This window comes from Vibrio sp. 5S239 (assembly GCF_041439575.1).
Lineage (GTDB): Bacteria > Pseudomonadota > Gammaproteobacteria > Enterobacterales > Vibrionaceae > Vibrio > Vibrio kanaloae.
Genome location: NZ_JBGOOM010000015.1, coordinates 57,672 through 101,541, shown reverse-complemented (window position 1 = coordinate 101,541; position 43,870 = coordinate 57,672). Strand labels below are relative to the sequence as shown.

Annotated in this window: 38 protein-coding genes and 1 tRNA gene (1 of these 39 running past the window's edge); 12 read left to right on the top strand and 27 right to left on the bottom strand. The window is 44.3% G+C overall.

The features are described from left to right. The 4 genes from ACED48_RS13140 to fabB all read right to left on the bottom strand — a co-directional run. Nucleotides 1–3,186, bottom strand: a 3,186-nt coding sequence (locus ACED48_RS13140) for a FimV/HubP family polar landmark protein (RefSeq protein WP_371694042.1), incomplete at its 3' end; no start/stop codon positions are given. 208 nt (nt 3,187–3,394) lie between these two features. Further along, nucleotides 3,395–4,408, bottom strand: coding sequence for an aspartate-semialdehyde dehydrogenase (locus tag ACED48_RS13135; RefSeq protein WP_017056445.1), 1,014 nt, complete (start codon nt 4,406–4,408; stop codon nt 3,395–3,397). Between the two features lie 12 nt (nt 4,409–4,420). Continuing rightward, nucleotides 4,421–5,554 (bottom strand): 4-phosphoerythronate dehydrogenase, encoded by a 1,134-nt coding sequence (locus ACED48_RS13130; protein WP_017056444.1) that lies wholly within the window; start codon nt 5,552–5,554, stop codon nt 4,421–4,423. Nucleotides 5,555–6,038: 484 nt separating this feature from the next. Further along, nucleotides 6,039–7,250, bottom strand: coding sequence for a beta-ketoacyl-ACP synthase I (gene fabB / locus ACED48_RS13125; protein ID WP_017056443.1), 1,212 nt, complete (start codon nt 7,248–7,250; stop codon nt 6,039–6,041). A 128-nt stretch (nt 7,251–7,378) separates the two neighbouring features. On the opposite strand from fabB, the gene mnmC reads away from it, so the two are divergent. Further along, entirely contained in the window at nt 7,379–9,457 is a 2,079-nt protein-coding gene (mnmC, locus tag ACED48_RS13120) for a bifunctional tRNA (5-methylaminomethyl-2-thiouridine)(34)-methyltransferase MnmD/FAD-dependent 5-carboxymethylaminomethyl-2-thiouridine(34) oxidoreductase MnmC (protein ID WP_017056442.1), read from the top strand. 130 nt (nt 9,458–9,587) lie between these two features. On the opposite strand, the gene ACED48_RS13115 is transcribed toward mnmC, so the two are convergent. From ACED48_RS13115 to ACED48_RS13105, 3 genes are all read right to left on the bottom strand, one after another. Further along, entirely contained in the window at nt 9,588–10,109 is a 522-nt protein-coding gene (locus ACED48_RS13115; RefSeq protein ID WP_017056441.1) for an NADPH-dependent FMN reductase, read from the bottom strand. Nucleotides 10,110–10,284: 175 nt separating this feature from the next. Next, complete coding sequence (locus ACED48_RS13110; protein WP_017056440.1) at nt 10,285–10,548, bottom strand: YfcL family protein; 264 nt, start codon at nt 10,546–10,548, stop codon at nt 10,285–10,287. 9 nt (nt 10,549–10,557) lie between these two features. Continuing rightward, entirely contained in the window at nt 10,558–11,088 is a 531-nt protein-coding gene (locus tag ACED48_RS13105; RefSeq protein ID WP_017056439.1) for an elongation factor P hydroxylase, read from the bottom strand. A 301-nt stretch (nt 11,089–11,389) separates the two neighbouring features. Here ACED48_RS13105 and ACED48_RS13100 point away from each other — a divergent pair, with 301 nt between their 5' ends. Continuing rightward, on the top strand, nt 11,390–12,013 hold the full coding sequence (locus ACED48_RS13100) for a trimeric intracellular cation channel family protein (protein ID WP_017056438.1): 624 nt from the start codon (nt 11,390–11,392) through the stop codon (nt 12,011–12,013). 143 nt (nt 12,014–12,156) lie between these two features. Here the strand turns inward: ACED48_RS13100 and aroC are convergent, their stop codons facing one another. Further along, on the bottom strand, nt 12,157–13,242 hold the full coding sequence (gene aroC / locus ACED48_RS13095) for a chorismate synthase (RefSeq protein ID WP_017056437.1): 1,086 nt from the start codon (nt 13,240–13,242) through the stop codon (nt 12,157–12,159). A gap of 297 nt (nt 13,243–13,539) precedes the next feature. Between aroC and ACED48_RS13090 the strand changes: the two genes are divergently transcribed. Continuing rightward, nucleotides 13,540–14,043, top strand: a complete 504-nt coding sequence (locus ACED48_RS13090; protein WP_017056436.1) for a GNAT family N-acetyltransferase — start codon at nt 13,540–13,542, stop codon at nt 14,041–14,043. Between the two features lie 113 nt (nt 14,044–14,156). Here the strand turns inward: ACED48_RS13090 and ACED48_RS13085 are convergent. Further along, a tRNA-Arg gene (locus tag ACED48_RS13085) sits at nt 14,157–14,233 on the bottom strand. A gap of 211 nt (nt 14,234–14,444) precedes the next feature. On the opposite strand from ACED48_RS13085, the gene folD reads away from it, so the two are divergent. Next, nucleotides 14,445–15,302, top strand: coding sequence for a bifunctional methylenetetrahydrofolate dehydrogenase/methenyltetrahydrofolate cyclohydrolase FolD (gene folD / locus ACED48_RS13080; RefSeq protein ID WP_017056435.1), 858 nt, complete (start codon nt 14,445–14,447; stop codon nt 15,300–15,302). Between the two features lie 114 nt (nt 15,303–15,416). On the opposite strand, the gene ACED48_RS13075 is transcribed toward folD, so the two are convergent. The 4 genes from ACED48_RS13075 to ACED48_RS13060 form a co-directional block, all read right to left on the bottom strand. Continuing rightward, the gene (locus tag ACED48_RS13075; protein ID WP_017056434.1) at nt 15,417–16,616 is read right to left on the bottom strand and encodes a NupC/NupG family nucleoside CNT transporter; all 1,200 of its coding nucleotides are present in this window, start codon (nt 16,614–16,616) and stop codon (nt 15,417–15,419) included. Nucleotides 16,617–16,821: 205 nt separating this feature from the next. Beyond that, on the bottom strand, nt 16,822–17,742 hold the full coding sequence (locus ACED48_RS13070; RefSeq protein ID WP_017056433.1) for a LysR family transcriptional regulator: 921 nt from the start codon (nt 17,740–17,742) through the stop codon (nt 16,822–16,824). Nucleotides 17,743–17,895: 153 nt separating this feature from the next. Next, nucleotides 17,896–18,894, bottom strand: coding sequence for a lytic transglycosylase domain-containing protein (locus tag ACED48_RS13065; RefSeq protein WP_017056432.1), 999 nt, complete (start codon nt 18,892–18,894; stop codon nt 17,896–17,898). Between the two features lie 30 nt (nt 18,895–18,924). Then, the gene (locus tag ACED48_RS13060) at nt 18,925–19,215 is read right to left on the bottom strand and encodes a YcgL domain-containing protein (protein WP_017056431.1); all 291 of its coding nucleotides are present in this window, start codon (nt 19,213–19,215) and stop codon (nt 18,925–18,927) included. 221 nt (nt 19,216–19,436) lie between these two features. Between ACED48_RS13060 and minC the strand changes: the two genes are divergently transcribed. From minC to minE, 3 genes are read left to right on the top strand one after another with little or no spacing between them, the layout of a single operon-like run. Next, nucleotides 19,437–20,099 carry a septum site-determining protein MinC gene (gene minC / locus ACED48_RS13055; RefSeq protein ID WP_017056430.1) on the top strand — a complete coding sequence of 221 codons (663 nt, stop codon included), beginning with the start codon at nt 19,437–19,439 and terminating at the stop codon, nt 20,097–20,099. A 21-nt stretch (nt 20,100–20,120) separates the two neighbouring features. Next, the gene (minD, locus tag ACED48_RS13050) at nt 20,121–20,933 is read left to right on the top strand and encodes a septum site-determining protein MinD (protein WP_017056429.1); all 813 of its coding nucleotides are present in this window, start codon (nt 20,121–20,123) and stop codon (nt 20,931–20,933) included. Nucleotides 20,934–20,939: 6 nt separating this feature from the next. Further along, nucleotides 20,940–21,203: a cell division topological specificity factor MinE gene (minE, locus tag ACED48_RS13045; RefSeq protein WP_017056428.1), complete on the top strand. Its 264-nt coding sequence runs from the start codon at nt 20,940–20,942 to the stop codon at nt 21,201–21,203. 127 nt (nt 21,204–21,330) lie between these two features. Here the strand turns inward: minE and rnd are convergent, their stop codons facing one another. From rnd to ACED48_RS13010, 7 genes are all read right to left on the bottom strand, one after another. After that, on the bottom strand, nt 21,331–22,449 hold the full coding sequence (rnd, locus tag ACED48_RS13040; RefSeq protein WP_017056427.1) for a ribonuclease D: 1,119 nt from the start codon (nt 22,447–22,449) through the stop codon (nt 21,331–21,333). Between the two features lie 139 nt (nt 22,450–22,588). Then, complete coding sequence (fadD, locus tag ACED48_RS13035; RefSeq protein ID WP_017056426.1) at nt 22,589–24,286, bottom strand: long-chain-fatty-acid--CoA ligase FadD; 1,698 nt, start codon at nt 24,284–24,286, stop codon at nt 22,589–22,591. A 105-nt stretch (nt 24,287–24,391) separates the two neighbouring features. Continuing rightward, complete coding sequence (locus tag ACED48_RS13030; protein WP_017056425.1) at nt 24,392–25,258, bottom strand: alpha/beta fold hydrolase; 867 nt, start codon at nt 25,256–25,258, stop codon at nt 24,392–24,394. A gap of 47 nt (nt 25,259–25,305) precedes the next feature. Continuing rightward, complete coding sequence (locus ACED48_RS13025) at nt 25,306–25,866, bottom strand: Slp family lipoprotein (protein WP_017056424.1); 561 nt, start codon at nt 25,864–25,866, stop codon at nt 25,306–25,308. 39 nt (nt 25,867–25,905) lie between these two features. Then, a complete protein-coding gene (locus tag ACED48_RS13020; RefSeq protein WP_004734193.1) occupies nt 25,906–26,211 on the bottom strand; it encodes a hypothetical protein in 306 nt (101 codons plus the stop codon). A 91-nt stretch (nt 26,212–26,302) separates the two neighbouring features. Continuing rightward, nucleotides 26,303–27,004 (bottom strand): tRNA (adenosine(37)-N6)-threonylcarbamoyltransferase complex dimerization subunit type 1 TsaB, encoded by a 702-nt coding sequence (gene tsaB, locus ACED48_RS13015; RefSeq protein ID WP_017056423.1) that lies wholly within the window; start codon nt 27,002–27,004, stop codon nt 26,303–26,305. 59 nt (nt 27,005–27,063) lie between these two features. Further along, a complete protein-coding gene (locus tag ACED48_RS13010) occupies nt 27,064–28,992 on the bottom strand; it encodes an ATP-dependent DNA helicase (protein ID WP_017056422.1) in 1,929 nt (642 codons plus the stop codon). A 316-nt stretch (nt 28,993–29,308) separates the two neighbouring features. Here ACED48_RS13010 and purU point away from each other — a divergent pair, with 316 nt between their 5' ends. Continuing rightward, a complete protein-coding gene (purU, locus tag ACED48_RS13005; RefSeq protein ID WP_029626983.1) occupies nt 29,309–30,142 on the top strand; it encodes a formyltetrahydrofolate deformylase in 834 nt (277 codons plus the stop codon). Nucleotides 30,143–30,294: 152 nt separating this feature from the next. Here the strand turns inward: purU and ACED48_RS13000 are convergent, their stop codons facing one another. After that, the gene (locus tag ACED48_RS13000; protein ID WP_017056420.1) at nt 30,295–30,891 is read right to left on the bottom strand and encodes a VOC family protein; all 597 of its coding nucleotides are present in this window, start codon (nt 30,889–30,891) and stop codon (nt 30,295–30,297) included. Between the two features lie 347 nt (nt 30,892–31,238). Between ACED48_RS13000 and argS the strand changes: the two genes are divergently transcribed. Both argS and ACED48_RS12990 read left to right on the top strand, forming a co-directional pair. Continuing rightward, entirely contained in the window at nt 31,239–32,972 is a 1,734-nt protein-coding gene (gene argS, locus ACED48_RS12995) for an arginine--tRNA ligase (RefSeq protein ID WP_017056419.1), read from the top strand. Between the two features lie 103 nt (nt 32,973–33,075). Further along, on the top strand, nt 33,076–33,504 hold the full coding sequence (locus ACED48_RS12990; RefSeq protein ID WP_017056418.1) for an HIT domain-containing protein: 429 nt from the start codon (nt 33,076–33,078) through the stop codon (nt 33,502–33,504). Nucleotides 33,505–33,640: 136 nt separating this feature from the next. On the opposite strand, the gene ACED48_RS12985 is transcribed toward ACED48_RS12990, so the two are convergent. From ACED48_RS12985 to znuA, 5 genes are all read right to left on the bottom strand, one after another. After that, the gene (locus tag ACED48_RS12985; protein WP_017056417.1) at nt 33,641–33,871 is read right to left on the bottom strand and encodes a FeoC-like transcriptional regulator; all 231 of its coding nucleotides are present in this window, start codon (nt 33,869–33,871) and stop codon (nt 33,641–33,643) included. Next, nucleotides 33,868–36,141 carry a Fe(2+) transporter permease subunit FeoB gene (feoB, locus tag ACED48_RS12980; protein WP_017056416.1) on the bottom strand — a complete coding sequence of 758 codons (2,274 nt, stop codon included), beginning with the start codon at nt 36,139–36,141 and terminating at the stop codon, nt 33,868–33,870. Before feoB ends, ACED48_RS12985 begins: the two co-directional genes overlap by 4 nt. After that, nucleotides 36,142–36,363 carry a FeoA family protein gene (locus ACED48_RS12975; protein ID WP_017056415.1) on the bottom strand — a complete coding sequence of 74 codons (222 nt, stop codon included), beginning with the start codon at nt 36,361–36,363 and terminating at the stop codon, nt 36,142–36,144. It lies immediately after the preceding gene. 553 nt (nt 36,364–36,916) lie between these two features. Then, nucleotides 36,917–40,267, bottom strand: coding sequence for an AraC family transcriptional regulator (locus ACED48_RS12970; protein ID WP_017056414.1), 3,351 nt, complete (start codon nt 40,265–40,267; stop codon nt 36,917–36,919). A gap of 282 nt (nt 40,268–40,549) precedes the next feature. Further along, entirely contained in the window at nt 40,550–41,437 is an 888-nt protein-coding gene (gene znuA / locus ACED48_RS12965) for a zinc ABC transporter substrate-binding protein ZnuA (protein ID WP_017056413.1), read from the bottom strand. Nucleotides 41,438–41,520: 83 nt separating this feature from the next. On the opposite strand from znuA, the gene znuC reads away from it, so the two are divergent. Together znuC and znuB are read left to right on the top strand one after the other, a co-directional pair. Next, on the top strand, nt 41,521–42,300 hold the full coding sequence (znuC, locus tag ACED48_RS12960; RefSeq protein WP_017056412.1) for a zinc ABC transporter ATP-binding protein ZnuC: 780 nt from the start codon (nt 41,521–41,523) through the stop codon (nt 42,298–42,300). Then, nucleotides 42,300–43,085 (top strand): zinc ABC transporter permease subunit ZnuB, encoded by a 786-nt coding sequence (gene znuB, locus ACED48_RS12955; protein ID WP_017056411.1) that lies wholly within the window; start codon nt 42,300–42,302, stop codon nt 43,083–43,085. The genes znuC and znuB overlap by 1 nt, the downstream gene beginning before the upstream one ends. 160 nt (nt 43,086–43,245) lie before the next feature. Here the strand turns inward: znuB and sucD are convergent, their stop codons facing one another. Then, nucleotides 43,246–43,870 carry the 3' portion of a succinate--CoA ligase subunit alpha gene (gene sucD, locus ACED48_RS12950; RefSeq protein ID WP_004734209.1) on the bottom strand. The gene runs 248 nt beyond the window's last position, so only the last 625 of its 873 coding nucleotides appear in the window; the start codon falls outside the window, past its right edge; the stop codon is at nt 43,246–43,248.

Genomic DNA, 43,870 nt, shown 5'->3' with positions numbered 1-43,870 from the left:
CTCTGGCTCTGGCTCTGGCTCTGGCTCTGGCTCTGGCTCTGGCTCTGGCTCTGGCAAGGATTCAACAACATCCTCAAATTCATCGCTACCTTGAATTTTCGGTTCAAAGTCAAAATCAGAGTCGATGTTCGATGGCGACTCAACATCGTCGATCGATTCTGCTAACCAATCTTCAACCGTCTCTTCTTCGTCTTCTGAGACATCACCCAGTGACGATGGTGAAGTTTGGTTTTCAGAGCTAGGCGCGATTTCTTCGTGACTGTCTTGTGTATCTGTTGCTTCCGGCTCAAGCGCTTCTTGCTCTAATTCAGTGAAAGCGGGTTCTTCAACATCAGAATTTTCAGATAACAGCGACTCAATATCCAGTTCGTCATTTTCTTCAACAGGCGATGCGGTATCTTCCGGAAGTGCTTCTTGAATATCCGAACTTGGAGTTTGATCTCGTTCAGAAACCTGTTCGATTGACTCTTCAACTTGCGCTTCATTCGCTTCCAACATGCCACTGTCATCAGGCGTCATTAACTCATCAATCAACGCTTCGTCTGTGGTTTCTAATGAATCATCAAGCAGAGCATCTGTTGCTGGCGCTACACCAAAGAGATCATCGATGAAGTCATCACGATTAAAGGCTTCATCGTTTTGTGGCGTAACATCATCGCTCTCTGGCTCAAGTTCTGAGCTGGCTTGCGTCGGTTCCAAATCTAACGGCTCATCACTAACTGGTTCAGGTTGTGATGTTTCACTCACCTCAGCAGCTTGCGCTGGCTCAACTTCAGAAGGCTCCGATGTTGACTGAGTCGTCTCAACGCTTGACCCTTTGATCGGCTCCTCATTGGCTTTGTCAAAGTCAAAGGCCGCCTCTAGTTCTTTATCAAACGCTTGCTCTTCCGATGCTAATTCACCTTCAATACCGCTTGTTAGTAGATCATCAAACGGATCTAAAGATTCAGTCTCCTTCTCGCCCGCTTCATCTGTTGATGCATCATCGGCTAGCAATTCGCTATCAAGGAAATCATCAAGCAAATCAGTGCTATCTGCATCGAGTTCGAAGTCATCACCGTCAGAATCACCGATCAGCTCATCTAAGGTTTCCGTGCTATCTTCCGCAATGTTTAGGTCATCGTCCGCCGATATGCCAGAAAGCTCTTCAAGTTCAGACAAAGCGTCAAACCCTAAAGGTTCGCTTTCAGACTCATCATCCGATTCACCTTCCAACATTTCATCAAGAAGATCGGTCGAATTACTTAGATCTACGTCATCACCTGCCAATTGCTCATCGAGCAGATCAACGCTGTCTTGAGCTTCTTCATCTTCAATTGGCTTATCAAACTGAGATAGGATGTTTTCGATATCATCATCAGACGCCAAACCACTGCTTAGGTTAGCGGCAACCTCATCGTCATTATCAAGGTTAGAGGGAGCATTCGTTTCACCTTTCTGAGCGGCAACCTGAGCAAAAATATCATCAATATCCTCTTCGACACTAGGAGCCGAAGGTTCAGCGGTTTGCTGTTCGGAAATCAAAGTATCGATATCGAACTCGTCATTGCTCAAGTCAGCAGGCTTGGCATCGCTCTGTTGCTCTGAAATAAGCGCATCAATGTCAAAATCATCGGTTGCTGGGGTGCTGTTATTAGAAGGCGAGTCACTTTGCTCTTCCGAAATCAAAGCATCGATATCGAAACTACCATCGTCTTCGTCATCAAGCGCGAACAGATCATCTAATAGAGACTGATCTAGCTCATTCGCTCCTAAGTCTTCAGTCTCAGACTCTTGAGATAGTAGGGATTCAACCTCATCAGCAGACATCGCGTTATCATCCGCAAGGTCAAAGTCCTCGTCATCAGAATCAAGAGAACTTTCCGCTGTTTTATCCAGAGCGCGTTCCATTTCTTCCAGACCAAGCGCCTTTTCTTCACCATTAACACTGATGCCGGTGTTACTGTCTAAGTCCAGATCGTCGAAGTTGGTGTCTAAATCACCGTTTTCACCGATACTTGCAAACGGGTCATCGTCTTCACCATCAAGATTAAAATCAAGATCGGATTCATCTAAGCCTGCAAATACATCGTCTTCTTCAGCCAATGCTTGATCGTCAAATAGCTTGGTAGCGTCGTCTTCAGTATCAAAAAGTTCATCATCCAAAGACAGCTCATTATCAAGATCGCTCATCTCTTCGCCTAAAGAGATAGGAGCCACACTGCTTGGTTCAGGTTGAATAGGTTGTTCTTGCGTCGTTTGCTGCTGTTCATCGTTTTTAGATCGGCGTCCCAACAGCATCACAATAATAAGGCCAAGTAAAAGGCCTGGAATACTCGCAAGTGCTGCCACTAGCCAGCCATTAGATAACAACTGTTCTGTAGCAGTCGGTGCCATTTTTTCGATTTCGGCGTTCTTTTTACGCTCTTCAGCAAGCAGCTTCTCAACTTCGCTGCGGATACGGTCTTCGTCGCTTAGTTCCGTTTTAAGCACATCCACTTCAGACTGCACGTTCGACAGCATTAAACGAAGCTGATGATTTTTCTCTTCCAATGACAGTAACTCTGTTTCTGAAAGTTTTAATGTCTTTTCTAATTCGTTCATCTCCTTGGTTGGAGACGTTGAATCAGTTGGAGAAGATGGATTTGTAGACGCTTTAGCTGTACTTAATTGCTTTGCTGAAGCCGCACTTTTATCACTTACATCAGGTCGAGTTGGCACTGGCGCTGGTTTTGTTTTTGGCGCGACAGGCTTAGCCACTGGAGCATCAAGCTTGGCAAGGTGCGAAGTCATGATGTTAACAGCTTGCTGCATTGAGCTGGCACGAGCTTGCTCTAAAGAAGGCACTCGTAAGTTGCTCGCAGGCAACAGGCTATGGATATTCTGGTTTTCAAATGCTTGAGGGTTTAAGCGATAAATCGCCAACAGGGTTTGTTGGACTGACACGGAGTTATCCGGACGTAATTTTGAGGCGATAGACCACAGCGTCTCTGAACCACGAGTTGGACCATAGAAACGTGAGGGCTCACTAGTACCATTGGAGGCGCTAAGCGGCTGCACTCTTTGCAGAGGTTCGGAAAAAGTAGGCGCTGATTGTATCTGGCCATTAGGCCCTACAACTCGAATGGAATCTGCACGAACAACGGGAATCTGAGTCGCAATGATAACGGCCAAAGGCATTAACCAAGGCTTAAAAATTTGAAACATAAAGTGCTCAGCTAGGTGCTTAAATTCGGATAAAGTGATGAACTATTAAATATATCGGATAAATGACATAAAACTATAGAGACGAAGACAAAAAATGTGTTACGACAACAATATTCGCAGCAATTTCACACAATTTTCCTAACAATATTTTCAATTGATTAAAAAAGCCCCACTAAAGAGTGAGGCTTATTTATCAAAGCAATGAAACTTAGAAGTAATCGCGAATCAGAACTTCAGCGATTTGCACTGCGTTTGTCGCTGCGCCTTTACGAACGTTATCAGCAACCACCCACATGTTTACACCGCTGTGATGGCTGATGTCGTTGCGAATACGGCCAACCATTACGTGATCTTTACCACCCGCATCACGAACTTGAGTTGGGAAGTCTAACGCTTGAAATACTTCAACTCCTTCTGTGTTCTCAAGAAGCTGAACCACTTGCTCTGCAGCGATTGGAGCGCGAGTTTCAATATGTAGAGATTCAGCGTGACCGTAGAATACAGGTACGCGAACGCACGTAGGGTTCACCGTGATTGAAGAGTCAGCAAAAATTTTTTGAGTTTCCCAAACCATCTTCATCTCTTCACGCGTGTAGCCGTTCTCTGTAAATTCATCGATTTGAGGAATACAGTTGAAGGCGATCTGCTGTGAGAACGCTGACTTGTCCGCTGGCATGCCGTTAAGAAGCTTAGCCGTTTGACCCGCTAGCTCATCGATCCCCGGCTTCCCCGCACCAGATACAGATTGGTAAGTTGAAACGTTAATACGCTCAAGGCCCACTTCATCGTGAATTGGTTTAAGTGCTACAACCATTTGGATAGTAGAACAGTTAGGGTTTGCAATTATGTTACGGTTTCGGAACTCAGCAATCGCTTCAGGGTTTACTTCTGGTACCACCAGAGGAACATCGTATTCGTAGCGGAAACGTGATGTGTTATCGATAACAACCACACCTTCATCCGCAGCGATTGGAGCCCAACGCTCTGAAAGTTCGCTACCTGCAGAGAAAAACGCAATATGTACTTGAGACCAATCAAAGTCTTCTACGTTTTGTACTTGTATTGTTTTGCCGTTAAAACGGGAAGTTTTGCCTTCACTACGTTCACTTGCTAGTAAGTGCATTTCACCGACAGGGAATTTACGCTCTTTAAGTACTTCAAGAATGGTTTCACCAACCGCACCAGTCGCACCTAAAATAGCAATATTAAATTCTTGGCTCATTGTTTCTCTCTTTTATAAAGTTGGTTTTACCATAAAACCGAGTTTAGATAACGGCGTTAAATTACAAGATTCGTCGCCCGTTAACTCGACAGCACTGTACTCTCTACGGTCCCAATATTCTTTACGCATCTTGTCAAAAGAACCCGGCGTAGAGATATTGCGACGGAATAAGGCGTCGTCTTTGCGCACATCATAGATCAACTGAGTCAAATTGTGCAGTGTTGCTTCATCCCAAGCCCTATCTAATTTCATTTGAGGCACTGGGGCTGTCGGTAGAAGATCGCTTGCATAAGCACGTTGTTCCGCACCCAAAAACTCACAATAGCTGTTAAAGATCATGGTCGTACCGCGCGCTTTGCCCTCTAAACCGTAGCCCGCTACGTGAGGCGTTGCGAAAGCAAGCAGTGGAAGCAATTCCATGTCGACTTCAGGTTCAAACTCAAATACATCAAGAACGGCAGTAAAACCGTCAGCTTTTAGCAGGCGAGCTTTTAGTGCTTGGTTATCAACGACTGGGCCGCGCGCAGCATTAATCAGGATTTGATCGGCGCGGAAGTTGTTTAGCACTTGCTCATTGATCATATGGTGCGTTGGAAACTCGCCCGTCTTGGTGATAGGCGTATGTAACGTGATCACATCAGATTGCTCTAATAACGTTTCAAGGTCGGTAAATTCACGAGTGTCACCCTCCAGTTGCTTAAGAGGATCGTTGAGCAGCACTTTAATACCAATGCCTTCTAGGCATTTCGCTAAGTAGCTGCCCACTTGACCACAACCAATAATACCGACCGTTTTGTCGAAAACAGAAAAACCTTGTTGTTGAGCAAGCACCATCATCGCGCTGAAGGCATACTCCGCTACACCCACCTTGTTACAGCCAGGCGCCGCGGTGAAGAAAATGCCACGCTCTTTCATCAATTCTTGGTCAACGTGATCCATACCAGCTGTTGCGGTTCCAACAAACTTAAGCTTGTTCGCTTTGCTGAGCAGCGCTTCATTGACTTTAGTCACCGAGCGAATCATCAGAGCATCTACGTCAACAAGATCGTCAGCGGTTAGCGTTCGACCGGACTTCATTGTCACTTCACCTAGCTGGCTAAAAAGCGCTTCAGCATAAGGCATATTTTCATCGATTAAGATTTTCATTGGGAAGGTACTTTCGTTGGGGTCTGTCGACCTTAAATGTGAATTGAAATGATTGTGCAAAATTCCACACACGGTGTCGAGTCGCAATTGGAATACATTATAAATAAAGGGCTGAATTCCCTAGCCTTCACAAACAAGAACAGGAATTGAGTATATCCAAGGTCAAAACGAAAAATGCCCGATTGAATAAACAATCGGGCAAACATCCAGAACAAAAGGATCCTATCTCGCTCTCCAGGAGACAGAGTCTTGCGTCTGTTCAACCAGTACTAACTAAGTCACTACTGATCAAGCTCTGGAAACCTTTCAATTTCTAAACCCAGATTTTAAAAACCATGTTAAAAAAACAAGTTTCAAAAACCACGCTTAAAAACCTATATCTAAACAAGCTTCTGATAGCCGTTATTATTAGAAAACCTGCGCGTGTTGAGTCTGCACTAGCCCACTTTTACGATTAACCTTGTCTCTCTAACTCAAGCCTAAGTTAAGCTTGATACTTTTTGATTACTAGCGTTGCGTTAGTACCGCCGAAACCAAAGCTATTAGACATAACCGTCGTTAGCTCTTGTTCACGAGCTTCCGTTACGATGTCTAGGCCTTTACCTGCTTCGTCTAAGTTTACAACGTTAATGCTTGGAGCAATAAAGCCATTATCTAGCATTAGCGTTGAGTAAATAGCTTCGTGTACGCCAGCAGCACCTAGAGCGTGACCTGTCATCGCTTTAGTTGCTGAGATTGCTGGGCTGTTACCGCCAAAGACTTCTTGGATTGCGCCAAGTTCTTTAACGTCACCAACAGGAGTTGAAGTACCATGAGTGTTCACGTAGTCCACACCATCAACGTTTTGCATTGCCATCTTCATACAACGAACCGCCCCTTCACCAGAAGGAGCAACCATGTCGTAGCCATCTGAAGTTGCACCGTAACCTACGATCTCGCCGTAAATTTTCGCGCCACGAGCAACAGCGTGCTCAAGTTCTTCGATAACTAGCATGCCGCCGCCACCAGAGATAACGAAACCATCACGGTCTGCATCGTAGGTACGAGAAGCCAATTCTGGCGTGTCGTTGTACTTAGTAGAAAGTGCACCCATTGCGTCGAACATCATAGTCAGAGACCAATCCAGTTCTTCACCGCCACCAGCGAATACAACGTCTTGCTTACCAAGTTGGATAAGCTCCATTGCGTGACCAATACAGTGTGCAGATGTCGCACATGCAGAACTCATAGAGTAGTTCACACCACGGATTTTGAAAGGAGTTGCTAGACAAGCAGAAACCGTAGAAGCCATTGTACGTGGCACCATGTATGGACCAACGCGCTTAACGCCTTTTTCACGGATGATGTCTACAGCGTTAACTTGGTTTAGAGATGAAGCACCGCCTGAACCCGCAACGATACCCGTGCGGTCATTAGATACTTGATCTTCAGTTAAACCAGAATCAGCAATTGCTTGCTCCATTGAAAGATAAGCGAATGCCGCTGCATCACCCATAAAGCGCATTTTTTTGCGATCGATATGGTCAGCAGGGTTCATTTTTAGGTTACCCCATACTTGAGAGCGCAAGCCATTTTCCTTGAACTGCTCTGAAGCGGTAATACCAGATTTACCCTCTTTCAGTGATGCTAAAACTTCTTCGACGTTGTTACCGATACTTGAAACAATACCCATACCGGTGATTACGACTCGTTTCATGTGACATTCCTATAATTCTAAATTCAGCTAGATGATAACTAAGAAGCCTAACAAAAGTGGTCAGCTTTCCTAGAAATTCGTACAATCCCTACCAACATATCGCTTCAAATCACAAAATGATAGATTTTATGACTTCAATTACTAATGCAGAACTGGAATGGAATGAATCTGGCACACCAGTTTCAGACCAATTTGACGACGTTTACTTCTCCAATGTTAACGGTTTAGAAGAAACTCGCTACGTCTTTTTAAAGCAAAACCACCTTCCAGAGCGTTGGCTTGAACATCAACAACGTCGTTTTGTGATTGCTGAAACCGGCTTTGGTACAGGTTTAAACTTTCTTGCTGTGTGGCAGTGGTTCGATACTTTCCTTAAAGATAACCCACAAGCTATTACCAAAGAGTTACATTTCATCAGTTTTGAAAAATATCCTTTAAACAAAGAGGACCTGATCAAAGCGCACCAATCGTGGCCAGAATTAGCCGAGTATGCGACGCAACTCCAAGAACACTATCCGATTGCCATACCTGAATGTCACCGTATTGTGTTGGGTGATGGCGCTATCACGCTTGATCTATGGTTTGGTGATATCAAAGATTGCATACCTAACGTACCAACCCCACGAGAAGGCTTGGTTGATGCTTGGTTCCTAGATGGGTTTGCCCCGAGCAAAAATCCAGAGATGTGGAATCAAAACCTGTTCAACGGCATGGCCAAGCTGGCTAAGCAAGATTGTAGCTGTGCGACCTTCACCGCTGCTGGCTTTGTTCGCCGTGGCTTAATTGAAGCTGGCTTTGAAATGAAAAAGGTCAAAGGCTTTGGTACTAAGCGAGAAATGATTGCCGGCCGACTTGGCGAGAAGTACGCTCACACCAACATCAAACCTTGGTATGGCCTCGCTCAACACAGTGAATCACAAGACATTGCGATCATTGGTGGTGGTGTCGCCAGTGCTGCATTAGCCAAAACGCTAAGCCGTCGTGGTAAAAACATCACTCTTTATTGTGAGCACCCACAAGCAGCGGGTAATGCCTCTGGCAATAATCAAGGTGCGATTTACCCGTTATTGAGTGAAGCGACCTCGAACGTGTCTCGCGTGTTTGGCCCAGGGTTACTGTTTGCTCGCCAGTTCATCAATCAGGCGGCGCAATCTATTCAATTTGACCACAGCTGGTGTGGCGTGAACATTTTGATGTGGGATGAAGGCTCAACCAAAAAGCTCAACCGTATGTTGGAAGGTAATTTCCATACAGATCTCATTCAGCGTTTATCGCCAGAACAAGCGAATGAAAAGATTGGCTTACCGGTTGATAAAGAGAGTGTTTACTTTCCATTGGGTGGGTGGCTAAGCCCTCTTCAGCTTACTCAAGGTTTGATTGGTAAGTTAAAAGAGACAAACCAAGTGAGCGCACACTATCAACATGAAGTGACTCAACTTGAATGGTTAGAAGCAGAGCAACAATGGTTGCTGACGATTGAGACACCTCAAGGTGAGATTCAAACCAAGCACGATCAAGTGGTTGTCGCGAACGGACACAAGTTCACTCAGTTTAAACAAACTCAGCCAGTACCACTGACTCCGGTTAAAGGCCAAGTAAGCCATATTCCGACTACAGAAAACTTAGCTAAGCTAAAAACGGTTTTGTGCTTTGATGGCTATCTGACGCCGCAGAATCCAAACAATGGTCATCACTGTATTGGTGCGAACTACGACAAAACCAATATCGACCAAGAGTTTGATATTGATGTTCAACAGCATAATGGCGATCGCCTGAACGGGTCGTTGCCAGACCAAGCGTGGACAAAAGATGTCGATACCAGTGACAACCTAGCGCGTCAAGGTATCCGAAGCGTAAGCCGTGATCACTTACCATTTGTCGGAAATGTTGGTGATTTTGAATCAATCAAAGCTCAGTACCAAGATCTGCACAACTTTAACCCACAGCGCCACTCGGTTGATGGTGTTCAAACGGTAGCAAGCTTCCCTAACCTGTACTGCTTTATCGGGCTGGGTTCGCGCGGCTTAAGCTCTGCTCCATTGCTGGCCGAAGTGTTAGCATCACAAATATGTGGCGATCCGCTACCTTTACCGGTTGATGTGCTTGAGGCGATTCACCCAAGTAGAATGTGGGTGCGCAGGCTGCGTAAAGGTAAGGCATTAACCGCTGGTTGGGTTGCAGACAAACACTCTAGAACAAACCCATAGTTTCTAGTTCAACTATTCTGAACATCTGAAACACCTGAAACTAAAAGCTAAAAAGCCCGAGCGACATTATGTCACTCGGGCTTTTTGTTGTTCTTGTTGATCTAAACTGATGTTCTAAACAGAGCAGTATTTACAGCTTAGCAACCGCGTCTTTGATCTGCTGAGCAATCTCTTCGTTGCTGATAGCACCCGACTCAAAGTCAAAGTTATCGTAGAAATTTGGCACTGAAAGTGAAGCCTTAACGTTGCCGCCAAAGAATGATGCAGACCCCGTTGCAGAACCAAGTACCGTTTGAGCGCCACCAGGGCCAGGAGAAGTTGCTAGATAAACCGCTGGCTTCTCGCCAAACACTGAACGCTCAATACGTGTTGCCCAATCAAATAGGTTTTTATATGCCGCTGGGTAGTGACCGTTATGTTCGGCAAAAGAGATAACAAACGCATCCGCTTCTGCTAAATCACGCAAGAATGCTTGAGCACCTTCCGCTTGGCCAATCTCTTTTTCAGTGTCTTCACTGAACATAGGAACGTTGTAATCGTTGATGTTTAGGACTTTTACTTCAGCACCTTCAATCAAGTTAGCTGCGTAAGTTGCTAGAGTTTTGTTGATAGAGGTAGAGCTTGTGCTTGCGCCGAATGCGATAACTTTCATGATGTGACCTTTTCTATAATTCCGTTAAGTGAGCTTAGAATAACGTAGTCGGGAAATGGAACCATCACAAGGATTGAACGGACTCATTCAAAAATTTCGAATGAGTCTCAAATAATTCACGACTCAGCAAAATGAAAAGGAAGGGACTGAGCGGATAATGATAAATAGTTAGCGATTAAGCTTGGTTTTGCAGCTCAACCCAAAGGTCATTAACAATAGTGCGATCTGCGGGCGTTAGTTCAGAGCGAGCGTCATCTAGGCTCTTCTCGATGCGTGCTTTAACTTCAGCCACATCTTCAATGCCTTCTTCTTCACATGAAGCCACTGAAAGAGAAATATGACCACGTAAGTAACCACCGGCAAACAGTTCGTCCTCTGATGCGTTTTCAATGCGAGCATCAATTACTTCAAGTAGTTTTTCTTCAAATTCGATAATCATAATATTCTCTTATTTCACAATAAATTGGCTAGCACATAAAGGTTCTACATCGTAGAAGCTGCGTAATGCTTCAGAGAGCATTTTTACGCGAGGCGGAAGGCCAACTTCGAAGATCCCCATGACTTCGCTGTGTACTTTATTCATAAAGGCCAAACGATCTGGCTCAAAATCGCCGTGTAGATTGTCACAGCTGACATTAAAAGGAAAGCCTGCGCTCATCGCAATGATCCATTCATACGCTTGTGGGCGAATTTCTACTTTTTCAAACTCAGCTTGAACCGATTCCGTTCGACCATCAGGTTCATACCAATAGCCAAAATCTTCCAGCAATCGACGTTCAGGGCCAGCAACACACCAGTGTGCAATTTCGTGCAAAGCAGAAGCATAAAAACCACGTGCAAAGACAATTCGATGGTGTGGGATGGTTTCATCAGCAGGCAAATAGATCGGCTCATCATCACCTAGCTCTAATTTGGTATTAAAGCTTTCAAAAAAGGTCTGATTAAAAATATCGATAAGGTCTGAGTATTGGTGCGTCATAAAACTGGCTTAGAATAAAATAAACCCCCGTATTTTGCTCTGTTTTCGTGCCTTGGTAAACCCCATATCAAGCGTAACTTTCCCCGTTCAAGCAAGCCCCGTGATTGCACGCCTGTTTATCTTCAAGGTCGGTAACCTCAAGCTAGTTCAACAGATTACTTGAACTAATCTGAAATGCTCATTCACGGTACAAATATTCATTCGTCAACAAGCATTTTTACTACTACACTCGCGCTTCATTTTTATATCCCTAAGGCCTATAAGACTCGAATTTATAGACCTAAATTATAGAGCTACAGCAATGCTACTAAGTGTTTTGTATATCATTGGCATCACGGCAGAAGCCATGACCGGCGCTCTCAGTGCTGGTAAACAAAAAATGGATTGGTTTGGTGTAATGCTAGTTGCGAGTGCAACGGCAATTGGCGGTGGTACGGTGCGAGACATACTACTCGGCCATTACCCTTTAGGTTGGGTTGAAAATCCAGAATTTTTGGCTATCACTTGTGTCGCAGGCGTCGTCACGACAGGCCTGGCGAAGTGGGTCATCAAGCTAAAAGGCTTGTTCATTCGTTTGGATGCCCTAGGCCTAATTGTATTCAGTATCATTGGCACTAAAGTCGCGATGACCATGGGTCTGCACCCAATGATTTGTATGGTGTCTGCCTTAGTGACTGGTGTTTTTGGTGGTTTACTACGCGACCTTATCTGTCGCCAAACACCATTGGTTCTGCACGAGGAGTTATATGCCTCTATCGCGCTTATCGCTTCAGGTTTGTACTTAGGTTTACTTGAGTTTGGTATCAACGACGTAACCGCGACGATCGTCACACTTGTGGTTGGTTACTTGCTGCGTATGGCTGCAGTGAGATTCAAATGGCGCTTACCGTCGTTCCAACTTGATTCTGAAAGTTCAGTGCATTAATCGCTTAGAGCCTTGTATTGATAGCGCTCATTGATGGTCTCTAACTGGATGAATAATCCAACGAATGTGAAAAAGGGTTGCTTCATTACGAAGCAACCCTTTTTTGTATCTATCAATTCTATTCTGAATGAACAGAAACAGAATTATATTTGTGGCGTTTCTGTTGTCACACCAAAGTTCTGACCACGATGGCGTAGCAAGTGATCAAGCAGCACGATAGCCAGCATTGCTTCTGCAATAGGCACCGCACGGATACCAACACATGGATCGTGACGACCTTTAGTGATTAGCTGCGTCGCTTCACCATCTTTAGTGATAGTGTCACCCGGTACCGTAATGCTTGATGTTGGCTTAAGCGCAATGCTTGCCACAATATCTTGGCCAGTAGAGATACCACCTAAAATACCGCCAGCATGGTTGCTAGTGAAGCCTTCTGGCGTTAATGGATCACGGTGTTCGCTACCGCGTTGATTAACGACATCAAAGCCATCGCCAATCTCAACACCTTTCACAGCGTTAATGCTCATTAGCGCGTGCGCGATGTCGGCATCTAAGCGATCAAAGATTGGCTCACCAAGACCCACCGGCACTTTAGTCGCAACCACTTGAATCTTCGCACCGATCGAGTTGCCTTCTTTTAGTAGGTCACGAATCAGTTGATCAAATTCCGGTACTTTGTCGGCATCTGGACAAAAGAAAGCGTTGTTTTCAATCTCGTTCCAATCCACTTTATCAATTGAGATATCACCCATTTGAGAAAGGTAAGCTTGGATTTCAACACCAAATGCTTGTTTAAGATATTTCTTCGCAATTGCACCTGCGGCAACACGCATTGCGGTTTCACGAGCAGAAGAACGACCTCCACCTCGGTAATCACGCACACCGTACTTTTGGTGGTACGTATAGTCGGCGTGCCCAGGACGGAACTTGTCTTTAATTTCGGAATAGTCTTTAGAGCGTTGGTCTGTATTTTCAATCAATAGACCAATAGAAGTTCCCGTAGTTTGGCCTTCAAATACACCGGATAAAATCTTTACTTCATCTGCTTCACGGCGAGCCGTTGTATAGCGAGAAGTACCGGGGCGACGACGATCCAAATCTCTTTGAAGGTCTGCTTCAGTAATTTCCAATCCTGGTGGGCACCCATCTACGATACATCCTAGTGCGATACCGTGACTTTCTCCGAACGTGGTCACGCGGAAATGTTGTCCGATACTGTTTCCTGCCATTACTTCCTCTAAATCAGCAATTAATCAGAAGGTTTGATTCTTAAACCGACTGGCTAATAGCTTTACTTGTCTATTCTTCGTGAATTCATAGTGTCTTTATTACCAAATGATGTAAACCCCAAAAAACGAACAATTTTAACTTTCTATTACATAAGCCGAATGAAATGAATAACGAGGGGAAATGAGTGGCGCTTTAAAGTGGTGATTTTGAATAGTTTCATGGCCAGTTAACAAAGGTTAATGAACTCGGTTTGAATACTCTCTATATTGTAGCCCAAAATAATAAGGAGAAAAGTGATGATCGAGTGGAGAGTTAAAAAATTTGCAGAGCTGTCTGTTCAAGAGCTCTATGATTTCTTACAGCAAAGAGTCGATATTTTTATCGTGGATATGAACACACCCTATAGTGATCTAGACGGCAAAGATAATCATCCAGAGACCTATCACATCATGGGTTATGAGAACGGACACCTAGTGGCTTACAGTCGAATTATGGCTCAGAAGCTTGGATACCCCGTAGATGTTCTCCCTCTGCTCGATTCTGATGCAGATGATGTTTGTATCGGGCGAGTGATCGTAGCGAAAGAATGCCGAGGTAAACAGATAGGTAACCAGCTCATGCAAGTGAGTTTTGATACCACTCGGAAGATTTACCCTGATTGCTCAATTTTTATTTCGGCACAAGCTCACCTTAAAGACTATTATGGTAAGTTCGGTTTCGACGTAGTGACCGATCGTTACTTGGAAGATGGATGCAGTATGCTAGGCCTTAGATATACCCCACAGCTCGTTGCCGTTTAGCAAAAGCTGAAATACAAAGGCATCTAAAGACACAACACGGTATTGAAATATTAAGTCGTTCTGAAATGCAAAAAACCCGACAACTCGGAGAGCTATCGGGTTTCTTTAAATAATGGCACGCCCTGAAGGATTCGAACCTTCGACCACATCCTTAGAAGGGACGTGCTCTATCCAGCTGAGCTAAGGGCGCGCTACAGGAACGAATTATACGAATTCGAATCAGTAAAGCAACGGCTTTATGTAACATTCTGATCTAAGTGGGTAAAAAAAGGGCAACAAACATATAAGTGTTGGAAATTAGACCAAAGCAATCGTTTGCCTAATGGTAATCAAAAAGATTTTCTGGAATAATGCGCCAAAAACATCAGCCACTATCTTGAATATCAATACTAAGGAAATTCATGACTGCTCAAAATATTGATGGAAAGCTAATTTCTCAAACGGTTCGCTCTGAAGTTGCTGCACGTGTAAAAGCTCGAACGGAAGCTGGATTACGCGCTCCGGGACTAGCGGTTGTTTTAGTGGGTGAAGACCCTGCTTCTCAGGTTTACGTAGGAAGTAAGCGTAAAGCATGTGAAGAAGTTGGCTTCGTATCTAAATCTTACGACTTGCCAGCCACTGCGACAGAAGACGAATTGTTAACACTGGTAGACCAACTGAACCAAGACCCTGAAATCGATGGCATTCTGGTTCAACTGCCTCTACCTGCTGGCATTGATAGTACTCACATTCTTGAGCGTATCACACCAGAGAAAGACGTGGATGGCTTCCACCCATACAATGTGGGTCGTTTGGCTCAGCGTATGCCTAAGCTTCGCTCTTGTACCCCAAAAGGTATTATTACGCTGCTTGACCGCTACAACATCGACTTACGTGGTAAGCACGCGGTTGTTGTAGGCGCATCAAACATTGTAGGCCGTCCAATGACTCTAGAACTGCTTCTAGCAGGTTGTACGACGACGACTTGTCATCGTTTCACCAAAGACCTTGAAGGTCACGTACGTCAAGCAGACGTTGTCGTAGTGGCCGTTGGTAAGCCAAACTTCATTCCTGGTGCTTGGATTAAGAAAGGGGCTGTTGTGGTCGATGTTGGTATCAACCGTTTAGAATCTGGCAAGCTAGTGGGTGACGTTGAATACGATGTAGCTAAAGAGAGCGCAAGCTTCATCACCCCAGTACCGGGGGGGGTAGGCCCAATGACGGTTGCGAGCCTAATCGAGAACACAATGATCGCGTGTGAGCAGTTTCACTCGAAGTAATCTGCGAATGACGGTATAAACAGAATTAGAAAGCCGCAACGTTCATCACGTTGCGGCTTTTTTGATGATTCCCCATTACAAAACGAGAAGTATAAGTAACTTAAGATGCCGCTGTTAAAGCGAAAGTACCACACCAGCAATAGCGGCACTCATTAAGTTAGCAAACACACCAGCACAAATTGCTTTGAAGCCATATTGTGAGATAAAAGAGCGACGCTCTGGAACTAAGCTGCCCAAACCACCGATCAGAATCGCCATGGTAGAGATGTTAGCAAAGCCACATAGAGCGAAAGTTACGATCGCTTGCGAGTGCTCACTCAGTGCCTCTTTAGCGTCCATTAGTTGGATGAAAGCCACGAACTCGTTCACGACAATCTTGTTACCGATCAATGAACCTGCAACAACAGCCTCAGACCACGGTACACCTATCAGCCATGCAACGGGGGCGAACACATAACCTAGGATAAGTTCGAAGCTTAGGTTTACGCCAAACCAACCGCCAACGATACCTAGTAAGCCATTCAGCATTGCAATCACACTGATAAAAGCAAGAAGTGTTGCACCCACAGCAACGGCAATACGAAGTCCAGACATAGCCCCATCAGCCATTGCCTCAACAACGTTTGTTGCTCGTGGAATTTCTACATCAGATTCAATATTTTCTTGAGCGTCATCTGGACTACCAGGTACTAAGATTTTAGCCATTAACAGGCCAGCAGGCGCCGACATGAATGCCGCAGCGATCAAGTAGTTAAGGTCTACACCAAGCGATGCATAACCCACTAGCGTGCCACCAGCAACAGAGGCCAAACCACATACCATCACGGCAAACAGCTGCGAATCAGTCATGTGCTTCAAGTAAGGCTTAACCACCAATGGCGCTTCAATCATGCCAACAAAGATGTTCGCCGTTGCAGACAGTGACTCCGCACGGCCTGTACCCAGGAACTTCTGCAGCGCACCACCAATAAGGTTGATCACCTTTGGCATAAAACCAATGTGGTACAAACCAGAGATCAGTGCAGAGAAAAAGATAATGATACCTAGAACATTAATCGCGAAAACAAATCCGTTATTTGTTAGGCCACCAAATAGGAAATTAATCCCCTCTTGACCGTAGTTGATCAAGCTAGATACCGCACCCGTGGCTGCATTCAACGCTTCTTTACCCATTGGTACATACAGAACCAATAGCGCGAATGAGATTTGTAATAAGAAAGCCAAAGAGACTGTTCTTAGTGGAATATTTTTTCTGTCCGTAGATAGTAACCAAGCGGCAACTAAAATAGTGATAATTCCAAGTAGGGAAGCCATGTGCGTCAACCTAAAAGTTGTAGGTAGGAAAGGCGACGCATTCTATAGAGGAAATCGTTTGCGGCAAGCTGAGGTTGTTAACGTGATGTTGGGGTAATCACCATTTAACTATGAATAGAATTAAGTCATTGAATTTTAATAATTAGCATTGACTAAAAAGCATACTTTTTCCATATGGAAATTATATTTATAAATTAGGAAACAGTTAGTGATGCAGTTCAACGCAAGTTTTGAGGTTTTTGTCCCAGTACGTCGGTGATCCAATATGATCTTTGATGAACTCAATTACAGCTGAAAGCTTCTTCGGCATATTCTTTCGGCTCGGATACACGGCATAAAATGGCATCAACTGACTCGCTCGCCATTCTGGTAATACTTGGATTAGCTTACCGGTTCGAAACTCTTCTTTGACTAAGTAGGTTGCCAGATAAGCAACGCCCCACCCAGCTACCGCTGCGTCTCGTACAGCCTCGGCTAAATCTACCGAGTAATCACCAGCAACTTTAACGCTAAGGTTCTCTTGTCCGTTATCAAAGGCCCACGATGTGTAATCTCGTTCTCGGCTGCGATAGATAAGACAGTTATGGTCAATCAAATCAGAAGGTGTATGAGGAGTCCCTGCCTTAATCAGATAATCAGGCGATGCTGCCACCACGAACTGACTGTCTGCTAGGCGCTGCGCAATGTAACCTTCTGGTAGGTCTTCATTGTTGGTAATCCAAAGGTCCAAACGCTCTTCAATCATGTCCACCTTGTAGTCGAACAAGTGCACCTCGATTCTCAGCTGAGGATAAAGCTGTCTGAGCTGATCAATCGCCGGAATGATGTGCAAGGTACCAAATGACTGCGACAACCCCACGCGCAATATTCCAGAGATATCCTCACGCTGGCTGTCCATATCCATTTGTGCTGCTTTTACCGTGTTAAACAGTTGCTCACAATGCTGATAGAACACCTCCCCCGCTTCGGTTAGCGTTAGGCTACGTGTGGTTCGTTGTACCAACTTGATGCCGATTGAGTCTTCAAGCAAAGCAACTTGCTTACTGATGTGAGACACGGAAACGTTCAAGCTTTTTGCAGCATTGGTAAAGCCTTCATACTTAATTAACGCATGGAATATCACCATTTGTGCAGCTCTATCTGTAAGCACAAGGCCACCTTCTTAAATCTCTGAAATATAAAATCAAAAAGGACTCCGAAGAGTCCTTTAGTTCGTTCTGCCTATGGTAGGCCAAATGCTATTCAAAGCGGCCTAGGGCTATTAACCAAATTAAGTCGATTAATCAAACTTAATTCTGTCAGCTAGATGGCTTACTGCCAAAGCAAAGTAGTAAGAACGGTTCCACTTCATTAACACATTGTAGTTGTTGTAAATGAGGTACGAACGGCCCGCTTCGTCGTCAGGCATAATCAACCAAGCTTTAATGTCTTCATCAAGCGTTGGCAGTGGGCGATCGTCATAACGCTTAATACCGAGTTCAGACCACTCTTTTAAGTACTTCGCTTTGTCTTCAGTTCGGCCTTGAAAATCAATAGATACGGTTGACGGTACGTGAACCTGGCGGCCCCAAGTATACTTATCATCCCAACCGGATTGGCTGAGGTAATTGGCTGCCGAAGCAAACACATCTTCTTCAGTCCCCCAGATATCTTTCTTACCATCACCGTTGCCATCAGCGGCAAACGCTAAGAATGAGCTTGGCATAAACTGAGGCTGACCCATGGCACCAGCCCAGGAGCCTTTCATCTCTTTTGGTGCAATATGGCCTTGATAAAGAATCTTCAACGCCGCCATTACTTCGCTACGGAAAAACGCTTCTCTGCGCCCTTCGTAGGCCATGGTCGTTAGCGCATCAATAACACTGTAATTACCCGTGAACTTACCAAAATTACTCTCAACGCCCCATAGCGCGACAATGAATCTCGGTTGAACACCATATTCATCACCAATGCGCTTTAACGCTGTGTAATGCTTCTTATAAAGTGATCTGGCTTGCTTCACTTTCCAATCTGGTACTGCTCGTGGAATGTATTCATCCAGAGTCAGCTTCTTCTCAGGTTGATTTTTGTCGGCTTTCACCGCTCTTGGCTTAAACGTGACACCATCAAAGGCTTCATCAATGATCGCTTCAGAAATGCCTTCTTCACGGCCTTGTTGCTTTAGTTTTTCTACATATTGTTCGAAGCTCAGTTCTTCAGCTTGTACGGAACTTATGGTCAAGCTATTACCCAATAGTAATGCCGACACAACCAATATGCTTTTCGAAAATTTACTCAACGATCACTCCTCCTTGAATTGAGGTGGCTATCACTCTTCGTCTTGAACTTTTTGTTGAGCTTTACGCTCTTTATGACGTTCAAGTTCGTTAACTGGTGGGGGCGGAACTTGCAAAAAAAAACCATCGGTATTCAGTGATTCTTTCACTTTTTCGATGTTCACTTGAGCCAGTTTACGGCCATCCATTTTAATTACCATTACAAAGCTAGGTTTACCAAACATTTGCATCAATGCGTCAGGAACTTGTGAAAAATCATCCTTCTTAGGGATATAAAGGTATGTTCCTTCTTTCTTTGAACTTTTATATATAGAACACAGCATGACAAACCTTTTTTAAATGTTTATGACTACAAAACTCTCACTTGCGAGAGCAATAGTTTATGTTAACGAAATATTGGGAACAAAACGTTCATTTGACAACAAGATTACTTGCTGTGCTTGGTTTGTGAATATAACATGATACACCTAGTTTCAGGCAATGCCCTTTATTTTATTGATAAAGAAATTGTACCAATCCGCAATTGAGGTCCTGTAGTTTTTCGATGTCTAGTAACCCAGATCTAAAAGGTAGTAGTTTCACGCTATCTGTTTTGCACTTATCCGATGATCAAGTCGAAAATGCAGTGTCTTTTCTTCAAGAGAAGGTAAACCAAGCACCCACTTTTTTCGCTGCTGCACCTGTTGTCATCAACATTAGTAAAGTGGTTGGCGATATCGATTTTGTGCAACTGAAAAAGGGTATCTCTCAAGCGGGGATGATCCCTGTTGGTGTGGCAGGCTGTTCAGATAAGCGTACCCAAAACCTAGCGAAAGAAGCGGGTTTTGCAGTCATGACAGCCAGTAAGTCTCCATCTCAAGCACCAGCCGAAATGGCACCGATTAAAGTGGTGAGAACCCCTATTCGTTCAGGTCAGCAGGTTTATGCTAAAGATAGTGACCTGTTAATACTCAATCATGTAAGTGCAGGCGCCGAAGTCATAGCCGATGGCAGCATTCATATTCATGGCACGCTACGCGGCCGTGCGATTGCAGGAGCCAGTGGTCAAACTGAAGCAAAAATAATTTGTAATGATTTACAAGCCGAGTTGGTTTCCATTGCTGGAAATTACTGGCTCAGCGATCAAATTGAAAGCGAGTGCTGGCAGAAAAAAACCATGTTCAGTATGGCAAACGATGTATTACACGTTGATGTCCTCGCAATATAAAAGAAATAAAAGGAAAAAAGAATGGCACGCATTATCGTTGTAACGTCAGGTAAAGGCGGGGTAGGCAAAACGACCTCCAGTGCAGCTATAGCCTCAGGCCTGGCTTTAAAAGGAAAAAAAACCGCAGTTATCGACTTTGATATCGGCCTGCGTAACCTAGATTTAATTATGGGTTGTGAGCGTCGTGTTGTGTACGATTTCGTCAACGTTATCAATGGTGAAGCAACGCTAAATCAAGCGATGATCAAAGATAAACGCACAGACAACTTGTTCATTCTTCCTGCTTCTCAAACTCGCGATAAAGATGCACTCACTAAAGACGGTGTTCGCCGTATATTTGATGAACTTGATGAAATGGGCTTTGATTTCATCATCTGTGACTCTCCAGCAGGTATCGAGCAAGGCGCTCTGATGGCGCTGTACTTTGCTGATGAAGCGATTGTAACCACTAACCCTGAAGTCTCTTCTGTCCGTGACTCAGACCGCATTCTCGGGATTCTGGATTCTAAATCTCGCCGTTCAGAAGACGGCTTAGAGCCAGTAAAAACCCACCTTTTACTCACTCGCTACAACCCTGCTCGCGTTACTCAAGGAGAAATGCTGGGCGTGGAAGATGTAGAAGAAATCCTACACATCTCTCTACTGGGGGTGATTCCAGAGAGCCAAGCGGTACTGAACGCATCGAACAAAGGTGTTCCAGTTATCTTTGATGAAGCAACCGATGCTGGTATGGCTTACAATGATACTGTAGAACGCCTACTGGGTAGCCAAGTTGACTTCCGTTTCTTAACGGAGCAGAAGAAAGGCATCTTCAAACGACTATTCGGAGGCTAACACGCAATGTCATTATTAGAGTTTTTTAGACCACAGAAAAAGACAACCGCAAACCTAGCCAAAGAGCGTTTGCAGATCATTGTTGCTGAACGACGCAGCCATGACGATCCAGCACCATCATATTTACCAGAGCTAAAAGAAGATATTCTTAAGGTTATCGCTAAATATGTTGAAGTCGATCCATCAATGGTTGATCTAACTTTTGAACACAAAGATGACGACATCTCAGTGCTAGAGCTGAATGTTAAGCTTCCAGAAGAAGATCGATAACCTTTCTGAACCAGATCGGAAAATAATACGCTTACTTATATTGATGAATAAAAAAGAGAGCCGAGGCTCTCTTTTTTGTGTCTGCAGTTTATAGCTGTAACTAAGTTCGATTTATGACAGCAAGCGGTTATTTGATCGCTTTACTCAGCTTTTCGCCAACTACTTCTAAACGCCAGCCTTGCATCACATCAGGCAGCTTCTCTGGGTTACGATCGTGCTTCCACACCCAGCTTAACACTTGGTTAAGTTGCTTTTTAGATGCCAAAAATTCTGTAGCCAAACCACTGTGTTGTGATGCGGTTTTCACTTCATCCTTCAACACTTTGAAGATTTGTTTGTAACCTGGGTAATCCATTAGACGTTCTACTGGTGCTGGATATTCTTCTTCTGGCGTGTGTTCAGCCAACTTAACGATTGAGCTAATCTTGGCGCCATGACGGCGTACAGAGCGGTAATCAAAACCTTCTTGCTCCATGTGCTTAGGATCTTTCATCGCGAATCGCGCCACTGCCCATAAATCTTGTTCTTTGAAAACAAAGTTCAACGCTAAATCACGCTTAATCGCTTCTTTTAAACGCCAAGTGGCTAACGGTCTCAAAATCGCTAGCTGTTGAGGTTTAAGCTGCCACGCACCTTTAATATCAAGGTAGGCAGTGTCTGGGTTTACTTTACGGATGCGCTTGGCAACTTGTAAGTCAGACTCTTGTTGAGCCGCTTCCCACCAGCCAGCTTCCATCACTTTTTCTAGAAGCTTATTGTACATTGGCATTAAGTAATGCACGTCTGCCGCTGCGTAATCCAATTGCTTTTGAGAAAGCGGACGCGCCAGCCAGTCTGTGCGAGATTCACTCTTATCGAGATCAACACCGACAAACTCTGAAACCAGAGCTGCAAAGCCCGTTGATAAACCATGACCTAAGAAAGCCGCCATGATCTGCGTATCAACCATTGGGGTTGGTGTACAACCAAATGCATTTTGGAACACTTCCAAATCTTCACCACAAGCATGCAGCACTTTCAGAACAGAAGCGTCTTTCAACAATCCAACAAATGGTGTCATTTCACCAAGAGCAATAGGGTCAATCAGTGACAGCGTTTCACCATCAAATAACTGAATCAAGCCTAATTGAGGGTAATAGGTTCTTGTACGAACAAACTCCGTATCAAGCATAACGACATCGGCTTGACGTGCTTGTTGGCAAACTCGCTCAAGGTCTTTCAATTGGGTAATGATTTGATAATCCACAAAAACTCTCACAGGTTTCTATTTGATCGCCGGACACAAAAATGCCGACATTAACTGTCGGCATTCTAACACCATTTTTCAGCGCTCGCTTAGATTAAGCGCCTCAGTGGTTATGGTGCAGTACTTTCTCGTAAACGGACTAATATTCGCTAGCGCGTTTCGCAAGTTCTGCATCGTTCTCTTCACGCAGTACGCGGCGTAAGATCTTACCTACGTTAGTCTTTGGCAGGTCTTCTCTGAACTCGACCAATTTAGGGATCTTGTAACCCGTTAGGTGTTCACGACAGTGCGCGATAATATCTTCTTTGGTCAGGCTAGGGTCACGCTTAACAACGTAGATCTTAACCAACTCACCGGACACTTCGTGAGGTTGACCGATAGCTGCCACTTCCAGCACTTTGCCATGCAGAGCCACGACGTCTTCAATCTCATTCGGGTAAACGTTAAAGCCAGACACCAGAATCATGTCTTTCTTACGGTCAACAATGTGCAGCAAACCTTCGTCATCGAACTTAACGATGTCACCCGTCGACAACCAACCATCTTGGTCGATGACTTCTTTGGTCGCTTCTGGGCGCTGCCAGTAGCCTTGCATCACTTGAGGGCCACGAACCTGCAACTCACCTACTTGGTCATTGGCTACAACTTTACTTTCATCATCAACAATACGTACTTCTGTCGACGGTACGGGTAGGCCAATTGCACCGGTGTAATCTTTTAGGTCATATGGATTACCAGTAACTAGCGGAGCACATTCGGTTAAACCATAACCTTCCAGCAAGTGAATACCTGTCACTTTCTTCCATTTCTCAGCAACAGAGCGCTGAACCGCCATGCCACCACCAACAGATAGACGTAGATTACTGAAATCTAACTCGTGGAAATCTTCATTATTTACTAGTGCATTGAACAGTGTATTGACACCTGTGATTGCGGTAAATGGAACCTTTTGCAGCTCTTTGATGAATCCAGGAATATCACGAGGGTTAGTGACCAAAAGATTGCGACCACCCATCTCAACAAACAGCAAGCAGTTCACGGTAAGAGCAAACACATGGTAAAGCGGAAGTGCCGTTACGACCAACTCACGACCTTCTTGCAATACAGGGCCGTATGCGCCTTTTGCTTGAAGTACGTTCGCGATCATATTGCGGTGCGTTAAAATGGCGCCCTTTGCTACGCCAGTTGTACCACCTGTGTACTGAAGGAATGCAATGTCATCGCCAGCCATGAAAGGCTTCACATACTGAAGACGGCGACCTTTATGTAGTGCTTTTCTAAAGGAGATAGCCCCCGGTAGATCGTACTTAGGCACCATGCCTTTTACGTATTTCACTACGAAGTCGACAATCGTACCTTTCGCGCGTGGCAACATTTGCCCTAAACTGGTGAGTACAACGTGTTTAACTGGCGTGTTATCAACGACTTTCTCTAGCGTGCTCGCAAAATTTGAAACGATAACAATCGCCTTTGCACCAGAATCGTTCAGTTGATGTTCAAGCTCACGGGGTGTGTACAGTGGATTGACGTTCACAGCAATCATACCAGCACGCAGTACACCAAAAAGTGCAATTGGGTATTGCAACAGATTAGGCATCATCAATGCAACACGATCGCCTTTCTTCAGTTTTAGATCATTCTGTAAATAAGCGGCAAAAGCACGGCTGCGCTCTTCAAGCTTACGGAATGTCATTATCGATCCCATGTTTTCGAATGCAGGTTGGTCCGCGAACTTTTGTACCGACTGTTCAAACATTTCTACAAGAGATTGGTACTGATCTGGGTTGATCGTCTCTGGTACGCCACTTGGATAACGTGAAAGCCAAGGTTTATCCACGATATTACTCCTCGTTTATCAGCTGACGACTGCTCGCCGCTATTTATCATAGCAGTATTACAGCACAGCTTTAGAGCATGAGCACTAAAAGGCTCAAACACTTGTTTAAATTTTGTTAACTACACCAAGAATTAGTTCTGAAACTAGCTCTGGGCTCTCTAAATGACAATGATGTCCGCCAGGAATCGTCTCTACATTCAGAGAATTATGGGCTGATTTGTAGCGATTGTGCCGCAAATGTCGAAATCCATCATTCCCTAAAATTATTAATTGAGGGCATTCAATAGCCGCCATAATCGCTTCGGTATGCGCCTGTGACATACGATACAACGAGTCACATTTAAGCGTTGGGTCGCATCGCCATTGCCAGGCGTTTTCTAGTTCAGCAGTACCTTGATTAACAATTCCTCGCTCAACAATAGGAGCGATTAATTCAGCATTGATTTGATTGGCGTGAGCTCTCAGTTTAATAGCGTCCTCAAGGCTTGCTAGAGGACGTGAAGGCTTTCTTCGCTGTCGAAGACGACTGAGTACCCCATCTCTCAAGCGAGCGACCGTTTCTTGGGGAGCTTCTGAAAGAGGTCCGTGACCTTCAATTTGAATTAATCCTGACACCTTTTCAGGAAAGGCGGCACTATAGCAACTTGCGATCAATGCACCAAGTGAATGTCCTACTAACACCAGTCTGTTTGGCGATAATTTCATCGCCAACTGGTGCAAATCATCGATATAGTCGTGAAACGGATAATAACTGCCCGTCTTATGCGACGAAAAGCCATGACCAAAGAGATCAATCGCAACTAGGTGTAAGTGTTGTGCTCGCTTTTCTAACGTATCTATCACTGAGTTAAAGCTTGCAGAATTATCCAGCCAACCATGAATAAAAACGACCGTCATTGCGGTCGTTTGGGGGTTGCCAATCTGTTGTGTAGCAAGCGTCCCGCTCGCAAGGGAATATGACTTTTCAATCATTGATTGTATGTTGTCCCTATGGTTGAGTTTGTCGAATGAAGACTCGACTATTCCACATCTTGAATCACACGCCCGTGCTGAGGCATGGTCTGAAAGCTACGGCAATGTATACTGCGACAAGAATAATACGTTGGCGCAAAGTCGTTGATCACGACTCGCTCTGTGATTTTCCACAGTCGTTGGTTATATACATTCATCACTGGAAAGGTGTAAGGGTAATCACCAATAATACCATCTTCCGTGCCATTTGATGTTCCCACTAAGGTCACTAAACGGCCTTCCGCAAAACTCAATGGCTCAACATAACCATCGATGTAAGCAACAAAACGTCCTTTCGGCTCAGCATCAATATCAGGCTTACCGCTACTAGAGATCGGCATATTAACCACTTCAACTCGAGTCTTGTCTTGTAGGTTAGTTACTTTAGCAATCACACCACCTAAACGAACATCACCGGCGTCTGGTACTGTGTTAATCCACTCTTGGTAATCGGTCACCACTTGTTCGGAGTTTGCATTCAGTTCTTCAGGTAGGGATGAGCACCCCATCACCATCAAAGAGAAAGCAACAAGGAAAAATAAGCGAGGGTTAGACATGAGAGAAAACATAATGCTGGTCCTTAGAACAGGAGAAATGAAAGCACAAAGCTATATATAAATGTCGACCCCAATAAGCTTCGCAAGTTCCTCTTTTTTAGCTTGATTCATCACATCCATATACTCCTCCATCGCACGACGTCCACGCCCTTCTGGAAGATCATATTGAACCTGAGCTTTGTGAATCTCAGATTCTTTGACTTGGCGAATGGAATGCGAGACAGCATTCGCAACCTTAGTTGGCTGACCAACGGAGGTTTTTGCATCGCCTTTTTTTACCTCGTTCTTTTTATTGGTTCGATTGGTTTTGGATGTATTGCCTATCGAAGAAGGAGGTAAGCCGTTTAGTGAAACCATGCTTGAAGAGTTTTATACCTGACTTTAGTGATTTTACTTATGAGTTTATCATGGCTCTACAAGATAAGTTGCAGAGCCAAACAGTACCTATTTACTCACGACCTGGCAGCTTTTTCCACGTCACTTTATCACGAAGATAAACAGGCTCAGACTCTTCTGCTGCAACCGCTTTACCTTCTGCATAAGCAAATTGAGCAAGGAACGCCATATCTTGCGCTTCTGGGAACAGAACCTCACACTCTTTAATGTTGATCGCCAGTGTATCCATGTGCTCTGCGTACGCTTCCCAACCGGTGCCTACTTTTGCCCATGTCTCAGAATCCACCTCAAGCTGCGCTGCCAATTCGCTTGGAGGTGTGACACATTCAGCATCAACTGCAGTCCAACGACCGTCTTGTTCACGGCTATAACGAGCCCAGTACACTTCACTCATACGCGCATCAATCGCTGTTGCTACGTGAGTTTCACCAAATTTACGGTAGCTGCCTTGCGCCATCGCTGCCAGTGTAGAGACACCGATCATTGGTAAATCCGCACCAAAAGCTAAGCCTTGAGCAATACCAATACCAATACGTACACCCGTGAAACTGCCCGGGCCTTGGCCAAACGCGATTGCGTCGATATCGGTTAAAGCGACATTCGCTTCTTTCAGTACTTCATCAACCATAGGTAGAATTTTTTTCGTATGGTCTCGAGGAGCCTCTTCGCTACGTGCGAACACCTGGTCACCCATTACTAGTGCAACTGAACAGTTTTCAGTTGCGGTATCTACTGCAAGAATTTTCGCGCTCATTCGTGTCTCAAATATTCGTTATCTAATCTAAAAATAGTGGCTAAGCTCAACAATGCCAGTTACTCAGCAGCGGTTGAATGGTCTTTAGCTAAGAACTTTTTAATGATCCCTAAGTCACGGGTACGAGGGATAGGCGGTAAACTCGCCAAAAATATGCCTCCGTAATCACGAGTCACCAATCGGTTATCGCAAATAATCAAAGCGCCATTATCGCGTTTGTCACGTATCAATCGGCCGACACCTTGTTTCAAGGTAATCACCGCGTCTGGCAACTGTACTTGAGCAAAAGGATCACCCCCTTTTAGCTTACAGTCCTCGATTCGAGCCTTGAGTAAAGGGTCATCAGGGGCCGTAAAGGGCAATTTATCGATGATAACACAGCTTAATGCGTCGCCCCTAACATCTATCCCTTCCCAGAAAGCGCCTGTCGCTACGAGCAATGCGTTACCTAATTCCATGAATTCGGCTAAGGTTTTTTGCTTGCTTGTCTCACCTTGCAATAGAACAGGAACCGAGAGGGTTTCTCGGAATCGCTCGCCTAGCTCTTTCATCATGCTGTGTGAAGTACACAAGAAGAAACAGCGACCTTGGTTTTGCTCGATCACCGGAGTCAGCATTCGAACCAACTTATCCGCCAAGCCCGGGCTATTCGGTTCAGGAAGATAGCGAGGCACACATAAACGTGCCTGATTCGGATAATCAAATGGGCTCGGCAGTGAAAACTGAGCCGACGGCTTTAAGCCAAGTCGAGAGGTGAAGTGGTCGAAATCATCCGACACCGCCAAGGTTGCAGAGGTAAAGACCCAAGCGCCCGGTTTAAGCTCGATTTGTTCGTGGAATTTATCCGCAACCGACAGTGGTGTGATGTGCAAAGCGAATTGCCTTGGTGTGGTGTCATACCAATAAGAGTAACCCGTAATCGACACATCGCACACACGTTCGATGCGTGACTTAATCATGTTTGCACGTTCAAAAGCCGTGTCTAACAGTTGGCTCCGCCCCAATGCGAGCTTCAATACATCGACAGCCAGTTGCAGCGCATCTTGCAGACGAACTAGTTCTCGCGCAATCGACTCAGATTTTAAAGCCTCACGCCAGTTACCACGAAAGCCAGTATCGCCCAATACAATACGTAGATCGGCGGCAGACTGAACGAGCCTGTCACCCACTTTTTGTAGCTGACGCATGTCTTTGGCTTCGGTTCGGTAGGCGATCTCGATGTCTTTAGCGAGCTCATTGATTTGTCGGCTCGACACAGACTGACCAAAGTATTGGCTGGCAATATCAGGAAGTTGATGCGCTTCATCAAAGATAAACACATCCGCCTCTGGAATCAGCTCACCAAATCCGGTTTCTTTAATCGCTAAATCGGCTAGGAACAGGTGATGGTTTACGACGACCACATCGGAATCCATTGCTTTCTTACGCGCTTTAAGCACAAAGCAATCGGTATAACTTGGGCACTCTTTACCTAAGCAATTATCATTGGTCGAGGTAATGGTTGGAATAACCGGGCTGTCTTCAGCGATATCATCACAATCGCCCAAATCACCCGTTTGAGTGGATGACGACCAACTACGCACTTTGACTAACTGAGCCAGCAGTGTTGGGTCGGTATGAGCGCCATGACTCTCGATCATTTGACGGCTGAGCCTATCCAAACACAAATAGTTTGAACGCCCTTTGAGTAACGCAACCTGACCATAAAAGCCAAGCGCATCGACCATCAAAGGTAAATCTCGGTGAAACAGCTGTTCTTGAAGGTTTTTAGACCCCGTACTAATGATGGTTTTCTTACCACTCAGGAGCGCTGGCACTAAGTAAGCAAAGGTCTTACCGGTACCCGTTCCCGCTTCAACAACTAATTGGCTCTGTTTCTCAATAGCTTGTGAAACCGCTTCAGCCATGTCTAGCTGAGCTTGTCGTGGTTGAAACCCTGGGATCGCTTTACCCAGAGCACCATCAGCAGAAAACGTTTTAGATATCATAGAGTACGAAGTTTAGAAAAAGAGAAGGCGAATTATGGCAGGTTTAATGAGCCGGCGCGAATCAGAAATGACTGATCACAGGATGAGTCTATCGAATAGAACATGGCAAGCTAAGCTCTCCTTACCAACCTAGCCCAAAACAAATAAAAGGGTTGTTTAGCTACTTACGATTCAAATAACGAGATAACGCGGCAGAATTTGTTGAAACCAACTTGATAATAGATTAATTATAACGGTGATATTGCGGCTCAGTTCACCGTTCGACGGCCTGCATTTAATTTGAAAAATAAAAACATTTCACGGAAGTAAGATGCAAATGGAAAGAAAAACTTTACTAACACATTGTACAGATGCCCCTGGCCTCATCTCAAAAATCACCAATATTTGTTACAAGCACCAACTCAATATTGTCCACAACAATGAGTTCGTAGATAACACAAGTGGTCACTTTTTCATGCGTACTGAGCTAGAAGGGTATTTCAATGACGAAACCTTGCTAGCCGATTTAGATCAAGCGCTGCCAGAGAATGCGAAACGTAAGCTAATGAGCTCTTCTCGCAAGCGTGTTGTGATACTTGTGACCAAAGAAGCACACTGCCTTGGCGACATTCTAATGAAGAATTTCGATGGCAGTTTAGACGTAGAAATCGCAGCCGTTGTTGGCAACTATGACATTCTACAAAGCCTAACCGAACGTTTTGATATTCCTTACCACCATGTTGCTCACGAAGGACTAAACCGTGAAGAACATGAGAAAAAGATGCTGGAAGTGATTGACCAATATCAAGCTGACTACCTTGTATTGGCAAAGTACATGCGTGTTTTAACCCCTGGATTTGTTGAAAAGTACAACCATAAGATCATCAACATTCACCACAGCTTTTTACCTGCATTCATTGGTGCAAAACCCTACCAGCAAGCGTATGAGCGCGGTGTAAAAATCATTGGTGCAACCGCTCACTTCGTGACTAATGATTTGGATGAAGGTCCAATCATTAAGCAAGACGTTATCCCAGTGGATCACAACTTCAGCGCAAAAGACATGGCGCAGGCTGGTCGCGACGTAGAGAAGAATGTATTGAGTAAGGCTCTAAATAAGGTGATCAACGATCACGTGTTTGTTTACGGCAACAAGACTGTGATTCTGTAAGTCACTTATTTAAGTACAACTTACCGTTAGCACCCAATAAAAAACGCGTAATAGGATTTCTCCATTACGCGTTTTTTGTATCTGATGTTCAGGGTAACTTTAAGGTATTCCGACGAGCCTAGACGAGATCAGGAATCTATTGTCAGCAACTCTTAAGCCTGTTCTGATTCCACAATTTTCTTCAAAGAGTGTGGGTGCAGCTTGATGCAGATTCCTTGATGCTTGAATGCAACCGTTGGGTTATTCAGACGTTCACCCTCGCCTTTCGGGCTAGAGAGTTTGATCTTAACGCCTTGCTCAGCCAGCGTTTCAAAGTTAGCAGCGAACTGCGGGTAAGTTTCTTTAAGATCCGCTAGATACTCATCAGCTGTTTGGGCGTGAGAAGGAATCACAAACTCTACATGTTCCCAATCTTGGCTTGGGTAAATCTTACCTTCAGCTGGATATGGCAGCTCTAAGCATTCAATGCTCCAGCCAAGACTTTGTAACGGTTCATCGAAAGCCAACACCACAATTGGACGACCATTAATCATCGCCTCTGAAATCGTAGAACCGTATTCAGACCATGCTTGATGCGCAGATTTCGCCAGCTCAGTTTCATTGATTCTTAGCGCGATATGATCCGCTTGAGCAAAACTTAAGTCCAAACCCAGTTTACTTCCTAGGTTCTCAATTTTCGCCATAAACGTATCAAGGCGGGCAATCATTTGTTGTGGTTCTAGTTCGGCTTGTTTGAGGCTCATCATCATTGCCAGTATTTTTCAATTAGTGGCTGCATGTTATCATTTTTGCTTTCTTCAACAAGCGTTGCTTTTGCAAAAAATACTCAATAAATATGCTCATTCGATTCCTTAAACATTCAAATTCGACTTGGCAAAAGTTGTTTGTCAAAACCCCCTCATGAAATGTTAATTTTCTATCAATTCCACCTATAAGAAACCTCACAAAATTGGTATGATTACCGCCATTTCTATGAACTTAAACAGAGTCTGCTGCCAGTTTGGGCATTAAATCGTTAACTAGAAGCATAATTAACCAATTTAATGACCAAGAATTAACAGCCACTCTTATCATCCTTGAATTGAAGGAAACGCGTGTGAATATCCAAGCACTTATTAATGACAAAGTATCTCAGGCTCTAGAAGCCGCTGGCGCACCCGCAGGCTCTCCTGCTGCTGTTCGTCAATCTGCAAAACCACAATTTGGTGACTACCAAGCAAACGGCGTTATGGGCGTAGCTAAACGACTAGGCACTAACCCACGAGAATTTGCTCAAAAAGTATTGGACGTTCTAAACCTAGACGGTATCGCTTCTAAAGTAGAAATCGCCGGCCCAGGTTTCCTAAACATCTTCCTAGATGAAGCTTTCCTAGCAAAACAAGCAGACGCCGCATTAGCTGACTCTCGTCTTGGTGTTGCAGTAGCAGAAACACAAACCATTGTTGCAGATTACTCTGCGCCAAACGTAGCAAAAGAAATGCACGTTGGTCACCTACGTTCAACCATCATCGGTGATGCGGTTGTTCGTACTCTAGAATTCTTAGGTCACAACGTTATCCGTGCTAACCACATCGGTGACTGGGGAACTCAATTCGGTATGCTGATCGCAAACCTTGAGCGCGTTCAGGCTGAATCTGGTGAAGTTTCAATGGAACTTGCTGACCTTGAAGGCTTCTACCGTGAATCTAAAAAACTTTATGACGAAGACGAAGAGTTTGCAGTTAAAGCACGTGGCTACGTAGTGAAACTGCAAAGCGGCGACGAGTTCTGCGCAGAGATGTGGAAGAAGCTAGTTGACGTGACTATGATTCAAAACCAACGCAACTACGATCGTCTAAACGTGTCTCTAACACGTGATAACGTAATGGGCGAAAGCATGTACAACAACATGCTTCCAACTATTGTTGCGGATTTGAAAGAGAAAGGGATTGCTCAAGAAGATGACGGCGCACAAGTTGTATTCCTAGACGAATACAAAAACAAAGACGGCGACCCAATGGGCGTTATCATCCAGAAGCGCGACGGCGGTTTCCTTTACACAACAACCGACATTGCTTGTGCAAAATATCGTTTTGAGGAGCTAGGCGCAGACCGTGTGCTTTACTTCATCGACTCACGTCAACATCAGCACTTAATGCAAGCTTGGACTATCGTTCGTAAAGCAGGTTACATCCCTGAATCGGTTTCTCTTGAACACCACGCGTTCGGCATGATGTTAGGTAAAGACGGTAAGCCATTCAAAACTCGTGCTGGTGGTACGGTTCGTCTTGCTGATCTTCTTGATGAAGCAGAAGGTCGTGCTGCGCAACTGATCGAATCTAAGAACCCAGAACTAGCAGAAGACGAGAAGAAAGCAATCGCGAACACTGTTGCGATGGCAGCGGTTAAGTACGCAGACCTTTCTAAGCACCGTACGACTGACTACGTGTTCGATTGGGACAACATGCTTGCGTTCGAAGGCAACACGGCACCGTACATGCAGTACGCATACACTCGTGTTGCTTCTGTATTCGCTAAAGCTGGCGTTTCTATGGACTCTCTTGAAGGAACAATAAAAGTCACTGAAGAGAAAGAAAAAGCGCTTATCGCGAAACTTCTACAATTCGAAGAAGCCGTTCAGTCTGTTGCTCGTGAAGGTCAACCACACATCATGTGTAGCTACTTGTTCGAACTAGCTGGTCAATTCTCTAGCTTCTACGAAGCGTGCCCTATCCTAGTTGCTGAAGACGAAGCTGTTAAGCAGAGCCGCCTGAAGCTTGCTGCACTAACAGCGAAGACAATTAAGCAAGGTTTATCGCTTCTAGGTATCGACACGCTAGAGCGCATGTAAGCGATTCGAGATTCGAGAAAATTAGAAAGGTTGGCGTGAAAGCGCCAACCTTTTGTTTTATCTGTCGTATACTGATTCAAACTATATGAATGGGAAGACAACAATGAGCTTTGAACTTCACCCACAGTTAGCAAAAGACACCACGCTTATCGGCGAATTTCCACTGAGCTTAGCTCTGCTACACAAAGATAACGCTGTGCCTTGGGTTATCTTGGTACCAAAACGTGCCAACCTAAAAGAGTTGCACCACTTACCAATGAAAGAACAACAGCAGTTCCTACATGAATCTCAAGCGGTAAGCCAAGCACTGGAAGCTACATTCCAACCAGATAAACTCAACCTTGGCGCACTAGGTAATGTGGTGCCACAACTGCACATCCACCATATTGCACGCTTCAAAGACGATATCGCGTGGCCTGGCCCAGTATGGGGCAACACCAAAGGCGAACAGCGCTGTGAAGAAGAGCAAGCCGCTATCCTGACTCGTATTCAAAACGTTCTGTCACTGAGCTCTATTTTCAAGAAAGCATAATTCGAATTGGTTTCGTTGAGCTTAAAAGCAAAACATTTCAGAAAAAGCACATAACAAAAAGCCGCTCATCTAAAAATAAGTGAGCGGCCTTTTTATTGTCTAATCTCGCCGTTTCAACGAGAGTATAAAACCAGAACTACATCATCACATTAAGCGACAGGCCATCTTGTTTGCTGATTGTGTAGCGAATGCGCGTTGTATGACCATGTTTGTTGGTATCGACCAAGCGAGATATCTTGCCTTTCTTGATCCACACATTCAGCATCGCATCGACGCCATCTTCACTCATGCCAAACTTTGCAGCGAGCTCTTTACGAGCCGCAACGCCGTGGCTATCAATGTATTGATGAAGTTCAGTTAAAATCATACTACTTGCACCTCTAGTGCTTTCTGCTTACTGCCCACTTTTTTGAAGACGCGATACGTCACCACAAAACCACCAGCAATCGCCACCATCCATACTGCACTTGCCACAGGATGCGCAGCAAAGTTTGCCGCTTGGTAGTAGAAAGTCGCACCAAAGTAACCAAGAGCCATCGTCCAAACCGCGATGAAGCGTGCAAAAGTTTGACCAAATTCACGAACATAAGCACCCATCGCTGCCACACAAGGCGTGTAAAGCAAGATAAGAATCAAGTAAGCGAATGCCGCATGACCAGATACAAACTTGTCTTTCAAGTTACCAAAGATAGAGGTATCGACTTCTTGGTCAGCTGCTACAGAGCTAGAGTCAGACAAGTCGCCAACTTCAATACCTAATGGATCTGAGTAGCTCAAACCGGCTAGGTTTTCAGGGATCGTCATTACCGCTTCTTGCAGGCTTGCTGCTAAGTCAAACTCAGCAGCTTCTTCATCAGAAGGCGTTGTGTATAGGCTATTTAATGTACCAACAACGGCTTCTTTAGCGAAAATACCTGTGATGATACCAACCGTTGCAGGCCAGTTCTCTTCAGTAATACCAATTGGTTGGAATACAGGTGTTACAACTTGAGCTGCTCTAGACAGTACTGAGTTTTCGCTATCTTCGTTACCAAAGCTGCCGTCCATACCTAGAGAGTTTAGGAAGCTAAGAATAGCCACAACCATCACGATTGTTTTACCTGCACCAAGTACGAAACGCTTCAGCTTCTGCCAAGTTTTCAACATTACGTTTTGCACTGTCGGCAATTCGTAATCTGGCATTTCCATCACTAAGCTATCGCTGCTACCTGGGTAGATCGTGTTTTTCAGGAAAAGGCCCGTAAATACAGAAGCAACGATACCCATGATGTACAGAGCGAATACTACGTTTTGACCCGCGCCTGGGAAGAACGCCGCTGCGAACAGTGCGTATACCGGTAAACGAGCACCACATGACATAAACGGCGCCATTGATGCTGCCAATTTACGTTCGCGCTCTTGGTCAAGAGTACGAGTTGCCATGATTGAAGGCACGTTGCAACCAAAGCCCAGTACAAGTGGGACGAATGCTTTACCCGGTAAACCAATCTTCTGCATCACTTTATCAAGTACGAATGCAGCACGAGCCATGTAGCCTGAGCTTTCTAGTACCGCTAAGAATAGATAAAGCGCAGCGATAACAGGAATAAAGGTCGCAACCGTTTGGATACCACCGCCAATACCATCGGCCAATATAGTGACTAGCCAAACAGGCAAGTGACCATCTAATAGGTGATGACCGCCATCAACCAAGATTGCCCCAACACCGATATCAAAGAAGTCGATAAACGCACTACCGATATTGATAGAGAACATGAACATCAGGTACATGATAACGAAGAAGAAAGGAATACCGACCCATTTGTTCAAAATGAATTGATCTGCTTTTTCTGTGAAGTTGCGGCTTAGCTTACCTTCGCTGCGACGCACACGCTTACAAAGGTCATGTAAGAATGTGTATTTCGCATCAGCGACAGCAAGGTCGATATCAAAGTCAGCACCAAGACGTACGCCATCAATTTGAGTACGAGTCAGCGGAGCCAGTCCATTCAATACCAAGTAATCATTTTCTAAAGCACGAATCGCTAGCGCTCGGTGAGATACGTCAGCATCATCAAATTGTGACTCAACAGAAGGGATAAGAGCTTCTAACGCTGCATCGTAATCAATAGAGATAGGATCAAGGCTCACACCTTGAACAAGCAGTTTATGCAGACGCTCTTTAAAGCGAACCACTTGGCCTTTGTCGTTTGCAGACAAGCTTAGAACTGGGCAACCTAACTCTTTCTCTAATGCTTTAAGGTTAATCACCTGACGTTCGCGCTTTAATACATCCATTTTGTTCAACACAACGATCATTGGGCGACCCAACTCACGTAGCTGTAATGTCATATATAAGCTTCGTTCTAGACAGCTAGCGTCGACAACATTAATGATCACATCTGCTGGGTGAGTTAAAACAGCGCGAGACGCGATAGACTCATCGATGCTGTTCGCATCATTACCACTGTCTAGTGCGTAGATACCCGGTAAATCCGTTAGTTGAAACTGATCACCAGCGTGCGAATATACGCCCGTCTTCTTCTCTACAGTTACACCGACCCAGTTACCAACGTGCTGCTTGGCACCAGTCAATGCATTAAATAATGTTGTTTTACCACTATTCGGGTTACCAACGGTGAGAACTTGATAATCCATTTAGATAACCTCGATTTGTTCTGCGATGCTTTCACGAATGGCGATTGAAACCCCTCTCACTTCAACTTGAAGCGGATCCCCCATAGGTGCACGGCGAATCAGAGTCACCTCGGTTTTCGGCAACATACCCATGACCATGAGTTTTTTTCTAACTTCTGGTGTTAAACCGGTTAGCGCAACAATAGAAGCCGCTGTGCCTTGCTCTAGTTGTGAGAGTTTCATAAGTACCCAATCCGTGACTGATAATGAGAAATATTGTTATTAGCGTCATAATACACATGCATGACCACAATTCTATTGTGTAAAATCAAAGTTTTCGGAAATACATACTCGTAAATTTCGTTAAAACCGTTTACGTCAAAAACGTTATTTTCAACAGTTATCGAGGTCTTCCCTATGGCTATCAATCACAAAAACACCAAACAAACACATATATATCAACAATTTACAACGTTGTCGCATTTATCACAGATATCTGGCGTTAATTTTATAAGTAAAATAAGTAGCAAACCGTATAGTTACTCCATCGAAGAGAAACTCCTTCTCTTTAATTTTATTCCAGAGGTGATGTGGTTTTCCATATCACTCCGGCAGCAAGCGAAGGTGCCCTTGGCACCCGTGGTATAGTCCCCCGGCTATACCACGATATTTTTTTTCGTTTCCAATCTCTCTATCCACAAAAACATTTAATACTTCTAGCCCCGTATCTCATAAAAAAGCCCCAACACTAATGTCGAGGCTCCTGTATATTTATCCATTTTTGCGCCGCACCTGATCAATCTTCGTTATTTTCCGCAAACTTAGACGGAGACATACCAAAATGGTGCTTAAACCGCTGGCTGAAATAGGAAGGGTCATTGAAGCCTGAATCAAAAGCGACGTCTGATACCTTTTCTCCGGCCAATAACCTTTCACACGCATGCTCCAGACGAACCTCGTTAAGGTGTTCTTTAAATGTTTTATCATAGGCAGATTTGAAGCGCCGTTGTAAGCTTCTCTCAGACATAAACAGGTATTTAGCAGCAGTTGCAGTGCCAAACTCCGCATCGGCATAGTGTTCACTAACAAGATGAGACACTTTATTTTGCCACTCTTGTTCTGCGCTAAGTTTCTGTTGCTCAGGCGTTGAGGTTGCAAGTTTGATGGTTTCAATTCTCTCAATCGTACTTGCTTCTAGCCTGTCTAACACTTGAAACTCGATAGGCCACGAAAGCTGAATTTTATTCTGAGAGTCAGAGACAAAAACGTTAAGTTGACCACCGCTTTGATTCATCAATAACGGTAATTTATCGATATTAATATCTGCTGACTTTCCATTGCTCTCATTTATCGATGAAGCTAATTTGGGGAAAGGCATGCCATGATCGCGAATGGTAACGACTAAATGCTCTTCAACCTCTTCTACTAAGACCAACATGCTCTGCGATTTAAAATTTCTCTTAATGATGCTCGCCACTAGGCTGTTAAAAATGATATCCAGATTGAAATACAGCAACGACACATGCCTGTACTTAGTTTCAACTTTAATATCGAGTTCAATACCTGTTTTTGCCAACTCACTTTTCCACGCTTTAAGCACAGCTTCCAAAACTAAGATCACATCGCAACAAACAGTCCCCGATTCTTCTTGGCTATTACTAAGTTGAGCAAGCCCGTTTTTCAATGCCAGGATTGGTGACCGACCTAGGTCACCATTCCAACGAGGAAGCAGCGCAGCAACATGGCTGACTTCATCGGAAAGCTCTTTCGCTGTATGAGATACTAAAACATTTTTAACCAACAGCTGTTTTTTAAGTTGTTGATTGGTTGTCAACAAGATGCGACTTTGGTGCCTCATTTGGTCCGTTTTTAATGCGACTTGCGCTTTTAGGTGTCTGTTGGCAAAAGTGACATAGCGCGAGCGCCAAAAAACGAGAACAGTAACCAAGCCGATTAATATAATAAAAGAGCTCGCTACAGCCCAGCTACTCAAGTACCAAGGCTCTGCAATTGAAAAGCTTTGGGTAGTAGACACAAATCGATAGTGAGAGTCCTGCACTGGTTTAACTTCAAGTGTGTAATCACCAGGAAGTAAATGATCCAATGTTAATAGTCCCCCCTCAAATTCGCTCCAAGGTTCATCATCGTTAAGTCGATATTCCATAGCGGTTGCGAATGATGCAGGTAAAATACCAAGCTTAAAACTAATGGATGAACCGTAAGGCATTTCCTCTAAATCAACCGTTTTTCCGCCAAGTGATACGGTTTGTTGATTGACACTTATCTTACTAAGCAATGCTCGGCTATGAGGAGTTGTTGATACCAATAGCTCATTAGACAATGCACTCACTACACCATACTTAGAGCCTAAGACCACTCTGGATGATTGACTTTCTTCACTATAAAACACCGTGCAAGCGCCAACTGACAACTCATTATTAATTAAACCAAATGGAGAGCCGATGTGTTTATACAATTGCCCATCGAGTCCATAGTAGCTAATACCTTTTGAGGACCCTAACCAAATACCATCATCGTCACTAATCAAGCAATTAGGGCTAATGTTATCTTCAATGAGAGCCACCTCTTCGATGACGTTGGTATTATAAGGAATTCGGTATACGCCGTAACTACTAGCAAACCACTGCGACCCATCTTTGGCTTTCTCGATATCAAGCACTTTGCCAAACCGTTCACTCGAACGGCTAAAACTGATTCTTTTATCAACAAATGAATAAAAACCGTGATCCGTACCGATATAAATACTGTCTTTTAAGCCTATATCGAGAGCCGTTATTTTCGCCGGCAAAAACTTATCAACTAACCAATCTGCTCCATAAGATGTCAGTTCCATTGCCTCAATAGATAAAGAATAAAGGTTTTGCCCAGAACTCATCCAAAGAACTTGGTTTGCCTGAAGTGCAAAGTTTTCGACGTGTACGCCCACTATGGCTCTTGGTAAATCTAGAGGTATAGGCTTTAAGGTATTAGTATCAAAGCTAATTATTCCCTCTTTGGTCGCAAGCCAAATAGAGGAAGAAAACAGCTCAATATCTTGGACTGGTTTGGGATAAACACGTATCGGACGTTCATCGCTCTCAGAGTTGACTAAATACAGCCCCATTGAAGAAGCAATCCAAGACCTACGGTCATTAACTGGCAATACCTTATTTATCACGACATTACTAGAGTGCATGTCCATCCCATCTAATGGCATTCTAGAGAACGTCTTGCTGAATAATGAGAAGTACCGAATCCCATTATTCGTCGCGATCCACATTCCACCAGCGTGGTCGTTTACCAGCGAATATATTTTCTCGCCTGGTAATGAAAAACCTTGATTGGCCGATTGTGCAAATCGTGTAATTTGACCCGTAATAAAATTATAGCTAATAAGTCCATGTTCCGTGCCTATCCAATATTGGTCAGGCGTTTCAGCAAAAGAGAGGACGTGCGACCCACGAACCCAAGTCTCTTTATTTGAATTAGTGAGATCGACAATCACTGCACCATTTAATGTGCCAATCACTAGCTCTCGTCTTGCCTTCGAGAAATAAACCGTCTCAATATGGTTCTTCTCTGATGCTTTGACATGAGTAAATTCTTGGTCCTCTGAAAGGTAAACACCTGCGTTTGTCGCTAACACCCACTTTGACAGCACCTTTTCAGCGTCATTAATTACAATGTCACTACTGTTGTTATATCGATATAACTTGAGCAGTGAATAGGTATCAAATTCTAAAGACTGAGTGTTGTAAGTATAAAAATTACTGCCATCTGTCACCCATATAAAATCACCAGATGATCCGATATTCGCGATCTCAGAACCAGGGCTGAGACTAAATACGAGCTCATTGCCAATACCTGGGCTATGTCGATACACCTCATTATCGAAAAAAGTCCAAAATTCATCATTAAGAAACGCGACCCTTTCTGAGGAGAATTGCAAAAGGCTACCCTTTCTAGGGAACAGGGTTCGACCATCATAAAAAAGTATTTTTCCATGTACATCATGAAGCCAGAGCCCACCTCCGGCACCCAAGTATAGCTTTTTAGCCGCAAGAAAGTTCCCTTGCGCTTGAACGGGCAAAGGGTAGAAAACAGAGGATGATGTATTTACCGCAAGAACGCTAAATGAAATGCTCATTAATATGAACATTTTGAAGATAATTCGATACAACTTTAAATCCTGAACAGAAAAAACACATGAAAATTTGTGTGCCCACAACGCTTATCGTTGCTTAACCAAAAACTGAGTTTTTTTGTGCTTATTATTATCTTTCTATTTTAGCTGAAATTAACAAAGGAGAAAGGAGGTTTGCTATTTGTTGAAAGGTTTTATCTTAGCGGTCACGAAAATGCCGCAAAATGCGGCATGATTAATCAATAATCGAAAGTAAATAGAGTATTAAACACTCATCATAAAAGACTATTTTGCTAAACAACTTGTATAACTATCTGTAAGTTGCTGAAGAAATTCGAAATAACTGCCTTTTTTAACTTCAACATCAGAACCTACCGGGTCAAGTTGTCCTTGTTTTGTTTGGCTACCTCGAGTCACCGATTCAATCACAGCAGGGGTAAATTGAGGCTCAGAGAACACACACTGAACATTTTCACGCACCAGAGTTTTCTTAATAGCGATCAGGCTTTTTGCACCCGGTTTACGTTCAGGGCTTACTGTGAAGTGACCTAAATTATTCAGCTCAAACTCTTGCTCAAAATAGCCATACGCATCATGGAACACGTAATAACCTTTGTCTTTGACTGGTGCAAGTTGCTCACGAATAGACTGTTGCTTCCCTTTCAATGCAATCAAGAATGAGTCTAGGTTCTCTTGGTACGCCATTGCGTTGTCAGGGTCAGTTTCAATCAGCTTAGCTGAGATGTATTTTGCTGCTACTTCAACTTGATCGATACCCAACCAAAAATGCGGGTCATGGCTGCCGTGATTATGTCCTTCATGAGCATCGTGATCATGCTCTTCACGTCCGAACTCTCTCAAGTTAATGCCTGGTATCTCACTGATCTGGATGACGTCCTCTTTTGAACCAATCACTTTAGTCAAGAAGGCTTCGAGGTCAGGACCAAACCAAACTACCATATCGGCACTGTGAACTTTTTTCACATCCGATGGCTTAAGCGCATAGTCGTGCGGTGAAGCATTGCTGTTCATTAGCACATCCGGTTGATTAACGCCTTGTGTTAATTCTGTCACAAGCATTTGAATTGGCTTAAAGCTTGTTAGAATAGTACTGGCACTTGCAACACTTGGCGTTAAAAGCAACGTAGCAAGTATAAAAGATGGACGTGACATAATTCCTCGATAATAGAAAAGTAGCTTAGGCTTGAGGTAAATGTTACATTATAACATTAGTGAATTGCAAATGAGTTCTATTCATGGATAACTTAATCCAACTAGATTCTGTGAGCGTCGAGTTTGACGGTCGAAAAGTTCTAGACAACATATCTCTAAATTTAGAGCGTGGTAGAATCACCACCCTAATTGGGCCAAACGGTGCAGGAAAGTCGACATTAGTAAAAGTGGTACTGGGCCTACAAACCAAGTTTTCAGGTACAATAAAAAAGGCTCATAAGCTGAAAATTGGCTATGTACCACAGAAATTAAAGCTCAATGATTCACTGCCTCTTAACGTTGAACGCTTTCTTAAGCTCACTGGCAAATTTAGCCAGCAAGAGATCCTTGAAGCTTTAAAACTTGTTGGTGCTGAACACCTACAAAAAAGCAACATGCATCAATTGTCTGGCGGTGAAAACCAACGTGTGCTAATTGCTCGTTCATTACTAAGAAGACCAGACCTACTGGTTCTTGATGAACCAGCTCAAGGCGTTGATGTTCAAGGGCAAATCGACCTGTATGACTTGATTGACACCATTCGTCACCGCTTTGGTTGTGCCGTATTTATGGTTTCACACGATCTGCATTTAGTGATGGCAAAAACAGACGATGTGATCTGTTTGCACCACCATATCTGTTGTTCAGGTGCACCAGCAGACATCAGACACCACCCATCGTATATCGCACTCTTCGGCACCGCGACCCAAGAGACGCTAGCGTTTTATCATCACCAACATGACCATCACCATCATGATCTCGCTGGGCAGCCTGTCGAAGGCGACGTACATGAATGTTCAAACCATAAACACGGACACCACTAATGCTTGAGTTTCTTCTTCCCTCTATTTTAGCTGGCTTGGGCATTGCTCTAATCGCGGGGCCACTAGGTTCTTTTGTGGTTTGGCGAAAGATGGCTTACTTTGGAGATACCCTTGCTCACGCCTCTTTGATGGGCTTAGCGCTTGGCTTCTTATTCAATATTAATTTGTACTTAGCGCTGCTGATTTGCTGTTTGATGCTGGCGGTGTTACTGGTTACGTTACAAAAGCAAAAGCTAGTCGCGACCGATACCCTACTCGGTATTTTGGCGCACAGTGCACTCTCATTAGGTCTTGTAGCAGTCAGCTTCTTGGACAATGTTCGTGTCGATCTAATGAGTTACCTATTTGGTGACTTGCTGGCGGTATCCCCGACTGATTTAGTGTTCATCTATGCAGGTGCAGCTGTGATAGGACTGGTACTGGCTATCTTTTGGCGACCACTATTATCAACGACGGTTAATGAAGACCTCGCAGCGGTTGACGGCATCAACATTGATTTAATGCGTCTTATCTTGATGCTATTGGTTGGGATCGTAATTGCGGTAGGTATGAAGTTTGTTGGTGCATTAATCATGACATCATTGCTTATCATTCCAGCAGCAACGGCAAGAAAGTTCGCCAATACACCCGAGCAAATGGCATTTCTCGCATCGATTATTGGCTCTATCGCTGTGTTCGGTGGATTAAGCTTGTCTTGGTTCTATGACACACCAGCTGGCCCTTCTGTGGTTATCAGTGCGGCGGCAATGTTTATGCTGTCTCAAATGTACAGAACCCGCGCCTAAAGTGAATAGTCGGGATTCATTCTGGCTTTTAACAACACAACAGTTGATGCGGCAATTATTTACAAAAGAACCGCTCACAAAAGAAAAAGGCTTGGTCAGTGACCAAGCCTTTTTAATATCATTCAATTAACTTCTATCTCAATCGATAAAAGCCAGCTGATTACCAACCTGTGATTTCACGTAGGCCTTTACCGATGTCAGCAAGAGACTTAACTGTCTTAACACCTGCTGCTTCTAGTGCTGCGAATTTATCTTCAGCAGTACCTTTACCGCCAGAGATGATTGCGCCTGCATGGCCCATACGTTTACCCGGAGGAGCAGTAACACCAGCGATGTAAGAAACAACTGGCTTAGTTACATTCGCTTTGATGAACTCAGCCGCTTCTTCTTCCGCAGTACCGCCGATCTCACCAATCATTACGATTGCTTCAGTTTCAGGGTCTTCTTGGAAAAGCTTTAAGATATCAATGAAGTTAGAACCTGGGATAGGGTCACCACCGATACCAACACACGTAGACTGACCAAAGCCTTCATCTGTTGTTTGCTTAACTGCTTCGTACGTCAGAGTACCGCTGCGAGATACGATGCCTACTTTACCCTTCTTGTGGATATGGCCAGGCATGATACCAATCTTACACTCGTCTGGAGTGATAAGACCTGGACAGTTAGGACCGATCATGCGAACGCCAGTTTCTTCTAGCTTCACTTTAACGTCGATCATATCTGTTGTAGGGATACCTTCAGTGATCGTTACGATCAGTTCGATACCTGCATCAATCGCTTCT

Coding starts and splice junctions, on each gene's coding strand:
- ACED48_RS13100 (WP_017056438.1), top strand. CDS start 11,390: ATGCTACTAAGTGTTTTGTATATCATTGGCATCACGGCAGAAGCCATG.
- mnmC (WP_017056442.1), top strand. CDS start 7,379: ATGACTTCAATTACTAATGCAGAACTGGAATGGAATGAATCTGGCACA.
- ACED48_RS13060 (WP_017056431.1), bottom strand. CDS start 19,215: ATGCTGTGTTCTATATATAAAAGTTCAAAGAAAGAAGGAACATACCTT.
- feoB (WP_017056416.1), bottom strand. CDS start 36,141: ATGGATTATCAAGTTCTCACCGTTGGTAACCCGAATAGTGGTAAAACA.
- ACED48_RS13075 (WP_017056434.1), bottom strand. CDS start 16,616: ATGGCTTCCCTACTTGGAATTATCACTATTTTAGTTGCCGCTTGGTTA.
- tsaB (WP_017056423.1), bottom strand. CDS start 27,004: ATGAGCGCGAAAATTCTTGCAGTAGATACCGCAACTGAAAACTGTTCA.
- znuA (WP_017056413.1), bottom strand. CDS start 41,437: ATGTCACGTCCATCTTTTATACTTGCTACGTTGCTTTTAACGCCAAGT.
- aroC (WP_017056437.1), bottom strand. CDS start 13,242: ATGGCAGGAAACAGTATCGGACAACATTTCCGCGTGACCACGTTCGGA.
- ACED48_RS12990 (WP_017056418.1), top strand. CDS start 33,076: ATGAGCTTTGAACTTCACCCACAGTTAGCAAAAGACACCACGCTTATC.
- minD (WP_017056429.1), top strand. CDS start 20,121: ATGGCACGCATTATCGTTGTAACGTCAGGTAAAGGCGGGGTAGGCAAA.
- minE (WP_017056428.1), top strand. CDS start 20,940: ATGTCATTATTAGAGTTTTTTAGACCACAGAAAAAGACAACCGCAAAC.
- ACED48_RS12970 (WP_017056414.1), bottom strand. CDS start 40,267: ATGAGCATTTCATTTAGCGTTCTTGCGGTAAATACATCATCCTCTGTT.
- ACED48_RS13000 (WP_017056420.1), bottom strand. CDS start 30,891: ATGATGATGAGCCTCAAACAAGCCGAACTAGAACCACAACAAATGATT.
- ACED48_RS12985 (WP_017056417.1), bottom strand. CDS start 33,871: ATGATTTTAACTGAACTTCATCAATACATTGATAGCCACGGCGTTGCG.
- ACED48_RS13105 (WP_017056439.1), bottom strand. CDS start 11,088: ATGACGCACCAATACTCAGACCTTATCGATATTTTTAATCAGACCTTT.
- purU (WP_029626983.1), top strand. CDS start 29,309: ATGGAAAGAAAAACTTTACTAACACATTGTACAGATGCCCCTGGCCTC.
- ACED48_RS13135 (WP_017056445.1), bottom strand. CDS start 4,408: ATGAGCCAAGAATTTAATATTGCTATTTTAGGTGCGACTGGTGCGGTT.
- minC (WP_017056430.1), top strand. CDS start 19,437: ATGTCTAGTAACCCAGATCTAAAAGGTAGTAGTTTCACGCTATCTGTT.
- ACED48_RS13115 (WP_017056441.1), bottom strand. CDS start 10,109: ATGAAAGTTATCGCATTCGGCGCAAGCACAAGCTCTACCTCTATCAAC.
- znuC (WP_017056412.1), top strand. CDS start 41,521: ATGGATAACTTAATCCAACTAGATTCTGTGAGCGTCGAGTTTGACGGT.
- ACED48_RS12975 (WP_017056415.1), bottom strand. CDS start 36,363: ATGAAACTCTCACAACTAGAGCAAGGCACAGCGGCTTCTATTGTTGCG.
- znuB (WP_017056411.1), top strand. CDS start 42,300: ATGCTTGAGTTTCTTCTTCCCTCTATTTTAGCTGGCTTGGGCATTGCT.
- ACED48_RS13130 (WP_017056444.1), bottom strand. CDS start 5,554: ATGAAAATCTTAATCGATGAAAATATGCCTTATGCTGAAGCGCTTTTT.
- ACED48_RS13020 (WP_004734193.1), bottom strand. CDS start 26,211: ATGGTTTCACTAAACGGCTTACCTCCTTCTTCGATAGGCAATACATCC.
- ACED48_RS13110 (WP_017056440.1), bottom strand. CDS start 10,548: ATGATTATCGAATTTGAAGAAAAACTACTTGAAGTAATTGATGCTCGC.
- fabB (WP_017056443.1), bottom strand. CDS start 7,250: ATGAAACGAGTCGTAATCACCGGTATGGGTATTGTTTCAAGTATCGGT.
- folD (WP_017056435.1), top strand. CDS start 14,445: ATGACTGCTCAAAATATTGATGGAAAGCTAATTTCTCAAACGGTTCGC.
- ACED48_RS13010 (WP_017056422.1), bottom strand. CDS start 28,992: ATGATATCTAAAACGTTTTCTGCTGATGGTGCTCTGGGTAAAGCGATC.
- ACED48_RS13025 (WP_017056424.1), bottom strand. CDS start 25,866: ATGTTTTCTCTCATGTCTAACCCTCGCTTATTTTTCCTTGTTGCTTTC.
- ACED48_RS13070 (WP_017056433.1), bottom strand. CDS start 17,742: ATGGTGATATTCCATGCGTTAATTAAGTATGAAGGCTTTACCAATGCT.
- ACED48_RS13090 (WP_017056436.1), top strand. CDS start 13,540: ATGATCGAGTGGAGAGTTAAAAAATTTGCAGAGCTGTCTGTTCAAGAG.
- ACED48_RS13030 (WP_017056425.1), bottom strand. CDS start 25,258: ATGATTGAAAAGTCATATTCCCTTGCGAGCGGGACGCTTGCTACACAA.